Origin of the sequence: Abyssibacter sp., assembly GCF_964229365.1 — a bacterium.
Classification (GTDB): Bacteria; Pseudomonadota; Gammaproteobacteria; order Nevskiales; family OUC007; genus Abyssibacter.
The window spans coordinates 1-55,785 of record NZ_CAXRDQ010000087.1 but is presented as its reverse complement, the minus strand read 5'-3'; the positions used below and the strand labels follow the sequence as shown (position 1 = coordinate 55,785).

The 55,785-nt window shown below is 63.6% G+C and carries 54 protein-coding genes, 1 tRNA gene and 1 pseudogene (1 of these 56 only partly in view); 24 read left to right on the top strand and 32 right to left on the bottom strand.

Features of this window, described 5'->3' with window-relative positions; all coding sequences use genetic code 11:
* Positions 1–171, top strand: partial view of a DUF2237 domain-containing protein gene (locus ACE1EY_RS14545; RefSeq protein ID WP_291515105.1) — the end only. 228 nt of this gene lie to the left of the window's left edge; 171 of the gene's 399 nt are visible here — the last part of the coding sequence; its start codon lies beyond the left edge, outside the window; it ends in the stop codon at positions 169–171.
* A 28-nt stretch (positions 172–199) separates the two neighbouring features.
* Here ACE1EY_RS14545 and ACE1EY_RS14540 read toward each other — a convergent pair whose 3' ends face one another.
* On the bottom strand, positions 200–1,024 hold the full coding sequence (locus ACE1EY_RS14540; RefSeq protein WP_370300499.1) for a DUF2059 domain-containing protein: 825 nt from the start codon (positions 1,022–1,024) through the stop codon (positions 200–202).
* Positions 1,025–1,107: 83 nt separating this feature from the next.
* Positions 1,108–1,698, bottom strand: a complete 591-nt coding sequence (locus ACE1EY_RS14535) for a pseudouridine synthase (protein ID WP_370300498.1) — start codon at positions 1,696–1,698, stop codon at positions 1,108–1,110.
* A 167-nt stretch (positions 1,699–1,865) separates the two neighbouring features.
* Between ACE1EY_RS14535 and ACE1EY_RS14530 the strand changes: the two genes are divergently transcribed.
* Positions 1,866–2,591: a crotonase/enoyl-CoA hydratase family protein gene (locus tag ACE1EY_RS14530; protein WP_291515108.1), complete on the top strand. Its 726-nt coding sequence runs from the start codon at positions 1,866–1,868 to the stop codon at positions 2,589–2,591.
* 19 nt (positions 2,592–2,610) lie between these two features.
* On the opposite strand, the gene ACE1EY_RS14525 is transcribed toward ACE1EY_RS14530, so the two are convergent.
* Complete coding sequence (locus ACE1EY_RS14525; protein ID WP_291515109.1) at positions 2,611–2,979, bottom strand: DUF6122 family protein; 369 nt, start codon at positions 2,977–2,979, stop codon at positions 2,611–2,613.
* A gap of 103 nt (positions 2,980–3,082) precedes the next feature.
* Between ACE1EY_RS14525 and ACE1EY_RS14520 the strand changes: the two genes are divergently transcribed.
* Positions 3,083–3,631 (top strand): PaaI family thioesterase, encoded by a 549-nt coding sequence (locus tag ACE1EY_RS14520; protein ID WP_370300497.1) that lies wholly within the window; start codon positions 3,083–3,085, stop codon positions 3,629–3,631.
* A gap of 188 nt (positions 3,632–3,819) precedes the next feature.
* The gene (locus ACE1EY_RS14515; RefSeq protein WP_370300496.1) at positions 3,820–4,818 is read left to right on the top strand and encodes a diguanylate cyclase; all 999 of its coding nucleotides are present in this window, start codon (positions 3,820–3,822) and stop codon (positions 4,816–4,818) included.
* A gap of 142 nt (positions 4,819–4,960) precedes the next feature.
* On the opposite strand, the gene ACE1EY_RS14510 is transcribed toward ACE1EY_RS14515, so the two are convergent.
* On the bottom strand, positions 4,961–5,818 hold the full coding sequence (locus ACE1EY_RS14510) for a class I SAM-dependent methyltransferase (protein WP_370300495.1): 858 nt from the start codon (positions 5,816–5,818) through the stop codon (positions 4,961–4,963).
* A gap of 70 nt (positions 5,819–5,888) precedes the next feature.
* Here ACE1EY_RS14510 and ACE1EY_RS14505 point away from each other — a divergent pair, with 70 nt between their 5' ends.
* From ACE1EY_RS14505 to ACE1EY_RS14475, 7 genes are all read left to right on the top strand, one after another.
* Complete coding sequence (locus ACE1EY_RS14505; protein ID WP_370300494.1) at positions 5,889–6,287, top strand: helix-turn-helix domain-containing protein; 399 nt, start codon at positions 5,889–5,891, stop codon at positions 6,285–6,287.
* A 97-nt stretch (positions 6,288–6,384) separates the two neighbouring features.
* Complete coding sequence (locus ACE1EY_RS14500) at positions 6,385–6,546, top strand: hypothetical protein (protein WP_291515267.1); 162 nt, start codon at positions 6,385–6,387, stop codon at positions 6,544–6,546.
* Positions 6,546–7,280, top strand: coding sequence for a nitroreductase family protein (locus tag ACE1EY_RS14495; RefSeq protein ID WP_291515266.1), 735 nt, complete (start codon positions 6,546–6,548; stop codon positions 7,278–7,280). The genes ACE1EY_RS14500 and ACE1EY_RS14495 overlap by 1 nt, the downstream gene beginning before the upstream one ends.
* A gap of 182 nt (positions 7,281–7,462) precedes the next feature.
* Positions 7,463–8,425 carry a hypothetical protein gene (locus tag ACE1EY_RS14490; RefSeq protein ID WP_291515265.1) on the top strand — a complete coding sequence of 321 codons (963 nt, stop codon included), beginning with the start codon at positions 7,463–7,465 and terminating at the stop codon, positions 8,423–8,425.
* A 6-nt stretch (positions 8,426–8,431) separates the two neighbouring features.
* Positions 8,432–9,061: a hypothetical protein gene (locus ACE1EY_RS14485; RefSeq protein WP_370300493.1), complete on the top strand. Its 630-nt coding sequence runs from the start codon at positions 8,432–8,434 to the stop codon at positions 9,059–9,061.
* A 124-nt stretch (positions 9,062–9,185) separates the two neighbouring features.
* Positions 9,186–9,341, top strand: coding sequence for a hypothetical protein (locus ACE1EY_RS14480; protein WP_370300492.1), 156 nt, complete (start codon positions 9,186–9,188; stop codon positions 9,339–9,341).
* A 110-nt stretch (positions 9,342–9,451) separates the two neighbouring features.
* Positions 9,452–10,318 (top strand): MBL fold metallo-hydrolase, encoded by an 867-nt coding sequence (locus ACE1EY_RS14475; protein ID WP_370300491.1) that lies wholly within the window; start codon positions 9,452–9,454, stop codon positions 10,316–10,318.
* 74 nt (positions 10,319–10,392) lie between these two features.
* On the opposite strand, the gene arsH is transcribed toward ACE1EY_RS14475, so the two are convergent.
* Genes arsH through ACE1EY_RS14455 form a run of 4 tightly spaced genes read right to left on the bottom strand, consistent with a single transcriptional unit; the run spans position 10,393 to position 12,987 of the window.
* Positions 10,393–11,112 (bottom strand): arsenical resistance protein ArsH, encoded by a 720-nt coding sequence (arsH, locus tag ACE1EY_RS14470; protein WP_291514642.1) that lies wholly within the window; start codon positions 11,110–11,112, stop codon positions 10,393–10,395.
* A complete protein-coding gene (locus tag ACE1EY_RS14465; protein WP_291514641.1) occupies positions 11,109–11,573 on the bottom strand; it encodes an arsenate reductase ArsC in 465 nt (154 codons plus the stop codon). Before ACE1EY_RS14465 ends, arsH begins: the two co-directional genes overlap by 4 nt.
* Entirely contained in the window at positions 11,570–12,658 is a 1,089-nt protein-coding gene (gene arsB / locus ACE1EY_RS14460; protein WP_291514640.1) for an ACR3 family arsenite efflux transporter, read from the bottom strand. The genes ACE1EY_RS14465 and arsB overlap by 4 nt, the downstream gene beginning before the upstream one ends.
* Complete coding sequence (locus ACE1EY_RS14455; RefSeq protein ID WP_291514639.1) at positions 12,655–12,987, bottom strand: metalloregulator ArsR/SmtB family transcription factor; 333 nt, start codon at positions 12,985–12,987, stop codon at positions 12,655–12,657. The genes arsB and ACE1EY_RS14455 overlap by 4 nt, the downstream gene beginning before the upstream one ends.
* Positions 12,988–13,124: 137 nt before the next feature.
* On the opposite strand from ACE1EY_RS14455, the gene ACE1EY_RS14450 reads away from it, so the two are divergent.
* The 4 genes from ACE1EY_RS14450 to ACE1EY_RS14435 all read left to right on the top strand — a co-directional run bounded on the left by ACE1EY_RS14450 (position 13,125) and on the right by ACE1EY_RS14435 (position 18,924).
* The gene (locus ACE1EY_RS14450) at positions 13,125–14,897 is read left to right on the top strand and encodes an alkaline phosphatase D family protein (protein WP_291514638.1); all 1,773 of its coding nucleotides are present in this window, start codon (positions 13,125–13,127) and stop codon (positions 14,895–14,897) included.
* 79 nt (positions 14,898–14,976) lie between these two features.
* Positions 14,977–15,828 (top strand): SPFH domain-containing protein, encoded by an 852-nt coding sequence (locus tag ACE1EY_RS14445; RefSeq protein WP_291514637.1) that lies wholly within the window; start codon positions 14,977–14,979, stop codon positions 15,826–15,828.
* A gap of 7 nt (positions 15,829–15,835) precedes the next feature.
* Positions 15,836–17,707 carry a DUF1538 domain-containing protein gene (locus ACE1EY_RS14440; RefSeq protein ID WP_370300490.1) on the top strand — a complete coding sequence of 624 codons (1,872 nt, stop codon included), beginning with the start codon at positions 15,836–15,838 and terminating at the stop codon, positions 17,705–17,707.
* Positions 17,704–18,924, top strand: coding sequence for a P-II family nitrogen regulator (locus ACE1EY_RS14435; RefSeq protein WP_291514635.1), 1,221 nt, complete (start codon positions 17,704–17,706; stop codon positions 18,922–18,924). Before ACE1EY_RS14440 ends, ACE1EY_RS14435 begins: the two co-directional genes overlap by 4 nt.
* Positions 18,925–18,969: 45 nt before the next feature.
* Here the strand turns inward: ACE1EY_RS14435 and ACE1EY_RS14430 are convergent, their stop codons facing one another.
* The 7 genes from ACE1EY_RS14430 to ACE1EY_RS14400 all read right to left on the bottom strand — a co-directional run bounded on the left by ACE1EY_RS14430 (position 18,970) and on the right by ACE1EY_RS14400 (position 28,994).
* On the bottom strand, positions 18,970–20,448 hold the full coding sequence (locus ACE1EY_RS14430) for a phospholipase D family protein (RefSeq protein WP_370300489.1): 1,479 nt from the start codon (positions 20,446–20,448) through the stop codon (positions 18,970–18,972).
* On the bottom strand, positions 20,445–20,921 hold the full coding sequence (locus ACE1EY_RS14425) for a peptide-methionine (S)-S-oxide reductase (protein WP_370300488.1): 477 nt from the start codon (positions 20,919–20,921) through the stop codon (positions 20,445–20,447). Before ACE1EY_RS14425 ends, ACE1EY_RS14430 begins: the two co-directional genes overlap by 4 nt.
* On the bottom strand, positions 20,914–22,290 hold the full coding sequence (locus ACE1EY_RS14420) for an amidohydrolase (RefSeq protein ID WP_291514632.1): 1,377 nt from the start codon (positions 22,288–22,290) through the stop codon (positions 20,914–20,916). The genes ACE1EY_RS14425 and ACE1EY_RS14420 overlap by 8 nt, the downstream gene beginning before the upstream one ends.
* A 66-nt stretch (positions 22,291–22,356) precedes the next feature.
* Positions 22,357–23,799: an efflux transporter outer membrane subunit gene (locus ACE1EY_RS14415; RefSeq protein WP_291514631.1), complete on the bottom strand. Its 1,443-nt coding sequence runs from the start codon at positions 23,797–23,799 to the stop codon at positions 22,357–22,359.
* Complete coding sequence (locus ACE1EY_RS14410; protein WP_370300512.1) at positions 23,786–26,965, bottom strand: efflux RND transporter permease subunit; 3,180 nt, start codon at positions 26,963–26,965, stop codon at positions 23,786–23,788. The genes ACE1EY_RS14415 and ACE1EY_RS14410 overlap by 14 nt, the downstream gene beginning before the upstream one ends.
* 54 nt (positions 26,966–27,019) lie before the next feature.
* Positions 27,020–28,213 (bottom strand): efflux RND transporter periplasmic adaptor subunit, encoded by a 1,194-nt coding sequence (locus ACE1EY_RS14405; RefSeq protein WP_291514629.1) that lies wholly within the window; start codon positions 28,211–28,213, stop codon positions 27,020–27,022.
* A gap of 31 nt (positions 28,214–28,244) precedes the next feature.
* Entirely contained in the window at positions 28,245–28,994 is a 750-nt protein-coding gene (locus tag ACE1EY_RS14400) for an SDR family oxidoreductase (RefSeq protein ID WP_291514628.1), read from the bottom strand.
* A 216-nt stretch (positions 28,995–29,210) separates the two neighbouring features.
* On the opposite strand from ACE1EY_RS14400, the gene ACE1EY_RS14395 reads away from it, so the two are divergent.
* Positions 29,211–30,110, top strand: a complete 900-nt coding sequence (locus ACE1EY_RS14395; protein ID WP_291514627.1) for a LysR family transcriptional regulator — start codon at positions 29,211–29,213, stop codon at positions 30,108–30,110.
* 66 nt (positions 30,111–30,176) lie between these two features.
* Here the strand turns inward: ACE1EY_RS14395 and ACE1EY_RS14390 are convergent, their stop codons facing one another.
* Positions 30,177–30,830: a 1-acyl-sn-glycerol-3-phosphate acyltransferase gene (locus ACE1EY_RS14390; protein WP_291514626.1), complete on the bottom strand. Its 654-nt coding sequence runs from the start codon at positions 30,828–30,830 to the stop codon at positions 30,177–30,179.
* Between the two features lie 224 nt (positions 30,831–31,054).
* Here ACE1EY_RS14390 and ACE1EY_RS14385 point away from each other — a divergent pair, with 224 nt between their 5' ends.
* Complete coding sequence (locus ACE1EY_RS14385) at positions 31,055–33,220, top strand: S9 family peptidase (protein WP_291514625.1); 2,166 nt, start codon at positions 31,055–31,057, stop codon at positions 33,218–33,220.
* Positions 33,221–33,311: 91 nt separating this feature from the next.
* On the top strand, positions 33,312–33,812 hold the full coding sequence (locus ACE1EY_RS14380) for a hypothetical protein (protein ID WP_370300487.1): 501 nt from the start codon (positions 33,312–33,314) through the stop codon (positions 33,810–33,812).
* Positions 33,813–33,816: 4 nt separating this feature from the next.
* Here ACE1EY_RS14380 and ACE1EY_RS14375 read toward each other — a convergent pair whose 3' ends face one another.
* Complete coding sequence (locus tag ACE1EY_RS14375; RefSeq protein WP_291514623.1) at positions 33,817–34,794, bottom strand: class 1 fructose-bisphosphatase; 978 nt, start codon at positions 34,792–34,794, stop codon at positions 33,817–33,819.
* 298 nt (positions 34,795–35,092) lie between these two features.
* Between ACE1EY_RS14375 and ACE1EY_RS14370 the strand changes: the two genes are divergently transcribed.
* Entirely contained in the window at positions 35,093–35,350 is a 258-nt protein-coding gene (locus ACE1EY_RS14370) for a type II toxin-antitoxin system Phd/YefM family antitoxin (protein WP_291514622.1), read from the top strand.
* The gene (locus tag ACE1EY_RS14365; protein ID WP_370300486.1) at positions 35,338–35,661 is read left to right on the top strand and encodes a type II toxin-antitoxin system RelE/ParE family toxin; all 324 of its coding nucleotides are present in this window, start codon (positions 35,338–35,340) and stop codon (positions 35,659–35,661) included. The genes ACE1EY_RS14370 and ACE1EY_RS14365 overlap by 13 nt, the downstream gene beginning before the upstream one ends.
* Before the next feature lie 416 nt (positions 35,662–36,077).
* On the opposite strand, the gene ACE1EY_RS14360 is transcribed toward ACE1EY_RS14365, so the two are convergent.
* Entirely contained in the window at positions 36,078–37,919 is a 1,842-nt protein-coding gene (locus ACE1EY_RS14360; protein WP_291514588.1) for a DUF885 domain-containing protein, read from the bottom strand.
* A gap of 168 nt (positions 37,920–38,087) precedes the next feature.
* Between ACE1EY_RS14360 and ACE1EY_RS14355 the strand changes: the two genes are divergently transcribed.
* The gene (locus tag ACE1EY_RS14355) at positions 38,088–38,549 is read left to right on the top strand and encodes an NAD(P)H-dependent oxidoreductase (protein WP_291514589.1); all 462 of its coding nucleotides are present in this window, start codon (positions 38,088–38,090) and stop codon (positions 38,547–38,549) included.
* Between the two features lie 2 nt (positions 38,550–38,551).
* Complete coding sequence (locus ACE1EY_RS14350; protein ID WP_291514590.1) at positions 38,552–39,766, top strand: hypothetical protein; 1,215 nt, start codon at positions 38,552–38,554, stop codon at positions 39,764–39,766.
* Here ACE1EY_RS14350 and ACE1EY_RS14345 read toward each other — a convergent pair.
* The 7 genes from ACE1EY_RS14345 to ACE1EY_RS14315 all read right to left on the bottom strand — a co-directional run bounded on the left by ACE1EY_RS14345 (position 39,758) and on the right by ACE1EY_RS14315 (position 46,904).
* Positions 39,758–42,103: a serine/threonine-protein kinase gene (locus ACE1EY_RS14345; protein ID WP_291514591.1), complete on the bottom strand. Its 2,346-nt coding sequence runs from the start codon at positions 42,101–42,103 to the stop codon at positions 39,758–39,760. The two genes, ACE1EY_RS14350 and ACE1EY_RS14345, sit on opposite strands and share 9 nt — an antisense overlap.
* Before the next feature lie 82 nt (positions 42,104–42,185).
* Positions 42,186–43,160 (bottom strand): alpha/beta hydrolase, encoded by a 975-nt coding sequence (locus tag ACE1EY_RS14340; protein ID WP_291514592.1) that lies wholly within the window; start codon positions 43,158–43,160, stop codon positions 42,186–42,188.
* Between the two features lie 68 nt (positions 43,161–43,228).
* Positions 43,229–43,708, bottom strand: coding sequence for a GNAT family N-acetyltransferase (locus tag ACE1EY_RS14335; protein WP_370300485.1), 480 nt, complete (start codon positions 43,706–43,708; stop codon positions 43,229–43,231).
* Positions 43,709–43,758: 50 nt separating this feature from the next.
* On the bottom strand, positions 43,759–44,310 hold the full coding sequence (locus ACE1EY_RS14330; protein ID WP_291514594.1) for a DUF4287 domain-containing protein: 552 nt from the start codon (positions 44,308–44,310) through the stop codon (positions 43,759–43,761).
* A 25-nt stretch (positions 44,311–44,335) separates the two neighbouring features.
* Positions 44,336–45,712, bottom strand: a complete 1,377-nt coding sequence (locus ACE1EY_RS14325; protein ID WP_291514595.1) for a TIGR00366 family protein — start codon at positions 45,710–45,712, stop codon at positions 44,336–44,338.
* Between the two features lie 106 nt (positions 45,713–45,818).
* Positions 45,819–46,670, bottom strand: coding sequence for a transglutaminase family protein (locus ACE1EY_RS14320; RefSeq protein WP_291514596.1), 852 nt, complete (start codon positions 46,668–46,670; stop codon positions 45,819–45,821).
* A 3-nt stretch (positions 46,671–46,673) separates the two neighbouring features.
* Entirely contained in the window at positions 46,674–46,904 is a 231-nt protein-coding gene (locus ACE1EY_RS14315) for a DUF350 domain-containing protein (protein WP_291514597.1), read from the bottom strand.
* Positions 46,905–47,182: 278 nt separating this feature from the next.
* On the opposite strand from ACE1EY_RS14315, the gene ACE1EY_RS14310 reads away from it, so the two are divergent.
* Positions 47,183–48,502: an ABC1 kinase family protein gene (locus ACE1EY_RS14310; RefSeq protein ID WP_370300484.1), complete on the top strand. Its 1,320-nt coding sequence runs from the start codon at positions 47,183–47,185 to the stop codon at positions 48,500–48,502.
* 25 nt (positions 48,503–48,527) lie between these two features.
* Here ACE1EY_RS14310 and ACE1EY_RS14305 read toward each other — a convergent pair whose 3' ends face one another.
* From ACE1EY_RS14305 to alaS, 5 genes are all read right to left on the bottom strand, one after another.
* On the bottom strand, positions 48,528–49,013 hold the full coding sequence (locus ACE1EY_RS14305; protein WP_291514599.1) for a DUF456 domain-containing protein: 486 nt from the start codon (positions 49,011–49,013) through the stop codon (positions 48,528–48,530).
* A 117-nt stretch (positions 49,014–49,130) separates the two neighbouring features.
* A tRNA-Ser gene (locus ACE1EY_RS14300) sits at positions 49,131–49,223 on the bottom strand.
* A 92-nt stretch (positions 49,224–49,315) separates the two neighbouring features.
* Entirely contained in the window at positions 49,316–49,507 is a 192-nt protein-coding gene (gene csrA, locus ACE1EY_RS14295; RefSeq protein ID WP_291514600.1) for a carbon storage regulator CsrA, read from the bottom strand.
* 111 nt (positions 49,508–49,618) lie between these two features.
* Entirely contained in the window at positions 49,619–50,848 is a 1,230-nt protein-coding gene (locus ACE1EY_RS14290) for an aspartate kinase (protein WP_291514601.1), read from the bottom strand.
* Positions 50,848–53,463: an alanine--tRNA ligase gene (gene alaS, locus ACE1EY_RS14285; RefSeq protein WP_370300483.1), complete on the bottom strand. Its 2,616-nt coding sequence runs from the start codon at positions 53,461–53,463 to the stop codon at positions 50,848–50,850. The genes ACE1EY_RS14290 and alaS overlap by 1 nt, the downstream gene beginning before the upstream one ends.
* A gap of 171 nt (positions 53,464–53,634) precedes the next feature.
* Between alaS and ACE1EY_RS14280 the strand changes: the two genes are divergently transcribed.
* The gene (locus ACE1EY_RS14280; protein WP_373928098.1) at positions 53,635–55,032 is read left to right on the top strand and encodes an energy transducer TonB; all 1,398 of its coding nucleotides are present in this window, start codon (positions 53,635–53,637) and stop codon (positions 55,030–55,032) included.
* A 28-nt stretch (positions 55,033–55,060) separates the two neighbouring features.
* Here the strand turns inward: ACE1EY_RS14280 and ACE1EY_RS14275 are convergent, their stop codons facing one another.
* Together ACE1EY_RS14275 and ACE1EY_RS14270 are read right to left on the bottom strand one after the other, a co-directional pair.
* Complete coding sequence (locus tag ACE1EY_RS14275) at positions 55,061–55,522, bottom strand: regulatory protein RecX (protein WP_370300481.1); 462 nt, start codon at positions 55,520–55,522, stop codon at positions 55,061–55,063.
* Between the two features lie 16 nt (positions 55,523–55,538).
* Positions 55,539–55,785 (bottom strand): annotated as a pseudogene (locus tag ACE1EY_RS14270) (DNA recombination/repair protein RecA); the annotation flags it as partial.

The window sequence follows — 55,785 nt, the reverse complement described above, 5'->3', positions numbered from 1 at the left end:
CGGTTTCCCGGCCTGAAGCCGGGCGATCAGTGGTGTCTTTGCGCCGCACGCTGGCGGGAAGCCCTGCAGGCCGGTTGTGCACCGCGCGTCGTGCTGGCCGCCACCGACAGACTGGCACTGCAGACCTGCCAGCTCGCCGACCTCAAGAAACACGCGGTCGACATCTCGTAGCCCCTGCGCCGGGCGGCGCAAGCGTTCTCTACGGTGCGTCGGCGGCCGGCTTTGGCAGGCGGCCAGCCCAGTCCCGGGTCCAGGCCTGGGTCACGGCCTGAAAACCCTCGGCCATGCCCTGCTTGCCGGCGGCGGTGAACCGTCGGCCCAGCGGTGAACTGAGGAACTCGACGTAGGCATCCACGTCGCCCTCGCTCAACTGGCGATACGTGTACGCCGCGCTAATGCGCGTGTACTGCTGGATATTGGCCCGAACCTGGGGCTCGACCACCTCCCATTGCAACCGGAACGCCTCCTCGTCCACGGGCTCCGCGCCCTCGGTGGTAGCCGCCACGGTCTGCATGATGATCAGCGTGACGTTCTCCTGCACGTCCATGGTCAGATCGGTCATGCCAATGGCGGCATCGATGCGGTCAGCCCGTTCGACCAGCGCCACGTCCTGTAGCAGCTGCGGCGCCAGCGCCAGCATGTGCTCGTTTGCCTGCGGGGTGGACGCCTGGACCTCGGCCTGTGTGATCCGCTCGCCTACCGGCGACTGATGCCATTCGATCAGGGTCTTGATGTCGGCCTTGCTGAGCCCCTCGTCGAGCTGCTGGCGAACCGGGTTCAGAAACCGCTCGACCGTGACCGTGCGTTCAGCAGCTTCCATCAGCATGGCCGACACCGCGGGATCGGAGTCCTCATCCTGCTGCATGCCCTGCTTCATCCCGGCGATGAATGTTTTGGGTAGATCGGCGAATTGCTTGGTGATGCCGGAGACATCCATCAGGGTATCGACGTCGGCTGTTGTCGCGGCGCAAAGGGGCACGGACAGCAGCAGGGACGCGCCCAGGAGTAAGGTTCGGTGAATCAAGGCAGAAACCAGATCGTTTGAGTCTGCCGCTAGTGTCTCAGCAACGCGTGAGGGCTAAAAGCCCACGCGGGCCGCCGCCGGACTCAAGCCGAGACAATACGCCGCCATTCGCCCGGTGCCAGCTCGTCCAGGCCCCAGGGGCCGATCCGCACACGCACCAGACGTAAGGTCGGCAAGCCGACAGCGGCCGTCATGCGCCGCAGCTGCCGATTGCGGCCTTCCCGGATGGTGATGGCCAGCCAGCTCGTGGGAACGTTTTTGCGAAATCGCACCGGCGGATCACGCGGCCACAGATCGGGCTCGGCGAGGCACTCCACCTCCGCGGGTTTGGTCGGCCCATCCTTGAGCGCCGGCCCGGCGGCAAGCTCGGCAAGCTGCTCGGCGCTCGGCACACCTTCCACCTGCACCCAGTAGGTCTTGGGCAGCTTGTGTGCCGGGTCGGCGATGCGTGCCTGTAGACGACCGTCGTTGGTGAGCAGCAACAGACCCTCGCTGTCCTTGTCCAGCCGACCGGCGGGGTAAACATCGCGGATCGGAACATACTCCTTCAGCGTTCGGCGGTCGCCTGCATCGGTGAACTGGCTGAGTACGCCGAACGGTTTGTTGAAGGCGATCAGTTGCTGCGCATGCACGCGTGGTCGTGGTGATTTCCTGCGGTTCGCTGAAGTCGCCATGGCATGAGTTTAGTGATGGGCACCTTGGACGACACGCCAACATTGCGCCTTGTCGGAACGCAGCTTGCCGGCTCGCCCGAATCGGGTAGCTCGGTGACCAAGCGAATACGCACGCTCACGGCCCATCCAAGGCGGTACGATAGACCGATTTCAAGCCTTGGATAGCCATGACCCAGTCCTCTGTCTCGTACAGTCTAGACAACGGCGTAGCCACCATCACCATTGATGACGGCAAACGCAATGCCCTCCCGCCGGCCGTGTTCGAAGAGTTATACGCCGCGTTCGACCGCGCAGAAGCCGATCAGGCCATGGTCATTATCACCGGCCGCGAAGAGGTGTTTTCGGCAGGCTTTGACCTGAAGGTGCTGAAATCCGGCGGCACGCAAACGCTCAAGATGTTGCGCCTGGGCTACCTGCTCACGGCGCGGGTGCTGGAATATCCCTACCCCGTGATCGCCGCCTGCAACGGCCACGTACTGGCGATGGGCGTGTTCCTGATGCTGTCCTGCGACTACGTGATCGGCACGCAGGGCGACTACAAGGTGTCGGCCAATGAAGTGGCGCTAGGCCTGACGATGCCACGGGTGGGCGCGGCCATGCTGCAACACCGGCTGACGCCGGCGGCCTACCAGCGGGCGGTCAACCTTTCGGAATATTTTGATGTCGACGCCGCGCACAGCGCCGGTTTCTTCGACGCTGTGGTGAAGTCCGCCGAGGTGATGCCGCGCGCGCTGGCGCTGGCCGAACAGTTCAGCCAGCTCGACATGCCCGCCCATGCCGCAAGCAAGCGCCGGATCCGCCATGACCTGATCCGCCACATCCGCCGTAGCGTCAAACTGGACCTGGCCGATGCGCTGATGCTGGGTATCCGCAGCGCCACACGTCGCACCTAGGACGGATAGGCTGCGCCGGTTACGGCAACACGCAGTCTGTTGCATCCAGCAGCATGTGAATGAGCAGGCCGACCGCGATGATGCGCGAAGGAGCCCAGACCAGGGCCAAGCCATACAAGGCGATGGCCGGCAGGCTGTGCAACGGATGAAACCCGATGCTGCAACGCAGTGGGTCAAAGACCGGATCGGCGAGTAGATGATCGAGATCGACCAACATCGTCAGCACCATGATCAGCCACGCCTGACGCCATCGGTCGGGAAACCCCACACGAGCCACCAGACCCGGCAGCAAGACATGCAGTGGCAGATGCAATAGCGCGAAGCTCACCCGGCCATTATGGTCGAGCTCCGCGCCGTATGCCCGCTGCGGCGCCCAATATCCATGCACGTAAAATCAGTCTTCGTGCCGGTCGAGCCGACTCGGCCGTCGACACCATGCTCCGAGAGGCCACCCGAACGATGGTGGGCCGACTTGCACCAGAGAATTCAACATGAACCTGACGAACCGACTTCAATCCACGGCGCAGATCGCCATTGAACAAGCCCGCGATGCGGGCCTGCCGGTGGAGCGCGCTGAACAAGCCTTCAGCGACACCATCCGTCCGCGGTTGGTCCAGATGCTGTCGCCATTGGTTATTCCATTCGTACGCCGTTCCGGGGTGCGCCTCACCGAACTCGAACCAGGGCGTGTCGTCGCCACGATGCCGCTCAAGCGCAATGTGAACCACATCGGCACGATGTACGCCGGCGCGCTGTTCACGTTGGCCGAGTTTCCCGGTGGCCCGCTGCTGCTTGCGACGTACGGCATGTCGCGTTTCATTCCGATCGTCACCGACCTGCGAATGGAGTACGTCAAGGCCGCCAAAGGCCCGGTGACCATTGAACTCACGCTCACACCGGATGAAATCGAACGCATCGAGGCCGAAACGCTGGCAACCGGCAAGGCGGAATTCGAGCTTCGCGGCGAACTGAAAAACCGGCAAGGCGAGGTCGTCGCACGCAGTGTGGCGCTTTACCAGATGCGCCCCAAGCGGCGCTGAGCACGGCATCCGGCTGGTCATCACCAGCCAACGCCGCCGAGTTCTCGGCAACCAGGCATGTCGCGCCTTTCCACGGTCTGCAGGCGCCGTTCGGCAACAAGATGGGTGCGATCAAATCTTGCCCGCATCCACTCCGTCGGGTCCTGGGCGACGTATGATCTGCGCCAGACCCGATCCGGCGTAACATCATGAAAGCCCCTCTGCTGCCCTCCGACGAATCCGTCCGCCAGGAAGCTGTCGACGAACTCAAGCTGGCCAGTGACACGTTCGAGGCGAATTTCGACCGGATCACACGCCTGCTGGGCACGCTCGTGGATGTGCCGATCACGGCCTTTTCCGTGATCGACAACGACCGGCAGTTCTTCAAGGCCAGTCAGGGCCTAGACGTGCGGGAAACACCTCGAGATGTCTCGTTCTGCGGCCATGCGATTCTGCAGGACGACATCATGGTGATCGAGGATGCCAGCGGCGACGAGCGCTTCGCCGACAATCCGCTGGTCACCGGTTATCCGAACATCCGCTTCTACGCCGGCGTCCCGGTGCTGTCCCCCACCGGTCGCAAGGTCGGCACGCTGTGCGCAATCGACCACAAGCAGCGAACACTGACCGAGCGGCACCGCCAGGCGCTCATCGATTTGCGTGAATTGCTGGAAAGCGAACTCGTGCTGCGCTCGGTATCGGTCAAGGACCACCTCACCGACCTCTTCAATCGGCGCTACTTCGACGAAACCGTAAGCAGGGAATGGCGTCGCGCTCTTAGGGCGACCACACCGGTTGCGATCATGCTGATCGATGTCGACCGGTTCAAGGACTACAACGACAGCTTCGGTCACGCCGCCGGCGATGAATGCCTCAAGCAGGTCGCGGGCGTGCTGAAAACCGTCGGCCGCCGCGAAGGCGATTTCGTCGGCAGATTTGGCGGGGAGGAATTCGCCGCCATTCTTCCCGGCACTGACAAAGACGGCGCCGAAGCGGTTGGAGAGGCGATCCGTAGCGGTGTCGAAGCCCTAGGCATCGACCACCCGAGTTCGGAGGCCCGATGCGTGACGGTAAGCATTGGCGTGGCGCTGGCGACCAACCCCGATGAACTGGCGTTGGGCTATGCCCACTTTCTCAACCGAGCGGATGAAGCGCTTTATGCCGCCAAACGCGGCGGTCGAAATCAGCTGCGCTTTCATACGCCCTGACGCGCGCCAACATTGCTTGCGTGGCGCGACGCGTCCGCGAAAACCAAGCCGGCGGCGTGACTTCCAATGGCCCGCTCAACGGTTGGCCGGTCCTCGAGTTCAACCTGCGGCCGCGAGATCAGATGCTGCAACACCGGCCCAGCTAGCTGCGCCAGCTCTCACTGTCATTCCGAGCACTCACCCACCAACAAGCTGCGGTGAACCGAACGAGCGCGCCGTCTACGAACGGGCTAAACGCCGGCCGGATGGCATCGATGATCTGCTCGCGGCGCGCAGTACCGACGGTTTGCAGTGCGCGGCCCACCGGTCCCATGCGGGCCAAATAATGGGTTAACTCGGTTTCGGGGAACACACAAGACGCGTCGTCGGCTTGAACCGAAATGTCGGACCAGCCGCTCGCGCCAAGAATGGCGCGAATTCGTTCCGGTTGGGACAGGCCGAACTGGCCAGGCATGGTCGGATCGCGTGGCGGCAGTTCCGGCAGCCAGGACACCGCCGCGCGCTCGGCAGCCGTCATGAAGGGATTGTCTTCGGGCCGTCTCCAGCAGACGAAATGCAGACGGCCGCCGATCTTCACGCCGTGCCGCAAATTCGAGAACGCCGTGACAGGGTCGGCAAAGAACATCACGCCGAAGCGCGAGAAAATCACGTCACGCAGCCCATCTTCGAAGGGATGAGTCTGGGCGTCCGCATGGATGAACTCGACGTTCATACCCGATTGCGCCGCCCTGGCCTGGGCGGCCTGCACCATAGGCCCGGACACATCCACCCCCACGCACCGGGCCGGCTCGCCCAGGCGTTCGGCCACAGCCAGCGTGGTCGCCCCGGTACCGCAGCCCACATCCAGCACCTCTCGAGCCGGCTCCGCCAGTACATGCTCGGTCAGCCGCTGCTCAATGGGCCGGAACATCTGATCGAGCAATGCCTGCGATTGCACCCAGGCCTCACCACCCACACCGTTCCAGAGTTGCTGCTGTTGCTGCCGCGATGTCGCAGTCATGACGCCCTCTTGTTGCTCAATCCGAAACCGATGGGCAGTCTGCAACTTCAAGTCAACTTGAAGTCAAGTCATGCGTGATCTGGACATCTCGGAGGTCGCCCGGCAGGCCGGCATCCCGCCGTCAACGCTGCGCTACTACGAAGACAAGGGGCTTATCCGATCCGTCGGACGTCGGGGATTGCGGCGCCAATTCGACCCGGCCGTTCTGGAACAGCTCGCGCTGATTGGTCTAGGCCGCATAGCCGGCTTTTCACTGAACGAGATTGCTCAGATGTTCGGGGCTGACGGCCAACCTGCGATCAACCGCGATCAACTCGCAGCCAAGGCGGAGGAGCTCGACACGACGATTCGCCGCCTGACGACCATGCGCGACGGCCTGCGTCACGCCGCCGCCTGCCCCGCCCCCAGCCACATGGAATGCCCAAAGTTCAGGAGAATCCTGCGGAGCGCCGGGCGACGAAAGCAGTGACCCACCCAGACCACCCCCCAACAACGCCTCGAAGTACCGGCGCCAAAGCCGAATGTGGGACCATCTCACGATCCCCCTGCTCCTAAATCACCCGCACATGCTCAGAGTCGCCATCACCCTGGAAGGCCGGACCATCGAAGACATCGACAAGGCACTGGACGAGGCTCGCCGCCAGGTCCTCAACGGTGACCGCTCCGGCTCGGATGCCAGCGAAAGCGGCGCCTTCAAGTTTCAAGTCACCGGTCAGGAAGAAACCTAATGCCCGCCATTCAGTGCAGCCCGCAAGTGGAGGCGCTGCGCAGCGCCGTCACCACACGTCGCTCGATCCGCCAGTTCACCGAAGAACCCATTCCCGAAGATGTCCTGCAAGACTGTCTCGACATGGCCTTGCTCGCGCCGAACAGTTCCAACCTGCAGATGTGGAATTTTTATCGGGTCACCACACCCGACAAGCGAGCACAGCTCGTCAAAGCCTGCATGAGCCAAAAGGCCGCAAAAACCGCGGCAGAGCTGATCGTCTGCACCGGGCACACACGTAACTGGCGGCGACACGCCAAGGAGATTCTCGTGCAGTGGCCGGGAGGCAACCCGCCCAAGGTCGTGCAGCAGTATTACGGAGGACTGGCGCAGTTCATGTACGGCACGGTCCCGCTGGACATGCTGGGACTCGGCGCCCGCGCAAAGAAGACCGTGCGCGACGCCATAGGCCTGGTCCGGCCGATGATGCGCACCCCCAACACCGGTACCGACATGCAGCTCTGGGCGGCCAAGTCAGTCGCCCTGGCCTGCGAAAACCTGATGCTGGCGCTGCGCGCCTATGACTTCGACAGCTGCCCGATGGAAGGCTTCGACGAAGACCGGGTCCGGCGAATCTGCGGCTACGGCCGGCATGAATTCACCGTCATGGTCATCGCTGCCGGCCGCCGGCACGAAAAAGGGATATATCACGAACAGATACGCTTCGACCGCACCCGGTTCGTGCATGAAATCTGATGGAATGGATCACATGATCGAGATTTCGACTCGATATTCGCCGCTGCGCAAGATTGATACACTTTCCCGATGCGGGTGCCTGTGGGCATGCGCGTGAGTATGACCCTTCATTCACCCAAAGCAGTTCGGTATTTGCCCAAGCGTTGCGGCGACAACGGTGATCAACCGGACAGGATTCTATTGTGCTGACAATCAAGACATCTCGCTGGGCGCTGTTCGCGTCTTGCCTCGCGCTGCTTTCAACCGGCTGCTCCTTGCACAGACCTGTTCTGCAACCCGATACCAGGGCGTCCATCGACAGCACGGACGTAACGCTGATTATCGAACAGGAAGAGATCATCGCCACATTCCGGAGTGCAAACAGTTCAGCCGCGATGATGCAGTTCGGCCTCATCGGCGCGGTGATCGGCGCATCGCTTGACGCGGCCGGGGACAAGAAATCTGCGGCTCGCGCCGAGAGCCGGGTTACCCAAGTGCGCAACGCCCTGTTGGGCTTCGAGTTCGACGCAATGATGGAGGCGGCCCTCGACAGATCGCTGGCAGGCAGCGGCTGGATCAATGCCACTCGCCCGGCGCTCGTGACGACGACTCAAGCCTCGGATGATCTCGACGCTCGGCTCAAGGCCGGGACGTCGGATACGCACCTGTTCACTAACGTGCGCTACCTCATCAACGATCAGTTGAGTTCGGTGACTGTCGAGCTGCAAGCGATGCTGCTGCCGCAGTCGCCTGCGTTTCAGACGGTTTCGGGAAAGCAGTTGGCAGGCCCACCCTACGCCCAGCAAAGCAATGCGCTTTACGGCAATACAATCCGGCACTCGGCGTATTTTGATGACATTGGCTTCGAGGCTCGGAAGGCCGCCTGGGTGGCCGACGATGGAGCGTTGCTGAAAACGGCGCTGATCGCCGGTATCGAAGAAGTCACAACCGTATTGCTGGCCGACCTGCAAAACCCCAAAAAAGACATCAATCGAAAAGCAAAGCTGCAATTCTCGGATCCGACGCGCGAGATACCGCCCACGGTCATCGCACGTGAACTGAGGGAGATCGGCGATGCCACACGCGTCCGTTGGTCAAATGGTCACCTTTCGACCTTCATCCCCGCACACGCGCTGGCGCAACAGGCGGCCGCACAAACCGATTAAGTCGCCGTGCCTATTTTCAGAATTCGCCCAGGCCGCGGCCTGCTCGGCGCTGCTGTTGTGTTCGGCCTCGCAGCTTGTGCCTCGCCGAAAACGCTCACCGACGTGCAAGTGACCCCCACCCAGAATCACGCGATATTTTCCGAGAATTGGAGCGATAGCGCCCCCGCCGAGCTGGCGGCGTGCAAGTTTCAGCTAGTTGCGCTCACTGATGCGCGGCGCAATCGGAGCGACATTGGCGTGCATGGCAGTAGGCGCTACGTGCTGGACAGTCCGCTGGGCTGGGTACGCGAAACCTTGCTGGCTATACCGACCGTCTCTGACGAGACCGGACGTCCGACGCAGGGGGAGTTACTCCGGCTTGGCGTGCAGGGACATTCGAAAACCACCAGTCGCACAATCACGATCGCCATCCGGCTTCGGATCGAATCCTCAGAAAGGGACACCGTGCTGGTTGCCCGCGGCTCGGATACGTCGGTGAACTGGGCTGGCGAGGCAGAGGAGATCAACGAGTCTCTTGATCGCGCTGCCAGCGACCTTCAGCAGCAGGTGCTGCGCGAGATCCGCCAGTTGCCGGACTGCATGGGCCAAAGCCCAACCGCCAAGCTCTATGATGCTCCCGATCACGCCACGCGATAGACATACGCCGCAAGATGGCAGTGAGTTGATCGCTTTTAGCTATCATCAATGGGCGCAGATTCAATTTCACTAATGGATCAAGGGCGCGTAACGTTGGATCACATCTAGCCTGTCGGGTGACACGATGCCTTTGATCCAGAAATTCCTGCGCGCGCTGCTCGGACACCCGGAACCGGAACTGGTCCCGATTCCGGTACGTTGCAACTTTAATGACAACTACTACGGTGATCGTGTCTGCCGCACCGAACACCGCGTGCAGGCGGCAAAGTTACCGCGCTGATTTCGCCAGCCGGGGCTCGTCCGTGATTCCCAGCAAGCAGAGCAGAGCAGAGCAGAGCAGAGCAGAGCAGAGCAGAGCAGAGCAGAGCAGAGCAGAGCAGAGCAGACACGATGACCGCATCGCCCGACCAAGACGACATCCGGGCCTCATTTCCGCCATACACCCCCGTGCCGCTGGGCCAGGGCGTGCGGCGGATCACCGCGCCGAATCCCGGCCCGCTCACCGGCACCGGCACCAATACCTATCTGCTTGGTGACGGCCGGGTTGCTGTGGTCGACCCCGGCGTGCGCGATGCCCGCCATCTGGATGCCATTCTGGCGGCCTGCGATGGTCGTCTCGGCTGGATTCTGCTAACCCACACCCACCCCGACCATTCCCCCGGTGCCCGGGAGCTGGCCGCCGCCACTGGCGCCCATATCTACTCGCACCACGAGGTTCTACAGGGTCCGCGCGATGCGGATTTCGAGATCGATCAGTTGCTGGATGAAGGGGATCAGCTGGACTGCGGCGACTTCCAACTGCGCGTGCTCTACACGCCAGGCCATGCAAAAAACCATCTCTGCTATCTCAATGAAGCCAGCGGTGACCTGATTGCCGGTGACCAGTTCATGGACGGAGGCACGGTCGTCATCGCGCCGCCCGACGGCAACATGAAGGACTACGTCGGCTCGCTGGAGCGGCTCAAGTTGGAGCCGATAAGGCGCATCCTCCCGGCCCACGGCAACCCGCTGACACCGCCCGGCACCGTGATCGACGCGGTGATTGCACACCGTATGAAGCGCGAGGCGCTAGTCGTCGATGGCCTGATCCGCTTTAACGCCCCGGTGACGCTGGAAGCATTGCTCCCGGTGGTATACGCCGACGTCCCCAAGGCCATCCACCCGCTGGCTGCACGCAGCCTGATCGCGCATCTGGACAAGCTGGTCGAAGATGGCCGGGTCAGCGCGGACGATGGAACCTGGCGCCTGCTGCACTGAGGCAGCCGTTCACGAACGCCCAGGGCTAGGGAAACACTGATCTATTCACACCGCCAAGACGGAGCCGGTTTTCCCTAGATCGAACGCTGGTTCACCCGCTGCATCAGCGCCTCGGCGCTCTCGACCCGCTCGGAGTAGCGGTCGGTCAGGTAGTCGCTGTTGTCGCGTGTCAGCAGCGTGAACTTCACCAGCTCTTCCAGCACGTCGACAATGCGGTTGTAGTAGCCCGAGGGCTTCATGCGGCCGGCCTCGTCGAATTCCAGGAAGGCCTTGGGTACGGAGGACTGGTTGGGGATGGTGATCATGCGCATCCATCGCCCGAGCACGCGGAGTTGGTTGACGGCGTTGAAGGACTGCGAGCCGCCGCAGACCTGCATTACGGCCAGGGTCTTGCCCTGGGTGGGGCGCACGGCGCCCAGTGACAACGGCACCCAGTCGATCTGAGCTTTCATGATTCCGGTCATCGATCCATGGCGCTCCGGCGAGCACCAAACCTGCCCCTCGGACCAGGTCACCAGGTCACGCAGTTCCTTCACCTTGGGGTGGTCGGCCTCGCAGCTGTCCGGCAGCGGCAGCCCCGTGGGGTCGAAGATCCTCACCTCGCCGCCCATTCGCTCCAGCAGGCGGCTGCATTCCTCAATAACTAACCGACTGTAGGAGCGCTGGCGCAGCGAGCCATAGAGCAGCAGGAACCGCGGCTTGTGCTGAGCATGCATCCGGCTGAAGGCATCCGCCGCGGGGACCGAAAACTGCTCTTCATCCAGCGCTGGGAGCTTGTCGTCCAGAGTGCTCATGCGGCGGTCAGCTCCTTGAGGCGAGCCGGCCAGCTGTCACGCGGCGAGGTGGCGAGCTCGGCCAGCGCGTCCACCCGTGCCTCGATCTGCACAATCGTGGCTCGAAACGCCTGTGCCACGACGGTCTCCGGGCCACCCAGCTTGGACGGGTCCTCCAGCCCCCAATGCAGCTTGATCGCCTGGCCGAACCAGACCGGGCAGGCTTCCCCCGCTGCCGAGTCACAAAGGGTGATCACCACGTCCGGCTGAAAGTCCTCGAAATCGTCCCAGGACTGGCTGCGCAAGCCCTCGGTGGGATAACCCGCCTCTGCCAGGTAGGTCAGCGACAGCGGATGCACCTCGCCGGCCGGCTGGCTGCCGGCGCTGCGCGCCTCAATGGCGCCGCCCGCCCGCCGATTCGTCACGGCCTCGGAAAGAATGCTGCGGCAGCGGTTGTGCGTGCAGATGTAGAGAATCTTCATGACTTGGCGAGACCTCGCTCGTACCAGGGTTTGGTGGCGTTGACGATGCGAACGACAGAGAGCATGACTGGCACCTCAATCAGTACCCCGACCACGGTGGCCAGTGCCGCACCAGACTCGAACCCGAACAGGGCAATGGCCGCGGCCACCGCCAGCTCGAAAAAGTTGCTGGCACCAATCAGCGCCGAGGGGGCCGCCACGCAATGAGCCTCACCGCTCCAGCGGTTCAGCAGATAGGCCAGGCCGGAGTTGAAGTACACCTGAATCAGGATGGGTACGGCCAGCAACAGAATGATCAGCGGCTGACGCACGATTTGCTCGCCCTGGAACGCGAACAGCAACACCAGCGTGGCCAGCAACGCGACGATGGACACCGGCTGCAGCACACCCAGCACCGACTCCAGCCGTGCCTCGCCGCCTGACGCCAGCAGTCGCCGCCGCAGCAATTGGGCGAGGATCACCGGCACGACGATGTAGAGGCCCACGGACAGCATTAGCGTGTCCCAGGGCACGGTGATCGAGGCCAGCCCCAACAACAGGCCGACCAGGGGCGCGAAGGCAAAGACCATGATCACGTCGTTCAGCGCAACCTGGCTCAAGGTGAAATGTGGCTCGCCGTCCGAGAGGTTGCTCCACACGAAGACCATCGCCGTGCAGGGCGCGGCCGCCAGCAGGATCAGCCCGGCCAGATAGGCGTCGATCTGATCGGCGGGCAGCCAGTCACGGAACAGCGTGGCGATGAACAGCCAGCCCAGAAACGCCATCGAAAACGGCTTGACCGCCCAGTTCACAAACAGCGTGACGCCGATGCCCCGCCAATGGCGCCGCACCTGGTGCAGCGCGGCGAAATCGATCTTGATGAGCATGGGAATGATCATCAGCCAGATCAGCGCCGCCACCGGCAGATTCACCCGCGCGACTTCCATGCTGCCCAGGGCCTGGAACAGCCCCGGTACGAAATGGCCCAGGCCGATGCCCACGACGATGCAGGCCCCCACCCAAACAGTCAGATAACGCTCAAAGATCGACATGGCCGGGCTGTCCTCGCCCGCCACCTCGGCTGGCGTGAGGTTGTCTGTGCTCATGCGTCCTCCTGTTCGCAGTGCAGGTCCGGCGTGCAACCGGCACCGCTCTCGCTGCAGCAGTTTTCGGTCAGAAACCCCAGCAAGGCATTCATCGCACTGAAATTGGCCGAGTAGAAAATGAAGCGCCCTTCCTGCCGGGACTGGATCATCTCGGCGTGACGCAGCTCCTTGAGATGAAAGGACAAGGTTGCCTGGGCGATGTCCAGCCGCTCGGCCAGGACACCCGGGTTCAGGCCATCCGGCCCGGCCTGGACCAGCTCGCGAAAGATGGCAAGGCGGGTTTCCTGGGCTAGCGAGGCGAGCTTGAGGGTGGCCGTTGAGTTATCCATATTTCCATTATCTTGGAATCGTCGATCTATAGCAATGGATCGACCTGACACCCGCAAGGCTGACCGGAAACGTCATCAGCCAGCAACAGGCAAGGGATAGGATTCCCTCATCCTGGCCTCAGACCCACTGCATCCTCATGAGCGACTTCCATCGCCGCCGCTTTCGCGGCATCCCGCGCCTGCCCATCAACCGAAGAACCTTTCTCAAGCGCTTCGGCGGCGCGTCCCTCGGAGCGGTCGCGATAGGCGCCACGAGTGGCTGCGGACAAAGCCGCGCCCCCGGCCGCGATCGGGGCGCCGACCATCCAGTACTGCCGGGTAGCATTCAGTTCAACCACGGCGTTGCCAGCGGCGACCCCCGGACCGACCGCGTCATCCTGTGGACACGAGCCACACCCGGCGACGAATCCATCGGCGATATTGCAGTGGACTGGGTACTGAGCACCTCGCCTGAGATGACAGACACCATTCGATCAGGGCGCTTCATCACCGGCGCCGATCGTGATTTCACCGTCAAGGTAGACCCGACTGGGCTGACCAGCTTCACGACCTACTACTACCGTTTTTCAGTGACCCAGCAGGACGGCACTGTGATCACCTCACGCATCGGGCGGACCAAGACCGCCCCGTCACGCACCGACGATGTCAGCCAGCTCCGCATTGCCTCGGCGGCTTGCAACAGCTACACGTTTGGTTACTTCAACGCCTTTGGCCGGATTGCCGAGCGTGCAGATCTGGATCTGTTCATTCACCTCGGCGATTACATCTACGAGGGCGGCGGCTCGCAGGTGCGTGCTCACGAACCCAACGCCGAAATCACCAGCCTGGACGATTACCGCCAGCGCCATGCCCAATACAAGACTGACCTGGACCTACAGGAAGCCCATCGCCAGCATCCCTGGATTACGACCTGGGACGACCACGAGACTACGAACAACAGCTACGCAACCGGGGCAGCCAACCACACGGAGGGCGACCCTGCCGAGGGTGGTGAAGGCTTCTGGGCCGAGCGTATGGGTTGGGCAATTCGCGCCTACTTTGAGTGGATGCCCATCCGCGAGAATGGCACCGGCTTCGATGCGCCTGCTGAAAGCGAACCGAGCTTGCAGCCAGGGCAAACCGGCTACGACCCCAACGGGCTGGGCCAGATTTACCGCAGGATTCCTTACGGCGAGCTAATCGATATTTTCATGCTGGATACACGGCTGTCGGGACGCGTAGCAGAGAACGCCGACTTTGTGCTCAGCGAGGAGCAAACCATTCTTGGCGCCGAGCAGCGCGCATGGTTCCTGCAAGAGCTGGCGAACAGCACGGCGCAGTGGAAATTGATCGGCAATGGCACAACCTTCGCCCCGCTCAACGCCGGCCCCGTAAACCCGCTGACGACCTGCACTACCGCCACACCGACCACGGACCCCTGCTACGTGAATTCGGATGCTTGGGACGGCTACCGATTCGATCGCGAAGCGGTCTACGACCTCATCGAAGCCAACAACATCGAAAACTGCGTATTCGTGTTCGGGGATATCCATGCGGTGATCGCCTGCGATCTACCCCGTGATCCGAATGACCTTGCCAGCTACAACCCAGCGACAGGCGACGGCAGTTTGGGGGTCGAGCTTTGCTGCGGTGGGGTCGCTCAAGTGCCCGTGCCGGTGTGGACTGCGCTGATGGCATCCGGATTCAATCCACATATGAAGCATGCCAACGAAACCAACCTCGGCTACATGCTGATGGACTTTACCGCCGAGCGCGTTCAGGGCGAGTGGTATTACTCCGTCGCACAAGTGCCGACCGTTGTCGAAACGATGGACCCAGTGATGCTGCAGTCTGTGAGCGGCAGCCAGCGACTGACTACATCCCTGACGCCCTCCGCCGCAGCTGACCAACCACCCGCCCTGGCTCCCTAGCACACAAGAACGCCGGTGGAATTCGGCGTTCGCGCGGTCATCCGCCATAATCGTCGCGTTGCTTCCGGGGATAATTTAGATGCGAACAACGTCGTTTTGGCGCCGTGGATGGGTGGGGGTCGCGGCACTCGCCGCATTGGGTTCGGCCGGCTGCGTCTACGGGCCGGAGTCCGTGGATGCCGGTCACGAGGGCGTACAGGTCGACCAGCCGTGGTTTTTCGGCACACCTGGCGTGGAAGCGCAGCCACGCAACACCGGCACGCACTGGCTCTGGTGGACCTCGCATCTCGTCGAATACGACGTGCGCCCGCAGCAGTTCAACGAGAAATTCAACGACCTCGTGACCGCCGACAACGTCCCGGTGGACTTCCGCGCCTATCTGCTGGTGCAGCTGGAACAGGGCAAGACGCCAATTGTCCACGAGAAGTTCGGCCCGAAGTGGTACCAGACCAAGGTGCAGGAGGTGTTTCGCACCGCCCTGCGCGACTTCGCGCGCGGCCAGCGCGTGTTCGATCTCACGACCGATGCCACGGTGACTACGCAGGGTGAATTCGCCATCCTGGAAACGATTCGTGAGTACGTGCAGGCCGAGTCGCTGCCGGTGCAGGTCAACCGGGTGGTCATCGGTGGCGTGACCCCGCCCGCCGTCGTGCTGGAGGAGACTGCCCGCACGGCCGCCCAGGAGCAACGCACCAAGACGGAGGTCGCCCGCGCACGTGCCGAACTCAGCCGGGCCGATGCGGAGCGGAACAAGGCACTGGCCGACAAGGCCTACGCCTCGGCGTTCGGCTTGAACCCCGACCAGTTCCTGACCTACCGCAGCCTGGAGATCCAGAAGGAGATGGTCGAAGTGGTCAAGACCAAGGACAAGGTCTCGGTGATCATTGGCGCGGGTGGTGCATCGGCAATGCCCGTGGTTCCCACTCGCTGAGAGCGCCTTGAACACCCAACGCAAAGTTCGCCTGAGCCTTGGCGACTCGCTGAAGATACTCGGCCCCTACGTCTACGAGAACTTCTTCGAGCAGCTGAAGACGATCTGGTTCATCGTCGCCTATCTGCTGCTGTTCCAGATTCTGGTGCTGGGCCTGCCCATCGTCCACGCGATCATGATCGGCGTCGGCATCGGCATCGTCGCCTTCGGCCTGATGTTCTTCATGGAGGGGCTGCGGCTGGGATTGATGCCACTGGGCGAGACCATCGGCGCCGTGCTACCGCGCAACTCCACGTTGCCGATCATCCTGGGCTTCGCGTTTCTGCTCGGCATCGGCGCCACGTTCGCCGAACCGGCCATCGCCGTGCTGCGCAGCGCCGGCGCCGGGGTGCAGCCGGACCAAGCCCCCCTGCTCTACAGCCTGCTCAACGACTTCGCCAACCAGCTCGTCAGCGTCGTCGGCATCGGCGTGGGCGTCGCCGTGATGCTGGGCATCCTGCGGTTCTTCCTCGGCTGGTCACTGAAGCTGTTCATCATCCCGCTGATCTCCCTGCTCTGCGGGCTGACGCTCTACGCGCATTTCCATGAAATGCTGCAACCGGTGCTTGGCCTGGCCTGGGACTGTGGCGCGGTGACAACCGGCCCGGTGACGGTGCCGCTGGTGCTGGCGCTGGGCATTGGCGTCTGCCGCATCGTCGGCGACGGTGATGCCGGCAATGCCGGGTTCGGCATCGTCACGCTGGCCTCACTGGTCCCGGTTCTGGCCGTGCTGATGCTGGCGATGTGGCATGTGCAGCAGGACGACTACTACGGCCAGCCCAACTACACGGGCGCGCCGGTGATCGAACAGGCCGACAGCGCACCGGAGCCACCGAGATCCAGTGCTTCGCGCCGCGAAGGGTTCACCAAGGATGAGTTCGACCGCTTCCTGCGCAACGGCACACCGGCCAGCGATTACGAACTGAAGTTCGCTGGCGGCAGCCCGCAGCTCATCGAAGGCCGCATCGTGCTGGACGACTCGACGCTGATTCTCGAAAAGCGCCAAGCCTTGCAGGCCAAGGTCGTGTCGAAGTCGGTCTGGGACCCGTCCGTTCAATTCCTGCAGGAGCTCAAGGCCGGCGGGTCTGCTGCATTGCGCGCCATCGTGCCGCTGTGCCTGTTCCTGCTGCTCACGCTGCGCCTGGTCCTGCCGGAGCGGTTGCGCAACCGCGATGAAATTTTCATCGGCATCGCCTTCGCGGTGATCGGCATGAGCCTGTTCATCCTCGGTATCACCCTGGGCCTGACTCCGCTGGGCGCGCAGCTGGGCAGCAATGTCCCGCTCAGTTTCGCCACGCTCACGCCCTGGGGCGCCGAAGGCCTGCGCGAGCCGCTGTTCGCATCGGCAACCACCGGCAAGATCATCGCCGCGATCTTCGGCTTTTTCCTCGGCTACGGCGCCACGCTGGCCGAACCGGCGCTGAACGCGCTGGGCGAGACCGTGGAGAAGATCACCATCGGTGCCTTCAAGAAATCGCTGCTGATGCAGTCCGTGGCCTTGGGCGTCGGCCTGGGTATCGGCGTGGGCGTGATCAAGATCGCGTTCAACATTCCGCTGGAATACCTGCTGATCCCGCCCTACCTGCTGCTACTCGGCCTGACGCTGATCTCCTCCGAAGAGTTCGTGAACTTCGGCTGGGACAGCGCCGGCGGGACCACCGGCCCGATCACCGTGCCGCGGGTACTGGCCATGGGCCTAGGCATCGGCGGCAACGTGCCGGGCGTGATCGACGGTTTTGGCGTGTTGGCGCTGGCCTCGGTGGGGCCGATCATCACCGTGCTGGCCGTGGGCCTCATTGTCTCGCGCGCTCGTAGCGGCCAGCCGGCGGACGTCGCATGAGCCATTTCGAGGTGTTGCACAAAGTCTCGCTGGTCGCGGCCATCCTGCCGCCGGCGACGGTCAAGCCGGTAATCGAACGGCTGTTCGCCTCCGGTGAACGCAATGCCTTTGTCACCAATGCCCGCGGCACACTGATTCGCACGGAGTGGATTCAGCGCTTCCTGCCGGTGATCAGCCCGGAAAAGGAATTGCTGCGATTCCTCGTACCCGACGCGCAGGTCGACAGCGTGATCCGCGAAATCTCGGACGCCGGTGGCCTGCGTTATCCGGGCTCCGGCGCGGTGTACTCGGTGCCCTGCGACGATCTCTACCACACGCCGGATTTTCCAATCTGGGAAGGCCTGGGCGCGGAGGAACCGGGCACCGATGCCTCGATCGGCCTGCGCGAGAATCTGGCCGCGATCTCCTGCATCCTGCAGCCGGAGCAAACCGAAGCGGTATCCCGCGCGGCCATGCAGGCCGGCGCGCATGGCCCGGTCGTCTACTACTGCGAGGGCCGCGGGCTACGCGACCGGCTGGGCTGGCTGCGCATTACCAAGAAACGCACCAAGGAAGTGATGACCGTCATCGTCGACAATGCCGACGCCGACGCCGTGGTCGAGACCATGACGGTGGCCGGTCGGCTCACCATGCCGGGCCGCGGCTTTCTCTACCGCATGCCGGTGCAAAAGGGCATCGTCAACCTCCCAAGCACCGTGGGCAGCCGGCACTACGCCGCCGACATGCAACAGGTGATCGCCGCTCTGGATGGTCTTGTCGGGCATACGGACTGGCGGCGCCAGCAAGTGGTTCGCCTCGGCAGTGGTGCCCACGCCGCCGGGCTAGGGCTGGAGGGCGAGGACACCACCCTGGGCCAGCGCGAACCGCAGACGCGCCTGACCATCATCTCCAGCGGCACCCACATGCCAACGTTGCTGGAAGCCGCGACGGCCGCCGGGGCCACCGGCGCCAACACCCTGTCGGCTCGTTTTGTCGAAGCCGAGTCCAAGGTCGCCATGGGCCGCCGACTGAACCGCGAGCGTGCGTGGATTCAATCGGTGGTGCCGACCGAGCAAGCCGAATCCGTGATGCAGGCCGTGATGGCCGTGGCGGAGGAACAGGAGATCACGGAAGTCTGCCTGTTCGGTCAGCCGGTTACGCGCGTGGTGACGTATCACGCGCAGACGGTGGACAGCGCTGCGCCCACCGCACGCAGCTATCGTGGCGTGAGCGGTTAGGGAAACACTGATCTAGTCACACCGCCAAGACGGCGCCGGCTTTCCCTAGAACGACGACCAGCCGCTGGCCTCCATCACGCGGTACGCCCAGCGCAGCGAGGCGCGCTCATCCGCGAACTGCTGGTAGGCCACCGAAACGTGGCGGCCATCGGCATTGGTCCACAGGTCGTCAAACCACTGGTTCATCTCCGCCGCGAGCGGATGGCGCTGCGGGGTCGAGATCACCACGTCGGTCTCCAGATTGAAATTGTCCAGGTTACGCCGGGTGAAGTTCGCCGAGCCCAGCACCGCGGTGAACCGGCGCTCGGCGGCGCGCTGTGACAACAAGGCCTTGAAGTGACATTGCTCGCCGTGGGTGTCACACCAGCGTACTTCGATGCCAGCCTCGACGAGTTCAGCCGCCACCGGCCGGGCCGGCACGCCATTCTTTTCGCGGCCGAAGGCGTCGCGATTCGGATCCAGCAACACCTGCAGCATGGCGCCGCGTGCCTGGGCATCGATTAGCGCGGCAATCACGTCGCGGTCCGCCAGGTAGAACATCGCCAGCCGGATGCGATCCCCCGGGCCTGCCGCGTGCAGCGCCTGCAGTATCGCCGCCTCAATCGCCTGTTCGGTGACCACACGAATCTGCGCTGCGCCCCGCGCGGGCTTGGCGACAGCCGGCGGCCGCAACCAGCGCTCCGGAATGCGAACACCGTCGCTGGAGAACCGCAGAACGGCCTGTTCCGTGCGCAGCAAATCACCCACTGCCGGCCCCGCAAACTGCAGCGCAATGTTGCTGTGCGCACTGCTGTCGCTGTGCGGATTGGCCGACGTGACCATGGCCTGCAGCCGGCCCCGGCCATCATCCGCCACCACGGTCTTGCGGTGATTGGCCTTGAAGTTCAGCAGCGCCAGATAGCTGCGCAGTGTCACCTGCCCGTCGCCCAGAGCATTGGGCAGCCAGCCGCCATCGGCATCGTTGCCCAGCGGTTTCACCAGCCAGCGCCACAGCCCGCTGTAGCTCGGGTTGCTGTCACGCAAGGCGGGTAGCCGGGTCAGCACCACATTGACCCCAGCATCCCGCAGCCGCCGCAAATGCTCAGCCTCAAGGCCGCCATAAACCGTGTTGATCGGGTCGGTGATCAGGATGACGTTCAGCCCGTCATGCGCGCGGCGGGCGTCGATTAGCGATTGGGTCAGCTCGGCCGTCAGGTCGCGCTGGCGCTCTGGTTCCGGCCCGTGAAACGGGTTGAACAGAAACATGTCGATGACGATCAGCTCACGGGCCGAACGGATCATCGCGAACATCGCATCGAAGATCGCCTGCTCGCTCCGGCGTTCGCCCTGGGCATCAATGTAGGTCGTGTCGACCAGCAGCCGCGCGTCTTGCAAGGGCCGCGGCGGGCCGTCGAAGGCCAGGCCATCGGGCAGCTCCACCCTGGACGACAGCGTGACGCCCAGCCACGCCAGCAAGCCCAGGCTGACGACGGCGTAAACAACACCGCGCAGCCCCCGCGACAACCCATGGCCGAGCGCGCTCATTGTGTTCGGCATCGCTGATTCACGGCGCGCAGCTTGGGGGCGATATAGCGCTGGCAAAACGGCGCCTGCGGCCGACTGGCGTAGTAATTCCGATAACGTTCCGGCGAAGGCCGGAACCGGCCAAGGTGCAGCACCTGCGTAATCACCGGCTGGTCGAACAAGCCCTGTGCATCGCGCAGGCCTTGCGCCGCGGCCTGCGCCTGCGCATCCGACACCACGTAGATGGCCGATCGGTATTTATTGCGCAGCCTGTGCTGCGAGGTGCTGGCATGGGTGTGCAGGTGAACGTCGATCAACCGGGCCAGCGACACCCGCGCGGGATCAAAGTGGGCGATCACGGCTTCGGATTCGCGCCCGGAATCGCCTGCCGGCGCGATCCAGCCCTGCTCTACCCGCAGCACGCCGCCGACTGCCTGAAACACGGCTTCGGTGCACCAGTGGCAGCCGCCGCCAAGACCGACGCGGTCACTCAACGGCGGTATCGATCTCGGGCTCCGGTGCGGACTCGGCCGCTGCTTCAGGCGCCGCCATCGGTTCCGGCGCCGGTTCAGGCTCCGGCGCCGCAGCCAGCAGATCCAGCGCGGCGGCGGTCATCGCCTGCACACCGGTCTCGATCGCCAGCGGGGCATCCGGCGCGAAGAACGGCGAATGCAGGGAAGGCAGCGATTCGCCGCTGCTCTGTGCGGCCTGCCAGGTTCTCGGTTCCACGCCGCCCAGCCAGTAGATGAAGCTAGGAATCTTCGGGTCAGTGAGCCCGTATTCGGAGAAATCCTCGCCGCCCATCACCGCGGGAACGGACTGCACCTGCTCGGTGCCCAACGCGGTTTCCAACACCGCGACAACGCGCTGGACCAGCGCCGGATCGTTGTAGGTCGACCGGGTGTGCTCGTCTTGCACCGTCACCTCGGGCAGCTTGTCTTCCGGCAGGCCGGCGGCCACCGCCTGACCGCGGGCGACCTGACGTATGCCCTCGATGAGCGTGTTGCGGGTTTTCTCGCTGTACGCCCGCACGGTGAGCTGCAACTGCACCTCGTCGGGGATGATGTTGTGCTTGGTGCCGCCGTGGATGGACCCCACCGTCACCACGCCGGGCTCGACTGGCGGAATCACACGCGCCACCAGCGTCTGCAGCGCATTGATGATCTGCGCGGACAGCACGACCGGGTCCTTGGTCGTATGCGGATAGGCGCCATGCCCACCCACACCGAACACCTTGATGTCCACCGAGTCGACGCTGGCCAGGGCATAACCTTCGGTGTAGCCGATACTGCCGGCGGGCAGCGCGGCGCTGACATGCAGCGCCAGGTTGTAATCGGGCCGGGGGAATCGTTCGAACAATCCGTCGGCCAGCATGGCCCGCGCGCCGGCGCCGCGTTCCTCGGCGGGCTGGCCGATCATCACCAGCGTGCCGGCCCAGCGGTCACGCTGCTCCACGAGCTGGCGTGCGGTGCCGACGAACACGGTCATGTGCACGTCATGCCCGCAGGCATGCATCACCGGCACGGTGTTACCGGCGTCGTCCGTCGCCGTGACCGTACTGGCGTAGGCCTTTCCGGTCTGCTCCTTGACCGGAAGCGCGTCCAGGTCCGTGCGCAGCAGAACGGTGGGGCCCTCACCGTTCTCAAGCACGCCGACCAGACCATGTCCGCCGACCTGGGTGGTGACGGCAAAGCCCAGCGCTTCCAGCTCCGACGCCAGGGTTGCCGCGGTATCCGCTTCGTGGAACGACAGTTCAGGGTGCGTATGCAGATGGGTGTACAAATCCATCAGCTCGCGTGGCTGTGCCTGCGCAGCAGCGGGCAGGAGCAGCAGGCAGGCCATGGTGGCGGCGAGGTGACGCATGGTGATCATCCTTGGCGATCGGTCAGATGCGCTAACGATACCGCGTCCGCCCGACTAGATTCCCGATCAGTCCGACACCGCGACCTGCACAGACGACTCGACACCCCCCGCGAGCGCCATATACACCCGGACCAACGCGCTCAGCGTCTGCGTGCGTGCGGCGGCGAGGTTGGTCCGGATCTCGATCTCACGCCGCTCGGCGTCGAGCACTTCCAGAAAGCTCGCGATACCACCTTCGTACCGCTCTCGCGCCAGATCCGAGGCTTCGACCGCAGAGGTCACCGCCTCATCCAGCGCGGCTGTCCGTGCCCGTGCCTGGCCGTAGTCAGCCAAGGCATTCTGTGTGTCCTCCAGCGCCAGCAACACGGTTTGTTCGTAAACCGCCAACGCGACATCCGAACCGGCTTGCGCCTGACGCAGACGAGCACGCACCCGACCGAAGTCGAAGGCGCTCCAGGTCAGTCTCGGCCCCACGCTGTAGTACTCCGCGTCGCTATGCCCGAACCCGCTCACGCTGGTCGCCGCCCACCCCAGGCTGCCCAGTAGATTCACCCGCGGAAACAGGTCGGCGGTCGCCACGCCGACCTGAGCCGTCGATGCAGCCAGTCGCCGTTCGGCGGCGCGAACATCCGGCCGCCTTCGGAGCAGCGCCCGTGGCGCACCCACCGCAATCGTGTCCGGTACGGCCGGCAACGAAACCGTCGACACAAGTGCGTCGCTCAAGGTGTCGCTGCTCTGGACAGTCAACACGCCCAGGCGGTGGATGGCCCGTTGCTTGGCAGCCTCCAGCGCGGGGATCAGCGCGCGCGTCGCCGCCAGTTGGGCGCGTGCATTGGAGACATCCCCGCGCGTACCTCGTCCGGCCTGCAAGACCGACTCCGTCAGTTCGAGCGTCTGGGCCAGGTTGTCTGTGTTCCGCCAAGCAACATCAAGCTGGGCCTGCGTGCCGGTGAGTGCCAGATAAGCGCGTGTGGTTTCAGCCGCCACCAGTAATGCGGTGCTGTCACGATCCGCCCCGGCGGCTTCGGCAAGCGCCTGCGATGCCTGGTGCTGGCGTCGCACGCGACCGAAGAAGTCCAGCTCCCACAACGCATTCAACGAGGCATCGTGGTAATCCGCCGATTGCGGTGATCCGCCGGACAGCACGGCCGCCTGTTTCGCTTCGGTGTGGCCGGCTTCGACCGTCGCCGCCGGAAAGCGATCAAGCCCGGATTCACCAGCGGCAGCGCGCGCCATGCGCACACGTGCTTCTGCCTGCACCAGATCTCGGTTCTCAGCCAGCGCACGGGTGACCAGCGCATTGAGCTGTGGATCGTCAAAGCTCGTCCAGAAATGCGGCACCACAGGCTGGTCTACCGCCCTGTCGCCGGTCATGCGCGTAGCGTCGGCAATGGCGTCGGTGATGGCGCCGCGATCAGCAGGCCCGTTGTAGTCAGGTCCCACGACGCAGGCCGTCGTTATCAGCGTGGTCAGTAGCAACGCGCTTGGCGCGGATTTATGCAGGATCATGATGCAACTCCTGTTTGTCGTCTGCGGAGCCCGGCGGCACACGGACCAACTTGCGCGCGGCCACGTAGAACAAGGGCGTGAAGATCAGACCGAAGAACGTGACACCCAACATCCCTGCGAAAACGGCGATGCCCAGAGCGCGCTGCATCTCCGCCCCCGCGCCCAAGGCGAATGCCAGTGGCGTGACGCCCATGATGAACGCGAAGCTGGTCATCAGAATCGGTCGCAAGCGCAGGCGGGCAGCTTCGATGGCCGCCTCTACGGGCGTACGTCCCTCGTCTTCCAATTGCTTGGCGAACTCCACGATCAGGATCGCGTTCTTAGCGGCGAGCCCGACGAGTACGAACAACGCCACCTGCGTGAACACATTCATGTCGCCGCCGGTGATCCACACACCGGCCAGCGCGGACAGCAGCGTCATCGGCACGATCAGCACCACAGCCAATGGCAGGGTCAGGCTTTCGTACTGCGCTGCTAGCACCAGGAAGACCAGCAGAACGACCAGCGGGAAGATCAGCGCAGCCGTGTTACCTGCAGCCTCCTGGTGATAAGTCAGATCCGTCCACTCGATGGAGAAACCGGGTGGCAATACGCTGTCCGCCAGCTGCTCCATGCGCGCAATCGCCTCACCGGACGACACCCCCGGCGCCGGCCCACCATTGATGTCGGCTGACAACGCTCCGTTGTAGTGCAGCACGCGGTCCGGACCGTTGGCGTAGGCCACGTCGAGCACACTGCCCAGCGGGACGACCTCACCGCGATCGTTCCGGGTTTTCAACCGCAGGATGTCGGACACCTCAGCTCGGTCCTGCGCCTCAGCCTGAAGAATCACCTGGTAGGTCCGGCCGAAGCGGTTGAAGTCGTTGACATAAACCGACCCAAGGTAGGCCTGCAGCGTCTGGAAGACACTTGAGACCGGCACCCCCTGCTGCTTGGCCTTCTCGCGGTCGACGTGGGCATCAAGCTGCGGCACGTTCACCTGAAAGCTGGAGAACACCCCCACGATCTCGCCGCTCTCTCTAGCCGCGGCCATCAGCGTCTGCGTGGCTTCGAACAGGGCTTCCGGCCCCTGTGCGGTGTTGTCCTGCACCTGCAACTTGAATCCACCGATGTTGCCCAGCCCGCGGACCGGCGGCGGCGGAAATACGCCGATAAACGCCTCCTGAACGCGGCCGAACTCCTGCTGCAGGGCGGTCGCGATGGCAAATCCGCTGAGCTGCGAATCCTTGCGTTCATCAAACGGCTTGAGGGGGAAGAACACGATTCCTGCGTTCGGCGCATTGGTGAAACCGTTGATCGAAAGCCCTGGAAAGGCCACGGCGTTCTCCACGCCCGGTTGATTGAGTCCGATCTCCCCCATCCGCCGGATGACATCTTCGGTGCGTTCGATACTGGCGGCGTCGGGTAGCTGTGCGAACGCGACCAGGTATTGCTTGTCCTGGCCAGGCACAAAACCTTCAGGCACCTGCTTGAACTCCACTACAGCGAACCCGACCAGCGCGGCGTAGACCACCCCGGCAACCAGACCCTTGCGGATTACGCCACGCACACCGCCGCCATAAACTCGATTGGTTCTGTCGAACGCGCGATTAAACGGGCGGAACAACCAACGACCAAACAGCCAGTTCAGCCCGCGTTGCAAGGCATCCGGTTTGGCGTCGCGCCGTCGCAATAGAGTCCGCGCAAGCGCCGGGGATAGCGTCAGTGAGTTAAAGGTGGAGATGATTGTTGCGACCGCGATGGACATCGCGAATTGCCGGTAGAACTGACCGGTGAGCCCATCGATGAACGAAATCGGGGCAAATACGGCCACCAACACCAGTGATGTCGCGATGATCGGTCCGGTGACCTCGCCCATCGCCTGGATGGTCGCTTCGCGCGGACTCATCCCGTTTTCGATGCTGCGCTCGACGTTCTCCACCACCACAATCGCATCGTCCACGACGATGCCGATCGCAAGAACCAACCCGAATAGCGTGAGCACGTTGATCGAAAAACCGAAGATCTGCAGCACGGCAAAGGTGCCGACGATCGAGACCGGAACAGCCGCCAACGGAATCAACGCAGCACGCCAGTTCTGAAGAAATACGATAACGACCAGGACCACCAGCAACACGGCTTCCAGAAGCGTATGCACGACTGCTTCGATGGAACCGCGCACGAACACCGTGGGGTCGTAGACGATTTCGTAGTCCACACCGTCCGGGAACGCCTCGGACAATTCAGCCATGCTACGGCGCACCCCATCGGATACCGCCAGCGCATTGGAACCGGGCGCCTGAAAGATGGGGATGGCGACCGCCGGTTGATTGTCCAGTAGCGAACGCAGGCCGTAGTCCTGCGAACCAAGCTCCAGCCTCGCGACATCTCGCAAATGCACCAGTTCGCCGAAACGACCGGTGGCGACGACGATATTGCCGAACTCTTCCTCGCTCTCCAGCCGACCTCTCGCATTGATCGCGATCTGGAAATCCGCCCCGGTTGGCGCCGGCGCTTGACCCAGCGCACCGGCGGCCACTTCGACGTTCTGTTCCCTGATGGCCGCCAGCACGTCTTGGACGGTCAGATTCCGGCTGGCCATCTGGGCCGGGTCCAGCCATACACGCATGGCGTAGTCGCCCGCGCCAAACAGACGCACCTGCCCCACGCCTTCCAGACGTTGGAGCACGTCCCGAATCCGGAGGACGGCAAAGTTGCGGAGATAGATGGTGTCGTAGCGGGCATCCGGTGACGTCAGATGAACAACCATGGTCAGATCGGCACTTGCCTTGATCGTCGACACGCCGAGATCTCGAACGGTCTGAGGCAACCGCGGTAACGCCTGCGCGACACGGTTCTGCACCTGCACCTGAGCGGTGTCCGGATCGGTGCCGATCTCGAATGTCACCGTCAGCGACATGCCGCCGTCCGATGTCGCCTGGCTGGACATGTACAACATGTTGTCGACACCGTTGATCGCCTCTTCCAACGGCGTGGCGACGGTCTGTCCGATCACCTCGGGATTCGCGCCCGGATAGCGCGCATTGACGACAACCGTCGGCGGCACGACCTCTGGATACTCGCTGATCGGCAGCTGCGTAATCGCCAGTGCGCCAACGATGGTGATGATCACCGATAGGACCGATGCGAAGATCGGTCTATCGATGAAAAAGCGATTGAACCCCAGGCCCGAATCGGGCCGACTCTTTGCAGTCACGGCTTTGCTCCTTGTGCGGGGACGCTATTGCGCCGCCACAACCTGTGAGGACAACAGCGGGGGCTCACGACGCGCGAGTGAGCCCATGTCGACCGGTTCCGGAGTCACCGTCGCACCTGGTTGAACCCGGAGAAGACCCGCGACAACAACGCGTTCCCCCGGCTCCAACCCACGGCGTACAACGCGCAAAAGATGACCGTCGACCGGAACCTTTGGGCCGAGTTCGACCCGGCGATATCGCGTCGTGCCCGCTTGGTCCACTACATAAACGTAGCGATTGCCCTGGTCGGTGCCGATGGCACGGTCGTTGACCAGAACCGCTGGCTCGGGGAGCCCATCCGGCAAGCGCACCTTTGCGAACAGACCGGGACGAAGCAAACCATCCTCATTGCGCACGACCGCACGCAGGCGCAGCGTCCCGGTGCCCGGATCAACCACGTTGTCGAGGAAGCTCAGCCGACCCTTCCGGTCGAATTGCTCCTCGCCGCTCAACGCGTAACGGACCCGGACACCGTCATCACCGAGATTTCGCGCGAGCCTCAGATACGCCCGTTCGTCCACGGCGAAGTCCAGATAGAACGCCTCGGTGGATACGATGGTCGTCAGCGGCTGACCGTCTGGCGTGACCCAGTTCCCCTGGGTGATCTCGACCCGACCCACCTGCCCGCTCACCGGCGCACGAACTTGGGTGAACTCCACATCCAGACGCGCCGATTGCAATCGGGCCTGGGCGGTGGCCATCGCGGCCTCCGCCACAGCCAGACGCGACCGGCGTAGCTCGGCCTCCTCATCAGAAATCACCTGACGCGCGTGCAGGGCTTCGGCCCGCGATGCCTCACGCAGAGCCTGCGCGTGTTCTGCCTGCGCTTGCACCAGTGCGCCGTTGGCCTGAGCCAATGCCGCGTCATACGGACGCGAGTCCAGCTCGAACAGCACATCGCCCTGTTGGACTCGATCACCTTCAGTGAAGTCAACGCGAGCGATCTGCCCGCGAACACGCGGACGCAGGGCCACATGGTTCACGGCTGCCAGCCGGCCGGTGTAGTCCAACCATTCGGTCACGACGTCCACATGGACGTTGGCAACGCTGACGCGGGGCGGCGGCACCGGCGTGCTCGCTTGCGCGTCGTCCTGACGAAGCATCAGCCCTGCGAGTACGGCGAGAACGGAAAGCAATCCCGTGGAAACAGCCGTGGTCGCGATGTATTTCTGTTTCATGATGTCTATCCTTGAATGGGGTTGCAGCGATTCAGACTTGGCCGAGGCCGCCATCGAGCACGATTTCGGAGCCGGTCATCAGGCTGGAACCCGGCCCGGCGAGAAACTCCACTGCGGCGGCGATTTCCTTGGGTTGACCAAAGCGCCCCAGGGGAATCGAACCCGTCATCGCCTCGCTCATGGCCTCAATCTCCTCGGGGTTCATGCCCATCCGGGAAAAAATCGGCGTTTCGATCGGGCCTGGCGAGATTGCGTTGACACGGATGCCTCGCTCGGCGAGTTCGCCGGCCCAAACCCGAACCAGCACCCGGAGCCCGGCCTTGCTCGCGGCGTAAACGCCGGTACCGGCCATGCCTTTGTTGTTGACAACGGATGTAGTGACGATCACGGACGCCGGGTTGTTCAGATGCGGCAGCGCCGCTTGAACCGTGAGAATCGTGCCGCGAAGGTTCGTGTCCAGAACACGACTGACATGCTCCGGGTCCACCTCGTCCAGTGACCGGAATTCGGCGATACCAGCATTGGCGAACACGGAGTCGACCCGGCCGAACGTGTCGTGGGTTTGCCCGAACAATCGATCCAGGTCATCGCGGACCGTGACATCGCCCTGGATGCCGATCGCGCGGTCGCCCAGGCATTCGGCCGCGCGGGCAACGGTGTCTTCCGACCGACCGAAAATTGCGACGCGGGCTCCGGCGTCGATCAACCGCTTGGCGCTCGCCAAGCCGATCCCGCTGTTGCCGCCGGTGATGACGGCGACATGCTGTTTGAAGCTGCTCATCGGATACTCCTGAGTGCGTGATGCAGCGCAACATAGGAGCGGTTCCGTTAGAAGAAAAATAGATAGTCTAGATATTTGTTATTCGGATAACGGATAATCGAACTGCGGGGATCACCGGGTATTCGGAGATACGCCACGTCACCTGCCTTTTCGCGCCGAGCGGGCACTTCTCCCGCTGCAAGCTCATCCGTTCCCTGAATGAGGGTTATACGAAACATGAATCTGACCCGGCTGGACCTGAACACGCTGTTGGTCTTCGATGCGGTGTTACGCGAGCGCAGCGCCACTCGTGCGGCCCGCCGGCTACACATGTCCCAGCCCGCCGTATCCAACGCGCTGAGCAAATTGCGACATGCGTTTGATGACGATCTGTTTGTGCGCAGCGCAGATGGGTTGAGGCCAACGCCGCGTGCGCTAGAACTGGAAGCCCCGGTTGGCCGCGCCCTGTTGGAGCTGGAGCAGGCACTAGACCCGGTGAAGTTCGATCCGAAGTCCGCGAAGTGGAATTTTCGCATCGTCGCCAACGATTATTTCGTCTCGGTGTTCCTGCCACGCGTCGCTGAGCGGCTGTGCGCCGAGGCTCCGCTGGTCAATGTCCAGATGCTGCCGGACATCGGCACCGGCCTGGAGATGCTGGACAACCAGCGCGCCGACTTTTCGTTTGGTGTGTACCACTCGCTGCCCGAACGGTTCTCGGGGCTGCCGCTGGTGAGCGAGACGAAAGTGGTGGTCATGTCTTCAGATCATGCGCTCGCCGGACAGGCCATGAGCCTGGAGGACTACGCCAACGCCCGCCATCTCCAGGTTGCGCCAACGGGCGATACCTACTCGCCACTGGACGATATCCTGCTGGAGCGAGGATTCACCCGACGCATTGTCATGACCGTCAACCAGCATGCTGCTGTGCCGGCGATCCTTCGGCGCACCGATCTGGTCGCCACCCTGGCGACCCGAGTGGCCACATACCGCTGCTCGGACATCCAACTGGTGCAAAAACCGTTGCCGCTCGATCTGCCATCCAAGATGGGCACGCTGATCTGGCATGGCCGGCTGGCCACACATCCGGCTCACGAATGGTTCAGGAACCTGGTGCGGGAAGTCGCAGAAGAAATGTAGCGGTGGACCCTGCGAGCGTAACTGCCCGAACGTGCCCGTCAGTTCAATGGCCACGTGCTCACTGAATCAGGCGGCGCGATCCACCACTGGAGCTGGAGGCCGCTCCGCAAGCTGGCGTATGGGCTTGGACAACCGGCGCGGGTTGCGGGGCTGCACACCGTGGTAGTTGGACATGATGCGGTCGAGATCGGCCTCGACATCGTCGCTGGGCTGGAACCAGTCGGCCACGTCGATGCGGCCTCGGCCCCAGTCAAATACCAGCACCAGCACGGGGATCTCGGCGGCGCAGGCAATGCGGTGGAAACCGGTCTTCCAGGTTTCGGCGCCTGCGCGCGTGCCTTCTGGCGACATGCACAGATAGAGCTGATCCGACTGCTGATAAAGCTGGGTCAGTTCGCCGACAACGCCGCCGGCCGCATTGCGATCAATGCCGATCACGCCCATCCAGCGCAGCAGCCGGGCGAAGGGCCAGCGGAACACCGCCTGCTTGGCGACAACGCGCACGTCGATGGAGAGCGCCAGCGCCATCCCGATCGCCATCACGCCATCCCAGTTCGAGGTATGCGGCGCGCCAATGACCATCATCTTGGGAAAGTTGGGCATCTGACCGGTGATGCGCAGCCCCAGCGCGGCCAGTAAACGGCGACCCAGCCAGCGGGAGAAGCGCGTGCCGCGGCGCGGCACGGACGACCCGAGGTCGCCGGCGGTGAGTTCGGTCATTTGCGTCTCCGGGAGGTGAGCGGCGCGACGCGCCACGCTTGTTTTGCCGCCCCTAGGCGGTTGTTATCGCGCTACATTATGCCTGTCTGACGGTGACGATCGCGTGAATCGGCCAAGCGGGTCGCCGCGACCATGATCCATGCGTCCTGCATCCTATTGAGTGGCCCGTGGCCGGGACCGAAACGGCCTGGCCCTGGCTCTTGCTTATTCGGGGATAAAACACCATGAAGTGGCCTCTGTTCACCGCGTTCGCTGCGCTGCTCGGCACGCTCGCCGGCTGCGCCAGCCTGCCTTCCGCACAACCGCAAGACTCGACACCTATGCCCCCGATTGCCGACCGCCGACCCTACACCGTGGAATCGCCGCACGGCGACCGCGCCGATCCCTATTACTGGCTGCGCGACGACAGTCGAGAAGACCCGGCGATGCTGGCGTACCTGGAGGCCGAGAATGCTCACACCGATGCGGTGCTGGCACCGTATTCCGAACTGCGCGAAACGCTCTACGAGGAAATCGTCAGCAGGCTGAAAAGCGACGACGCCAGTCCGCCGACCTTCGAGAACGGCTACTGGTATTACTCCCGCTTCGAACCGGGTAGGGACTACGCCATCGTCGCGCGCCGCAAGGGCTCGATGGATGCGCCGGAAGAAATCCTGGTCGACCAGAATGTTCGTGCCGAAGGGCAAGATTTCTACAGCCTCGGCGACTACGAAATCAGCCCCAACAACCAGTTGCTGGCCGTGGCCGAAGACACCGTCGGTCGGCGCCAGTACGTATTGCGCGTCAAGAACCTCGAAACCGGGGAGTGGCTGACCGATGCGGTGGAGAACGTCAATGCCAATCTGGTCTGGACCGATGACAACCAATCGGTGCTATACGTGGAGAAGGATGCCACCACCCTGCTCGGCAAACGCGTGCGCCAGCATGTGCTGGGCGCCAGCGGCGATGACAAGCTGATCTACGAAGAGCCGGACGACAGCTATTACATGGGCATCGGCCGCGGCAAGTCGAACGCGTTTCTGTACATCGGGCTCTACAGCACCGAGCAGACGGAATACCGCTTCGCCCGCGCCGATGATCCGGACCTCGATTTTCGCCCCGTGCTGCCCCGTGAGGAGAACCACGAATACGAAGTGGCCGACCACGATGGCCGCTTTATCGTGCTGACCAACTGGCAGGCGAAGAACTTCCGGCTGATGAGTGCGCCGGTCGCCACCAGTGCCGACAAATCGACCTGGCAGGAGCTAATCCCGACCAGCGACACGGTGCTGATCGAATCCTTCGAGGTCTTCAAGGATTATCTGGCCGTGAACGAGCGCCGCGATGGCCTGCGCAAGATCCGCGTGATGCCTTGGGCCGGCGGCGACACCGTGACCATCGATGCCAGCGAGCCCACCTACGCCGCGAACCTGATCGGCTCCGCCGAGTACGACTGGCCGTGGATGCGCTACGACGTCGACACCCTGACCACGCCGACCACGACCATCGACTACAACATGGCCACGGGCGAAAAGCGCGTGCTCAAGGTGCAGCCGGTGGAAGGCGATTTCGATCCGGATGCCTACACCTCCGAGTACATCCGTGCCACGGCGCGCGACGGCACCGAGGTGCCGGTCTCCATCGTCTACCGCAAAGACCTGCGCCAGCCCGGCAAGAACCCGCTGCTGGTCTACGGTTATGGGTCTTACGGATATTCGCTCACGCCTTACCTGTCGGTTTCGCGGCTGTCGCTGCTCGATCGCGGCTTCGTGTTCGCGATGGCGCACATCCGCGGTGGCCAGGAGATGGGCCGTCACTGGTATGAGGACGGCAAACTCGGCAACAAGATGAACACCTTCACCGATTTCATCGACGTGACCGAGCATCTCGTCGCCGCCGGTTACGGCGACAAGGACAAGGTCTTCGCAGCCGGGGGCAGCGCGGGCGGGCTTCTGGTGGGCGCCGTTGCCAACATGCGGCCGGACCTCTACCGCGGCATTGTCGCCGACGTGCCGTTTGTCGATGTCGTGACCACCATGCTGGACGAAAGCATCCCGCTGACGACCAACGAATTCGACGAGTGGGGCAACCCCAAGCAGGCCGACGCCTACGAAACCATGCTGTCGTACTCCCCCTACGACAACGTCGGGGAGCAGGACTACCCGGCCATGCTGGTCACCGGCGGGCTCTGGGATTCACAGGTGCAGTACTTCGAACCGGCCAAGTGGGTCGCACGCCTGCGCCACCGCAAGACGGACGACAACCCGTTGCTCATGCACATGAACATGGATGCCGGACACGGCGGCAAATCCGGTCGCTATCGCAAATACGAAGAGGTGGCGTTGGAGTACAGCTTCATGCTGTCGCAGCTGGGCATTCGCGATCCGAAGGCGATCGCGGTCACACGCTGACGGTGTCGAACGGCCAACATGGGTTGTTGAACCGGCCGCTTGTGCTTCAGTCTGATAGTGGGAACCACTGACACCCGATAGGCGGACCGCCATGCAGGATTTTCTGCTCGACATCCTCTCCCACCCCTTCACCTGGGGCCTGATCGCCGGGCTGGTGCTCTGCGTGACGGTCTGGCGCTCGGGGCATGTTCAGCGCAGCGAGCAAAAGCGGGAGATCAAGCGGCTGAATGTCGAGCTGGCCGACCTGAACAAGCACCTCGGTCAGCAGCTCAAGATCACCGCCGCCGGCAACGACACGCTAAATGCCGAACTGGAATCGCTGCGCGAGAAAAACGAGAACCTGCGGGTCTCGATCGCAACACTGCAGCAAAAGCCCGGCAAGGCCGAGGCACGGTTGCTGCAGGTCTACGACCGCGCCGTGCACCTGCTGCTCGAACGCGCCCCCGGCTTCGCACCCGCATGGGAGGCCGCGATTCGCGACGCCGAAGCCCATGTCGCGGACTCGGAATCAGGCCTGACCAAACTGGTGCGGCGGGTGACGCGGCCGGCGCTGAGCGCGCCGACCACGCAAACCACCAGCTCGCAGGAATAGGCCGCTACGCGGCGGCCTGGGCGTGCATCGACAGGCAGCGGGATACCTCTTCCGCCGCGCCGAGAATCACCGGCACACGCTGGTGAATCTTGTCGGGCTGCAGGTCCAGGATCGGACCCTCCGGCGTGCAGCACTGACCACCGGCCTGCTCCACCAGAAAACCCATCGGATTGGCCTCGTACATCAGCCGTAGCTTGCCGGGCTTGTTCGGGTCACGGGCATCCCAGGGGTACATGAACACACCGCCACGGCACAGCACGCGGTGCACATCCGCCACCATCGCCGCCACCCAGCGCATGTTGTAGTTCTTGCCGCGCGGGCCGTCCTTGCCCTGCAACAGTTCAGCGATATAGCCCTGCACGGCGGGCGTCCAGAACCGCTGATTGCTCATGTTGATGGCGAACTCCTTGGTCTGCGCAGGAATACTCGCCTCACGCGTGAGCAGAAAATCCCCGCTCTCGGGGTCCAGCGTATACATCTCAACGCCATCGCCCGTCGTCAGCGCCAACATGGTCGACGGCCCGTAGAGCACGTAACCGGCGGCGACCTGCTTGCGACCCGGCTGCAGGAATTCCGCTTCGGACACCGGTCCGGTGGCATCGCCCGGCAGAATCGAGAAAATCGTCCCCACCATCGAGTTGATGTCGATGTTCGATGACCCATCCAGCGGATCAAACGTCACCAGCAGCCCCGCCGACTCGCGCAGCCCAACCACATCGTCCTCTTCTTCCGAAGCGATGCCGCGCACCGGCTCACAGGCGCCGAGGGCGTCCTTGATCAGGTCATTGGCGATCACATCGAGCTTCTTCTGCTCCTCGCCCTGCACATTCTCATTACCCGCCGCACCGAGAATGCCCGCCAACTCGCCGCGCTTGAGCTGCTGGCTGATCTCCTTGCAGGTCTCGGCCAAACAAGAGAGCGTGGCGGCAAGAGCCTGATCGTCTAGGGAAAGAAGCTGGTCTTTGAGAATCGAATGCGACATGAAGGATCTGAGTGTGGGAAGTCGCTGGATTATGCCATCGACGCAACAGGGGGGCGGCTTGAGATGCCCTGACCAGGATTATCCATTTGTTCACGGGCAGCCCGTACTATCCTCTTGATCAAAGGCGGCCATCAGCCTTGATGAGGCGGTCAAACAGGCGTTCTACAAACCTTCGAAGGCCGCGAAAAACCCAAGGTTTTGCTTGAATCGGCATGGTGCAATTTTCTGATTAATCCACGCGGCCGGCGTTAGGCTTCACGACCTTGCATGACACGATGTGGCACTTTAGTATCACTCTATGCGCACTGAACTTGTCACCACGTTGAAGCGGAAGGCCACCGACCTCCTCTCGGAACTCGAGAAGAACAGGGAGCCAATCCTGATCACCCAGCATGGCCTGCCGTCTGCCTACCTGGTTGATGTTGAGAGTTATGAACAGCTCCAGGCCAAGATGAAGCTGCTTGAAGGCATCGCTCGCGGGGAGCGTGCTGTTGATGAAGGGCGAACTGTTTCAAATGCCCAAGCCAAGCAAAAGATGGCGCGATGGTTGAAGTAGTCTGGTCTGAGCCGGCCCTAGCTGACCTAGACGCAATCGCTGACTACATCGCTCTCGAAAACCCCCAAGCCGCAAAAAACCTTGTTGCGCGTGTGTTCCAGCACGCTGACCAGTTGGAGCATCATCCCGAGAGTGGCCGAAAGGTTCGCGAACTCCGAGGCTCCGGTTACCGCGAGGTCATCGAACCACCCTGCCGGGTCATCTATCGCTACAACAAAAGTGCTGGCAAAGCGTTCGTTCTCCATGTCGTCCGCAGCGAGCGGAAGCTTCGTCGGAGTCAGTTGCTCTCCCCGCTGGAAGGTGAAACCTGACAGGTGACTATGGTCGAAAGTCAACGATTCGGGCCAGCAGCGCTGGACTCCAGCGTCGGCCGGTTTTCACCATCACGTTGAGGATGGTGATGAGCTTTCGCGTACGAGTCGAGAGCGACCTTAGGCGGTTTCCCAGCAGCGGGCGCACGCTGATGTTAAGGATTCGTGAGCGCCCACCTCGGTTGCGTTGTTTACCCGTGCACAGTCCAAACCATCATTTTGCCGCATGGCTCAGTGAGGGCGGTGGAGTTGGCGGCTGATCAACTGCTGCCTTCAGTCGCTGCAAGTGGGCTGCAAGTGGGCTGCGGCCTTTGCTTGCAACAGCCGTTGCCGGACGGTGATTCAGTGTTCGCGCAATCGAAAAAGCCCCCGGTGATCGCTCACCGGGGGCTTCGTCGTTGGGTTGTGGCGCAGGCTTATCCGGCCGTCTTCTGACTGGTCACCCAGGCGTTGACCCGGCGCTCGAGCAGTTCCAGCGGCAGCGCGCCGCCGCCGAGCACGGTGTCGTGGAAGCCCTTGATGTCGAAGTCCTCACCCAGCTCGGCCTCGGCTTCACGGCGCAGCTCCTGAATCTTGAGCATGCCGATCTTGTACGAAGTCGCCTGGCCGGGAATGACGAGGTAACGCTGGATTTCCGACTTGATCGAGGTCAGCGGCACCGGCGAGTTATTGTCGAAGTATTCGACCGCTTCCTGCTCGGTCCAGCCTTTGGCGTGCATGCCGGTGTCCACCACCAGCCGGATCGCGCGCCATATTTCGGACGATAGCTGACCAAACTCGGAATATGGGTCCTCGTAGGTGCCCGGCATTTCCTTGGCCAGCCATTCGGAATAAAGAGCCCAACCTTCGGTATAGGCAGTAAAGCCGGCCTGGGTGCGGAATGTCGGCACGCTGTCCAGCTCCTGCGCGATGGAAATCTGCATGTGGTGGCCGGGGATGCCCTCGTGGTAGGCGATCACTTCCAGCTCGGGAATCGGCATGGCGTCCATGTCCGACAGGTGGGCGTAGTACGTGCCGGGGCGCGAACCATCGGGCGTGCCCGGAAAGTAGTGCTGCGCGGCGCCGTCCTGCTCACGGAACGCCTCGACACGCTTGACCACGAGATCGGCCTTGGGCAGCCGACCGAAGTAGTCCGGTAGCGATGTCTTGATCGTGTCGATGGCGGCGGTGGCTTCGGCAATGTACATCTGCCGGCCCTCGTCGGTGTTCGGGAAGCGAAATTGCTTGTCCTCGTTCAGGAAAGCGAAGAACGCATCCAGGTCGCCATCAAACTCGACCCGGTCCTTGAGCGCGATCATCTCGCCCCGCAGTCGCTCGACTTCGTCCAGGCCGACCTGGTGGATCTCGTCGGCGGTCATGTCGGTCGTGGTCTGCGTCCACAGCCGATGCTTGTAGTAGGCCTCACCATTGGGTTGCGTCTCGCCGACGCCGGTGGGGTTTTCCGCCGCGTTGGGCAGATCGGACTCCACCCAGGCGATGATGTCGTCGTAGGCAGGCTTGAAGCCTTCCAGCAGGGCGGCTTTGGCGTTGGCCTTCAGCTGCTCGGCCTGCTCGGCGTCGATCTCGCCCTGTTCGGCCAGCGTGTCGATCTCGGTCTGCATGTCGGCCCAGATCGATGAGTCCTCGCCGTCGTCAAACGGTGCGCCTGTGATGAGCTTCTTCGATTCCTTGATCACCGCCTCGTGCGCGAACTTTGGTGGGCGAATGCCCTTCTCAGCCGAGGTCTTGGCGAACTTGATCAACTCGCCAAAGGCATCCGGCAGCTCGTTCACACGGGCGATGTACGCTTCCATGTCCGAGGCGCTACCCACCTTGTGAAAGCTGATCAGAAAGGTCGGCAGGAAGGTGTGCATGCCCTGCATCTGATTGAAGGGGTAGCCGTTGTAGCGGAACTGCCAGCCCTCCTCCGCCTGGCGGGTTTCGTAGGCCCAGATGTCGTAGGACATCTTCGCTTCGTCGCTGAGCGTGTCGTAGTCGAACGATGCCGTCATCTCTTCGGTTGCGGCCTTGCGCCATTCCAACTGCTCCTTGGCGCCCGCTTCGGAGAAATCCCCCAATTCGTCATAGCGATCCTTGCGTCCGAGAAAGGTCATCTGGATGGGGTTGAACTGCAACTGCTCTTCGTACTTCTCTTCGAACCAGGCGTTGAGCCGGTCGGTTTCCGATTCGGCCGACTTGGCGTCGGCTGCCGGATCTGTGGATGACTGGCCGCAGGCCACGAGCAATGCGGCTAGCATCGATAGAATGGTGATACGCATTTGGACTCCAATGTCGGTCGGCGCGGGCGAGCGGTGCCACGCGCGATTGTTGAGTGTCGGCACGAATTGCACATTCGGTGCCATGCGCGCGAGTATCGCATGGTCGCCTGGTGTAGGGGCCCGCCTGGGACGCCGCGCCCGTCGGCCATCCGCCTGCAGGCTGTTCGCATGAAAACCTTGCTCATCGTCGCCCACGCCGTTTCGCCCAACCTGCGTCGCCTGCTGGCTGCGCTGCGCAGCGGCGCAAAAACGGGCGGCGAGGATCAGGTCCGGATTCTGTCGCTCTCACCGTTCGAGACCGAGCCCCAGCACGTGCTGGCCGCCGACGGCATCCTGCTGCTCACGCCGGAGAATCTCGCCTACATGAGCGGTGCGCTTAAGGATTTCTTCGACCGCAGCTACTACCCCACGCTCGACCATAAGCAGGGCCTGCCCTACGCCCTGGTCGTGCGCGCTGGCAATGATGGCTCCGGCACCGTGGCCGGGGTCGAACGCATCGTGACCGGCCTGCGCTGGAAGGCGGTGGCGGAGCCGCTGATCTGCCGCGGCGAGTTTCAGGATGCCTTTGTCGATGATTGCCACGACCTCGGCGCCGCGATGGCGGCTGGTCTGGGCAGCGGCGTGCTGTAGCCGTGAGCGATCACGGCTGGTGGACGCAGCAGAAACGGTGGCGGCGTGCATCGATCGCCAGCGAGGCCGGCCGGAACCACCTGTGGGCCTTCGGCTTCGGCTGCGTTGTCTTTGCATTGGCCGCACCGGGCACCCTCGCGATTCCGGAAGAACTCGACAGCGGTAACTGGCCGATACTGCTCGTGCTGCTGTTCGATGCACTGGCCCTGGGGCTTTGGGGGCTCGCATTGCGCGAATACATCGCCTGGCACCGATTCGGCGAGATCACCGCCGTGCTCGATCCCTGGCCCGGTGCAATCGGTGGCGACGTCGCCGGTTACTTTGAACTGCGCCGGCCCTTGCCAGCTGACCACCGAATCACCGTCACGCTGACCTGCCGCCACCATCGACGCGGCCACAAACACAGCACTGTGCGCCCGGTGTGGTCACAAAGCCTGGCCTTGCAGACCCTGCAAGCCGGCGAACGGCAGCTCTGGTTTCATTTCACCGTACCGGGCGACCTGCCCGGCAGCGAACCCCGCGGCCGGGTGTACCACGATTGGCAGCTGACGCTCGAAGTGCAGCAGCCCGGGGCGGATCTGGTCCGCCGTTATCCGATTCCGGCGTTTGCGGGCGAGGGCCGCAATCGTTTGGCGCAGCGGCAAACCCGCCTTGATCACCGTGAGCACCACGCCGCGCTGGAACGGCTGATGAATCTTTACCAGGCGAACGACCGCGTGACGCTGGATTTCAAGGCCGGCGCCGGCTGGCGGGGCGCGCTGGCGATGATTCTGTTTGGCGCGTGCTCACTGGGCGGCGCGGTGTTCCTGATGACAAGCTCGGGTGAGCCTGGGCGGTCGGTTTTTGACTGGATTCCCTGGGTCATGGGAGCGGTGTTCGCGCTGTTTGGCCTGCCCATGATCATTGGCGGCCTGATCTGGTGGGGCAAGCGACGCATCGTATTGTTCGACCAGGCGGTGGTCGCCACCCGCATCTTCTGCTTCGGCCTGCCGATCCGCACACGACAGCTGCCTCGTGATGCCGTGACTCACTTCAGCTGGTCACGCGCCGGCAGCCTGCAATCCGGGCGCAAGGTCTCGGTGTGGTACGACCTGTTCGTGAACACCGATGCGGGGCAGCGCCTGCAGGTCGGCGGCGGGTTCGAGTCCGAACAGGCGGTCCGGGACGGCGCCGCCCGGCTCAGTGAGCTGACCGGCGTCGCCTTGCCATCAGCCTGAACTCAGTTGTGCACGCGCCTCTTCCAGATTGCCGCAGACCGCGATCGCTCGCGGATGGGTCTCTCCGAGGTTGGCGGCAACCGTGGCGCAGGATTGCTCGAGTATGTCGACAGCCCTGGCCGTTTGCCCGTCTGCCCGCAGCGCGGAGGCGTAGTTGCCGGCAAACAGCGCGTAGTGCAGATGCTCCCGGCTGAGCTTGTCCGCGGCCAGCTCGATCAGACGCTCGAACACGGCGATGGCCGCCCGCGTTTCGCCCAGCTTGCGCAGGTTGTTGCCGAGGTTGTTGAAATCGACCAGGTCGTTGATTTCCGGCCCGTCCGGCTTGGCCTCGCCCTGCGCCACGAGCTGCCGATTGATCTCGGCGGCCTGGGCGTAGTCCCCCGCCTCGGAGACCACGTAGGCCCGCAGGCTGGCGAGCGTTCGGACGACCTCGGCCTCGTCGCCAAGCTGGGCACGCAGGGCTTCATGCCCACGCACGACCAGATCAACGCCCTCCTTTGGCCGCTCGGCGATGGCATAGGCCGCGGCCAGGCTGGCACGGGTCATCGACGTTTGCGGGTGTTCTTCACCCAGCACGCGCTTGTAGATGTCCAGGTTGTCATTGAGCAGCGCGATCGCCTCGTCGAACTTCGCCTGATCCGGATAGTTGAGCGCGACGCCATCCCAGGCGACGACGGTGCGCGGGTTGTCGCGGCCCAGCCTGGCTTCGAGGCGTTGGGCGACGTCGATCCCGACCTGCAGCGACTCGTCGTTCTCGCCCATGCGCACCAACGCGACCATGAGCTGCTGGCCGATGCCGAGGGTCAGATCATCATCCGGCCCCAGTCGATCACGGGCGGTCGCGTAAACGGCGCGCAGCTCGGCGACCGATTCATCGCTGCGGCCCGCCTCCAGGTCAATGCGCCCGCGGGTGAAGTCCGCACGGATAAGCTGGGTTGCCGTCGCATTCACGCTGAGCGCCGCCAGCGTTTGTGTCGCATCGTCCAGACGCGCGGCGGTGACTTCGGATTCGGCCTTGTCCAGCAGCAGCGAGTCGCGCGCAGCCGAATCGGGCGCGAGGCTTAGCGCGAGATCCAGCAGTTCGATTCCCACGTCGTAGCGGCCCAGGGCGACATAGGTGTTGCCCAGGGTGCGGCCCAGCTGGGCGCGGACCCCAGCCGCCAGTGTCTGATCGGAGGCGAATTCCGCACGCGCCACATCCAGCACGTCGACCACTGAAAGCCGCTCGCCCAGCGATTGCTCCGGATCGGCAGAAATCAGCATCTGGTTGAGAAAGTCGTTGACGGCCTCGCGCTCGGCCAGCCGCTCCTCGGCGTTGATTCTGGCCTGGGCCTCCGACACGGCGAAACGCACCGACACGGCCGTGGCGACCACCAGCGACAGCACCACCGCCAGCGCAGCACCCGCCGTGATCTTGTGGCGCCGCACGAACAGTCCGGTCACATAGCCAATCGACGGGGGCCGCGCCTGTATCGGGCGCCGGTCCAGCAGGCGGTCGATGTCGTCAGCGAATTCCGCTGCCGACTGGTAGCGCCGGTTGGCATCCTGCTCCAGCGCCTTGTGAATCAGCGTGTCCATGTCGCCGCGTGCCGATGGAAGCTGGGCGGACAAACGCTGCGGTGTCGACTTCGAGAGCTTCTCGATCGCGGAGACCAGCGTGCCGGTCTCCAGCCCGTCGTAGGGCAGGCTGCCGGTGAGCAGTTCATAGGCAATCACGCCCAGCGAGTAGACGTCGGACCGTGGGTCCGCGACCGCGGTATCGCCCAGCAGCTGCTCCCAGCTCATATAGGGCACGGTGCCAATAATTTCGCCGGCGTGGGTGACCCGCGTTGCGCTGTCTTCTGTCACCACGCGCGCCACGCCGAAATCCAGCACCCGGGGTTCGCCATGGCGGTCCACAAGAATATTGGCGGGCTTGAGGTCGCGGTGGATAACACCACGGGTATGAGCAAAGTGGACGGCGCGGGCAATCTTGGCGATCAGCGCGAGCTTTTGCTGCGGCGACAAGGCCTGCCCACGCGCGTGCTCCGCCAGGGTCGACCCTTCGACATAGGCCATCGCCAGGTAGGGCACATCGACCGCGCCCACCGTCGCGATACCGGCTTCGTACAAGCGCGCGATATTGGGGTGTTCCAGCGAGGCCAGCACTTCGGTCTCGCGCCGGAAACGGCGCTCCAGGTCGTGGCCCGCGGACGACAGCACTTTCAGTGCGACCTGCCGATGCGGCTCAAGCTGCTCGGCGAGAAAAACCCGACCCATGCCGCCGCGCCCCAGCTCGCGGAGGATCCGGTAGGGTCCGATACGCTCCGGAGTCGAAGGCGCGCTGGACTCATTCATTTTTTGTGTTCCCTTCGCCGCTGCGTCTGCGGCCTCCCATACTGAAGCATGCCGAAGGTGTCAGATGGGTTTCAAATCGGCATCAGCGCAGGTAGTCCGTCAGCGCCTCGGCATAGCGATCGAAATCCTCGATCTGTGGCAGGTGGCCCAGACCGTCGAATTCGACGAGCTCGGCATTCGGGATTGCCTTGGCGGCCTTGCGCCCGAGCTGTGGATAGTCGCCCAAGCTGCGGGCGACCGCCTCGGGCGCCTTGTTACGGCCCGGCGCTGTTCGATCGCGCTGACCGATGATCAGCAGGGTTGGTACGGCCAGATCCGCGAACTCGTGGACCACGGGCTGGGTCTGCAACATGTCGTAGGTCAGCGCCTGACTCCAGGCTACGGCTTCACCACGCTCGCCTTCGTAGAGGCTCGCCAGCCGCCGCGCCCAGCGTTCGTAGGCCGGGCTCCACTGGCCGTCGTAGTAGCTGCGTAGCTGATACTGCTTGATGCTCTCGAAGTCTTTCTTCCGCTCGGCGGCATAGGCTTCGTCCACCGGGGTATGCGGCACACCGAGCTTGATCCAGTCTTCCAGGCCGATCGGATTGACCAGCACCAGCCGTTGCACCGCCGCGGGGTATTTCAGCGCGTACCGCGTGCCGAGCATGCCGCCCATGGAATGCGCGACGACAATAGTCTGATCGATGCCCAGTGCGTCCAGCAGGGCTCGCGTGTTGTTGGCGAGTTGGTGAAAGCTGTACTGATAGCGGTGCGGCAGATCGGACGAACAGAAACCGATCTGCTCCGGCACGACGACCCGGTAGCCCTGGCCCCGCAGCAGCTCGATGGTATCCACCCAGTAATCGGCGCAAAAATTCTTGCCGTGCAACAGCAGCGCCGTGCCGCGATCCTGCGTCCCGCTCTGCGGCTCAACGTCCAGGTAACGCATGGTCAGAGTCTGGTGCTGCGACTCGAAGCGAAAGTCTTGCAGCGGGTAGGGATAACTCGCCGCCGCAGCGCCATGGCTGACGAGGACCAGGACGATGGTGATGATCAGGAGTCGCAGGGTGCTATACACGGCGGCGTTGTCCTCTCAGTGGTTGCGCAGTTCGACGGCGCGGGAAGCGCTAGGTTCCGCGCCCCAGCTCAGGGCAACGGGCGGTGGTAGACAGCCAAATCCGTATCGCCGATCCGGGTTCCTGACTGCTGCATCGCAAAGCCCAGCCGGCGTAACAGGCGGATAGACGGTGCATTATCGGGTTTGACGACGGCATAGAGTTCGTCCAGCCCGAACCGCATCCGCGCAACCTCGAGCACGGCTTGCGACGCCTCGAACGCGTAGCCTTGCCCGGCCTGGTCGTCCAACAGGGCGAAACCAAGATCGGGACCGGGGAGAACCGGGCGGGATACCAGCCCGGCCATGCCGATGGGCCGATCATCCGGGCGGTGACAGATCAACCAGAGCCCGAAACCCTGCTCCGCGTAGCGCTCGATCAAACGTGTGCGGACGTACGCCTGCGCGTCGTTCAGCGATGCCATCTGAACGGGACCGATGTTGCGCGACCAGCTGTCCTGGCTCACCAGGCCACGGACAAAGACGGCATCGGCCAGGGTCGCTTCGCGCAACCTCAGACGCCGTGCGCACGCCACCTCGACCGGCGGGGCCGTCATCGCGTTCAAGCAGCGTCGTAGGCTTGCCGGAGTGCCTGGATCGCGGCGTCCGGCAGCGGCCCATCCACGGCGATGCGAATCCGGTGTGTGCACATGGCATTGAAACTGCCACTGGCTTCGAGGACCGCTCCGGGCTCCACCCCCTTGAGCACCAGCCCGAGGTCAAGCCGGGTGGCCGTGGACGGCTGGATCAGGGCGAACTGCTTGCTTCGACGCAGGCTCACATAGGCTTTTTTTGGTGCAATCTCGACATCGCCGCCGAAACCCTGCACCACCGCGATCAGCTGATCGTAGTGCGCCTTGAGCACAGACTTCTTGCCGGCGTACTGGGCTGCCACCAGTTCGTCAGCGTCGGCGTGGCTGGCCGCGCTGCGAAAGGTTTCATGGGCAATGAGGTTAGCGTAGCCATGGGTGAGTCCATGCTCGCTCTTGAGCCAGCCGACCATCGCCCCGTGCTTGTCCGCGCCACTGCCCTTGGCGAGCCCGACCCAATCTGCGAGCGACTTGCCGGTCTTCACCCGCAGGTTTTCAATCATCGTGCTGACTGCATCCGCCATTGCGTGTCTCCCCGCCTGCCGAAACTCATGAATACCCGATCAGCACCGCGACGACCATTGCCACAGTGCCGAAGACCAGCACCTGCAGGGCCAGCGGCCAGATAAACCGCAGCCAGCGGCCATACGGCACGCCGCAAACGCCGAGGATTCCCATCAGCACGGCATCCGCCGGGTTGAGCATGGTCGTCAGCCCGTCACCCAACTGGTAGGCCAGCACCGCGACTTGGCGTGGCAACGACAGCACATCGGCAATCGGTGCCATCAGCGGCATCGTCACATAGGCCTGGCCGGATCCGGAGGGCACGAAAAAGTTGATGCCGCACTGTATCCAGAACATGCCGACCGCCGAGGCCGCGGAACCCACGGCGCTCAGCGGCACCGACAATCCATGGACGATGGTGTGCAGGATCTGGCCGTCGTTGAGCATCACCTCGATGGAGCGGGCAAAGCCGATCATCAGCGCGGTGCCGGCCAGCGCTGCCGCGCCGGTGCTGAACTGCTTGGCAATGGTGTTAACGGACTGACCCGCCACCAGCCCGGCGACCACGGCCATCGCGAAAAAGGTTGCGCTCAGTTCTTCGAGATACCAGCCCTGGGTGATGATGCCCCACACCGCAATGCCCAGCAGCAGACCCGCCGACCACAACACCGCTTGCAGGCGCCCGGTGAGCGCCGGTGGATCTTCGGCCAGAGCAACCTGCGCCTCGGGAATGTCGGCGACCAGCGATTCGGCCGCGTTGGCCCGCACGCGACGGGCGTACCGCCAGACATGCCAGATGCCAAGCCCCAACAGCGGCAGGAACAGGGCGATGCGGTAGCCCGACCCGCTCAGTGGCGGCAGTTCGGCGATGTCCTGGGCGATCAGCACGGTAAAGGGGTTGAGCACGGCCGCGCCGTAGCCGATGGAATTCCCGATGACCAGGATCGCGGCCGCGGTCACGGCGTCCATGCGCAGGGCGATGCACAGCGCCGCGAGCACCGCGCCGAGGGCGATGTATTCCTCGCCCATGCCGATACTGGACGAGCCCAGCGAAAAGCTGAGGATTCCGATCGCGACCAGCAATCCCGGCCGTGCATCAAAGCGCCTGAGCAGACGCGCCAGACCGGCGTCCACGGCGCCGGTGGACTGCAACACGCCCAGCGCACCGCCGATGATCAACACGAAGAAAATGATGCCCTGTGCCGATTCCAGCGCCCGGGGGATGACGGTCACCAGGCTCCACACCGGCACCTCGGGCGCGGCATCCAGCACCTGGAAGGTGCCCGGCACGACAACCTCGCGCCCGTCCTCGTTGATCGCCGTGTCGTAGCTGCCGGCGGGCAGCAACCAGGTCAGAGCAAAGGCCACGACCGTCATGGCGTAGAGCAACACGAGGGTGTGAGGAACGCGAAATCTGCTCATGGAAATCCTGAAAATTCTGGGAAACGGGATGCGTGCCAGCCTGTCCACAAACCGTGCCACGGCCGCCGGCAATGGGGCGTGAAGCGGGTGGATATCTGCCTCGCCATCAACGCGCCTGCGCCACGCGGTAACGGCTGCGCGCCTGCCAGCGCGATCCCGCGTAGTCGGTGGTGAGGCGCGAGCCGCCATTCACCCAAAACATGCTGCGGTTGAACATCATCTCGGGCTGGTAGTCGGTTTCGTAGCGGGCCAGCGGGTAGGTGAAACGGCCGCTCACGCCCTTCTTCTTCGTCGCTTCCAGCAAGTACGCCTGCCCCTCGCGGAACAGCACGACCCAGGCATGCCCGCCGCCCCGGTATTGGCCCAGCACGACGCGGGCATCCTCACCTTGCTCGATCAGCCAGTCGGCCAGGGCAATGGCATGGTCCTCACAGTCACCGCGCGGCGATTCGAAGGCCTGCTCGCTGGTCTGCCAGACCTCATTACGGCCGGCGTATTGCAGGTGGTCGTACTGGTAGCGCTTGCGCATGGCCAGCACCTGCAGCGGTTCCAGCACGTTGGCGGCCTCAAACGGTCGGTAGCCCACCAGATAACCATTGACGATGTGATGCCGCCAGTCGGTGCCCATCGCACTGGCGGTGGCCTGAGTACGCCCCGCCACGTCATAGGTGAAAAAGGCGCTCTGAAACCGGCTGTCGCCAGCAAGATTCACGATGTCGGCCGCGGGCACCGAATGGCGCGTCCCCAGGATGTCGACCATGCCCTCCTCCGCCTGTCGGGCGCCGCGATGGCGCAGATCATCCAGGGCCAGACTCAATGCCTCGGCATTGGGCTGGTCGCGCTCGAACTGCGGCGTCACCACATCGGCCGCGGACTGGACAAAGGCGTTCAGCCCGGCCAGAACCACCAGCACGAGCAACAGGGGCCGGAGGATGGCGGACCAGCCGCCAGAGACCATCGCTTATCCCTTGAAGCCGAAGGTCACGATCAGCGCGACAAACAGCATCACCGAGGAGGCAAAGATCGCGACCGCGATGTTGCCCTTGCGCAGTTCGTCCTCGAAGCTGATCGACGGCATCATCTTCTTGTCTACCCAGACCAGTGCAACCACGGCCACGATGAGCGCAACAACCGTGTAAACGAGGTTGATGCCGAGATTGACGACGGTCGCGAACAGAAAATCGGAAGACATGATGCGTATCGGTGGTGGGCAGACCCGAGCTTAGCCCAAGCCGCAGCCGAATCCACCCGAACATTGGCTGCGGTGAAATGTTCGTCTAGCGCTGCCCCAGCAATTCGCGAGTCACACTCGTCATGCGTGTGGAAGTCGCCGCAGCGTGTGACAGCGGTTGGTTGATCGTAGTATCCGCTGGAGAGGAAGGCGCATTCTAACCGCGGCTCTCGGGAACCAAACGCCGGTAGCGCCGCTCCCAGAAACGCATCCCTTGTTCATCCCACCGTCAGGAACCCATGGCGTCCGAGCCTCCGCAATCAGGACCACGCAACCGCGGCCGCACGCTGTGGAAGCTGGGCGTGCGCACCGCAGCACGCGGGGCATGGATTGGCGCCAGGCGGCTGCTGCCGGGCGAATCCGACCCGACCCGTACGCTGGAGGCCTTGGGCGCCGACTGGGTCGACACGCTGGGTGAGCTCAAGGGCGCGGCGATGAAGCTGGGGCAGTTCGCATCGCAGTTCCGCGGCGCGATTCCCGATGCCGTGATCGACCGTCTGGAAGCGCTGCAAAACCAGGCCGAGCCCCTGCCCTTCGCCGAGATCGCCCCGTTGATCGAATCCGCTTGCGGTCCGATCGAGCAGCATTTTCGCCACATCGAACCCACGGCGCTGGCAGCGGCCTCCATGGGCCAGGTGCATCGCGCGCAGCTGCAGGATGGACGGGCGGTCGTGGTCAAGGTGCGCTACCCGCATGTGCATGCCTCGATCGACGACGACCTGCGCCAGCTCGCCCGCGTGATGAAAAGCGCAAGACTCGTCAACATCGATGCGGCATCGCTGGATGCCAGCCTGAAGGAAATCTCGGCGCGCCTGCATGAGGAGGCCGACTACCGCATCGAACGCCAGAACCTGGCGGACTTTCAGGCCGCCGCCCAAGTGCCCGGCATTCAGCTGCCGGAGGCCGTGGACGCGCTTTGCAGCGAGACCGTGCTGGTGCTCACTGAACTGCCGGCGGCCAACCTGGAGTTCGCCGCGCAGGCAACCGACGAGCAACGCCTTGCGTGGTCGGACACGCTGATGCGCTGGCTGTTGCATCAGGTGTTGGTCTCCGGCCTGATCCACGCCGACCCGAACCCCGCCAACTTCGGTTTTTTGCCCGACGGTGAGATCGCCCTATACGACTTCGGCTGCGTGAAGCGACTGCCCGCCGCACTGATCGCGCAGCTTCGCACCGGCCTGGTGGCGGGCATGGGATCCGATTGGGACGGCGTACACGCCAATCTGAAGGCGCTCGGCGCCCTGGCACCGCGTGCCTACGACCAGCCTGATCGATTCCAGCCTCTGTACGCGGACTCTCATCAGGCGGCACTGGCGCCATTACTGGCCGACGAGCTCTACGAGTTCGGCCAGGCCGATATCCACGACCGTCTGCAAAAGCTCACGCCGCGGTACCTGCTGCACTCGCGTGATTTTCGCAGCGTGCCGGACCTGATCTTTGTGGGCCGCACCCTCAGCGGGTTTTACTGGATGCTCAAGCGGCTGGACGCGCCGGTGCCGGTGCGCAGGCGTCTGCAGCAAACCTTGGCGCGCGAAATCGTGGCCCCGCCGGAGGGTTGAGTCGGGCGAATCGGTTATTGCGCGCTCAGAACAGGCGCACGGAGACGAACACGGCAATCATCACAATCCCAATCGCGACCTTGGCCACCGTGCCCACCAGCAGACCTATGGTGGCTCCGATGCCGGCCCGGCCAGCGGCGTCCAGATTGCGGCCAGCGATCACCTCACCGGCCACCGCGCCAATGAATGGCCCCGCGATCAGCCCGATCGGAAAGAAGAACATGCCAATAATGGCGCCCACGGCCGCACCGAACACCGCCCATCCGGATGCGCCAAAGCGTCGGGCACCCAACGCCCCGGCGATGAAATCCAGTGCCACTGCAATCAGCATCAGCACGAACAGGAGCGCCAGGGTCTTCTGCCCGACATGAGCGAACTGCTCCGCCCAGGCCGCGAGCAGCATGCCGACCCACATCAACGGCGGCCCCGGAATCACCGGAACAATCAGACCGGCGACACCCAGAATCAGCAGCAGCGCCGCGCCGCTCCACAAGACAATTTCTATGGCCATATCTTTGCAAGATGGATCGAGAGTGCGGAATCGTCGCAGGGCCTGGCAACCGCTGGAAACATCACGATGATTCCGGCGTGAGCCACAAAAAACCCCGCTGTCGCGGGGCTTCGTATTTGGCGGAGAAGGAGGGATTCGAACCCTCGATGAGGCTATAAACCCCATACTCCCTTAGCAGGGGAGCGCCTTCAGCCGCTCGGCCACTTCTCCGTGTTCGCTTGTTACCCAGATACACCCGCTGGGGGTGGTCGACTCTGAGGCGGCGGCAATTGTACGTGGACGCGTGCCGCAGAGCCACCCGCTTATTCGTCGACCGGACTGTTCGCGGCGTCTTCTTTCTGGATGCGCTCGTAGATTTCCTGACGGTGCACGGCGACGGATCGTGGCGCGTTAACCCCCAGGCGAACTTGATTTCCCTTCACGCCCAAAACGGTGACGGTGACTTCGTCACCGACCATGACAGTCTCACCGATGCGCCGGGTCAAAATCAGCATGTGTGTACTCCATGTACAGACCGCAACCGAATGCCGTCCCAAAGTCCATTTGGGCCATCTCGCGACCGCCCCCGCCAAGTCGATTCAGAATATCAGAACCCGGACCCGGTGCTAGGCGGCTGTCTCCGTGTCCAACCCGAAGGCTGAATGCAATGCTCGGACGGCCAACTCCAAATATTTATCTTCGACGACCACGGAAATCTTGATCTCCGACGTCGAAATCATGCGGATATTGATGCCTTCATGCGCCAGGGTTTCGAACATGCGTCCAGCGATGCCGGCATGTGACCGCATACCTACTCCGACCACTGAAATCTTCACAATATCCACGGCACCGGTCACCGCACCGGCGCCGACACGATCCGCCGCCTCGCGCAAGACGGCCAACGTGCGTTCGTAATCGTTGCGATGCACGGTGAAGGTCAGGTCAGTCGAACCATCGGAGCTGACGTTCTGCACGATCATGTCGACTTCGATGTTCGCCTGGCCTACCGGCGAGAGTACGGAGGATGCGATACCCGGCTGGTCCGGTACGCCCTTGACGGTGACCTGCGCCTCGTCGCGGTTGAACGCGATTCCGGAAATCAGCGGTTGTTCCATATCGTCTTCCTCATCGAGCGAAATCAGCGTGCCGGGGCCGTCGGTGAAGGTCGACAGCACGCGCAACGGCACACGGTATTTGCCGGCGAATTCCACGGCGCGAATCTGCAACACCTTGGAGCCGAGGCTGGCCATTTCGAGCATCTCCTCGAAGGTGATGCGCGACATCCTGCGCGCCCGCGGTTCGACGCGGGGATCGGTGGTATAGACGCCATCCACATCGGTGAAGATCTGGCACTCGTCGGCTTCCAGCGCTGCCGCCAGGGCGACACCCGTGGTGTCCGAGCCGCCTCGACCCAGGGTGGTGATATCTCCGGCATCGGTCACGCCCTGAAAGCCGGCGACGATGACAATGCGGCCGGCATCCAGATCGGATTCGATGCGCTCACGATCGATGGCTTGGATGCGCGCCTTGCCATGCGCGTCGTCGGTGAGAATCCGAACCTGACCGCCGGTGTAGGACCGGGCGGGCACGTCCATCTGCTCCAGGATCATGGCCAGCAATGCGATGGTGACCTGTTCGCCGGTGGAGAGCAGCACATCCATCTCGCGGGCGGCAGGCTGCGTGCTGGCCTCCTTGGCGAGGCCGATCAGGCGATCGGTCTCGCCCGCCATGGCCGAAACCACGACAACCACTTTATGCCCCGCGGCCCGGCTCGCAGCGACCTTGGACGCGACATGGCGGATGCGCTCCACCGTGGCAACAGAGCTGCCACCGAATTTCTGCACCAGCAGCGTCATCAGGCGTTCGCTTCCGTCGCCAGCTGGTTTTGCAGCCAGGTCCGTGCGGCATCCAGCGCGGCGTCGAGCTTACCCGGCTCGCTGCCACCAGCCTGCGCCATGTCCGGGCGACCACCACCGCGGCCACCGACTTCGACCGCCGCCACATTGACCAGATCACCGGCCTTGATCCGCGCTGTCGCATCCTTCGACACGCCGGCGATCAGCAGAACCTTGTCGCCCTGCGTGGCACCCAGCACCACGGCGGAGGTTCCGAGCTTGTTCTTCAGCTGATCGACCGTGTCGCGCAGGGTCTTCACATCCGCCCCGTCGAGCCGCGCGGCCAGTACCGACACGCCATCGAAGCTCTGCGCCTGGCTGGCCAGATCCGAGCCCTGCGACGACGCCAACTTGCCCTTTAGCCGCTCCAGCTCCTTTTCGAGCTGACGCGTGCGTTCGACCAGACCCGCGACCTTGCCTTCAACCTCGTCGGAGGACGACTTGACGAGCCCGGCGACGCCGTCGAGCCGGCGCTGCGCGCCACGCACCCAGTCGATGGCATCCAGCCCTGTCACGGCCTCGATGCGGCGGACGCCGGCGGCCACGCCGGATTCCGAGGTGATCTTGAACAGGCCGATGTCGCCCAGGCGCTGCACATGGGTGCCACCACAAAGTTCGGTGGAAAACTCACCGAACTGCAACACGCGCACCGTGTCGCCGTATTTCTCACCGAACAGGGCCATGGCGCCCGAGGCAATGGCGTCGTCGTAGCTTTGCTCGCGGGTGTCGGCCGGCGTATTGGTCAGGATGCGGGCGTTCACGCGTTGTTCGATGTCGGCCAGCTGCTCGGCGGTCACGGGCTCGGGGTGCGAGAAATCGAACCGCAGCCGGTCCGGGGCCACCAAGGAGCCTTTCTGTGCGACGTGTCCGCCAAGCTGCTCACGCAGCACCGCATGCAGCAGGTGTGTCGCCGAATGATTCCGCATGGTCGCCGCGCGGCGCTCCACATCGATCTGTGCCTGCACCTCGTCGCCCAGCGCCAGCCTGCCGTTCGACACCGCGCCATGGTGGCCGAAGGCGCCACCAGGTTGCCGGCGGGTGTCGGTGACATGAAACACCGCGTCGCCGACGCGCAGCTCACCGGTATCGCCGACCTGCCCGCCGGATTCGGCATAAAACGGCGTGCTGTCGAGCACGACGATGGCCTCCTGCCCCGACGCGATCGCGTCGACCTTTTCACCGTCGACGATCAGCGTCGTGATGCGGCCGTGGCCCTGCTGTTCCGAATACCCGACAAACCGCGTGGCATCAGTCACGGCGACGGCCGATTCGGTCGCCCCGAATCGGCTGGCGGCGCGCGCGCGTTCGCGCTGAGCGTTCATCGCCGCATCGAATCCGGCCATGTCCACCGTGACGTTGCGTTCACGGCAGACATCCGCCGTCAGGTCTACGGGAAAGCCGAAGGTGTCGTACAACTTGAACGCGGTCTCGCCCGCCAGCACGTTGCCGCTCGTATTCGCCAGGGCCTCATCCAGCAGTTGCATGCCCTGCGCCAGGGTTTCGGCAAAGCGCTGCTCCTCGCGGCGAATCGTCTGCTCCACATGTGCAGCCGCCTCCGCCAACTCGGGATAGGCCTCGCCCATCTGTGCCACCAGCGGCTGCACCAGCCTGTCGAAGAACGGCTCGTCAATGCCCAGCTTGTAACCGTGGCGGATCGCGCGACGCATGATCCGGCGCAGCACGAAACCGCGCCCCTCGTTCGACGGCAGCACGCCATAAACAATGAGAAACGCCGATGCCCGGATGTGATCGGCGATCACCTTCAGCGACGGATGTTCAAGATTGTCGACGCCGGCAATGTCGGCGGCGGCCTTGATCAACGCCTGGAACAGATCGATCTCGTAGTTGGAATGCACGCCCTGCAACACCGCGGCCAGGCGTTCCAGCCCCATGCCGGTGTCCACCGACGGAGCCGGCAGCGGCTTCATCGTGCCGTCGGCGCTGCGATCGAACTGCATGAACACGAGATTCCAGATCTCGATGTAGCGGTCGCCATCTTCCTCTGGGGTTCCGGGCGGGCCGCCGGCCACAGCCGGACCGTGGTCGTAGAAGATTTCGGAGCAGGGGCCGCAGGGGCCGGTATCGCCCATGGACCAGAAATTGTCCTTGGCGCCGATGCGCGAGAACCGCTGCGGGTCAACGCCGATTTCGTCCAGCCAGATCGCGGCGGCCTCGTCGTCTTCGTCGTAAACGGTTATCCACAGCTTATCGGCCGGCAATCCGAGCTTGTCGGTCAAGAATGACCAGGCAAACTGAATCGCTTCGCGCTTGAAGTAGTCGCCGAAGCTGAAATTACCCAGCATCTCGAAGAACGTGTGATGACGCGCGGTGTAGCCGACATTGTCGAGATCGTTGTGCTTGCCGCCCGCACGTACGCAACGCTGCGAGCTAACCGCTCGCGAGTAACCGCGCTCCTCCTGACCGAGGAAGGTCTCCTTGAACTGGACCATGCCGGCATTGGTGAACAGCAGGGTCGGATCATTGCCTGGCACCAGCGATGCCGAACGCACAATGGTGTGCTCCTGCTCGGCAAAGTAGTCTAGGAATTGCTGTCGTATCTGGGCCAGTGTGATCATCTTGGGATGATGGTGGCGTGCGGAAAAGGCGCGAAAGGATACGGCACGCGGGCAGCAAACCCCAAACCGGCAACACGCTGAGGCATCCAATTCATGCTCGATATAACCACCTGTCGTTCGCAGCGGTCACGACTCACTCGGGTCAGGCGTTCTCGCCGTGAGCACGCCATCTTGCTGGCGCTGCTGGCCTGGCCGCTTGCGCTGGCCGCCGAGGACACCGCACTCCCCAGTCCGGGCGGCCCCTTCGAGTACGCGGTTCGTTTGCATTCCGACCAAGCGTTTGAGGACGCTCGCGGCCGCTTTGAACGCCTGGCAGGTTTGGGTTTTGCGGAAGCGCAACGCAATCTCGCCGTGATGTTGGTCAAGGGCGAAGGTGGCGATCGCGACCTGACCAGCGCCTACGCTTGGCTGGCCGTGGCGGCGCAGCAGAACGATCCCCAGGCGAAGGTATTGCAGCCTAAAGCTCTGGCGCTGCTCGGCTCTGAATCAGAGCGTGCCGAGGCACAGGAACGGGCGGACCAATGGCGACAGCGCTACACCCTCGACGCGGTCATGCGTGAACTCGAACCGGACTACAGCACGAAATCCGAACGCGCGGTCTCCAGGGAATCGCTCGACGGCATACGCAAGGTTATTCGCGTTCCCCCGGCCTATCCGCCCGACCTTGCTCGACGGTCCATCGAGGGCTCCGCATTGCTCCAGTTCGTGCTGCCGAACCACGGACATCCACGTGATCTTCGTCTGATTTCTAGCGCTCATGGAGACTTCACGGCGGCCTCAGCCGCGGTGCTGCCCAATTGGCGGTTCACCCTCGAAGACGACGCACGGGATCGCCTCTATTCCCAGCGATTCATCTATACGATGCCGGGCAGCAATCGTTTCGAACAGGCTGCGAAAGAGCAAGTCGAACTGCTTCAGTCCAAAGCGCAGTCGGGCGACGTGGGCGCCATGTATCAACTCGGCTGGGTACTCGATGCCCTGCCGGTGGACGAGAACACCCTGACCAAGGCGCAGTCGCTGCGCTGGCTCCATGCCTCCGCATTGGCGGGGCTACGCGACGCCGCCTTCGACATGAACACGCGGCTTCGAGACGGGGTGGGCTGTGTGCGCGATAAAACGAAGGCAACACGCTGGGAGGACGTCGCCGCTGGCCTCAAGCAACCCGACGCATTGCGCGCCCTAGCGGACACCCGGCTGCAGGCGGGAGATCAGCGCGAGGCGCTCTACTACATCAAGGGTGCCGCTGCCTCCAGTGGCCGCCCCACCGACACGGCAAGACTCGCCTGGGTGCTCGCCACCGTCGAGCTTGGTCACGAACGGCAGGGGCCGCGCGCCTTGGATCTCATTGATTCCATCGAATCGACCTATTTGGACCGGGCGGCATGGCACGAAATACGAGCCGCCGCCCTGGCGGAAACCGGGCAGTGGGACGCGGCCGTTGACGAGCAGCGCGACGCGATCAAGGCCCTGCGCAGATACCAGGTCCCGCTCGCGCCGGCCAAAGCGCGGCTCGACGAGTATCGCGAACAGCGGCCGCTGCGGCTGCCACTCGACAGCACACCGTTCTAGTCGCGCAGCCGGCCGGCGCCTCGGGTTTCTATTCCAGCAGCAGCCGGCCAATGATGTCGGATGCAAACCCACGGCCACTGAGAAATCGAGCGCGCCGGGCGGTTTCACGACGGTCTTGCGGCGCCTGCGATCCGAATCTCGCGACCAGCACCGCGCGGGCGGACTCCATCCAATCGACTGCGGCGTCTTCCAGCACCTGTTCGGCCAGGGCAGCATCGACGCCAGCGGCCTGCAGCTTCTGCCGAATCATCAAGGGTCCGTGCCCACGGCTCAATGACGCCCGGACTCTCGCCTCGGCATAGCGGGTGTCGGAGAGATAGCCCTCCGCCACCATCTGTGCGATCACGGCATCGATATCGTCCGATTCGGGAAAGCGCTGTTTCAGTTTTCGTCGTAGCTCGGCCTGCGAATGCTCACGGGCGGCCAGCAACTCCACCGCCTTGTGGCAGACGCGAACGCGCTCGTCTTGGTGCTCGTGCTGGGAGCTCACGATTCAGCGGCGCAATTTACCCCGCCTCGGCCGCGGCTTCCTCGACCGGAGGCGCGGCTTCCTTCTTCGGCAGCAATATCGCCCGAACCTTGGCTTCGATTTCCTGAGCCATTTCCGGGTGTTCCTTGAGGTAGATCCGGGTGTTTTCCTTGCCCTGGCCGATCCGGTCGCTGCCGTAGCTGTACCAGGAGCCGGACTTGTCGATGATGTTGTTGGCCACGCCCAGGTCGATCACCTCACCGAGACGGGAGACACCTTCGTTG

Bases quoted from the DNA above. Each gene is read 5' to 3' on its own strand.
- ACE1EY_RS14535 (WP_370300498.1), bottom strand. From the start codon at position 1,698: ATGGCGACTTCAGCGAACCGCAGGAAATCACCACGACCACGCGTGCAT.
- ACE1EY_RS14530 (WP_291515108.1), top strand. From the start codon at position 1,866: ATGACCCAGTCCTCTGTCTCGTACAGTCTAGACAACGGCGTAGCCACC.
- ACE1EY_RS14520 (WP_370300497.1), top strand. From the start codon at position 3,083: ATGAACCTGACGAACCGACTTCAATCCACGGCGCAGATCGCCATTGAA.
- ACE1EY_RS14515 (WP_370300496.1), top strand. From the start codon at position 3,820: ATGAAAGCCCCTCTGCTGCCCTCCGACGAATCCGTCCGCCAGGAAGCT.
- ACE1EY_RS14510 (WP_370300495.1), bottom strand. From the start codon at position 5,818: ATGACTGCGACATCGCGGCAGCAACAGCAGCAACTCTGGAACGGTGTG.
- ACE1EY_RS14505 (WP_370300494.1), top strand. From the start codon at position 5,889: ATGCGTGATCTGGACATCTCGGAGGTCGCCCGGCAGGCCGGCATCCCG.
- ACE1EY_RS14500 (WP_291515267.1), top strand. From the start codon at position 6,385: ATGCTCAGAGTCGCCATCACCCTGGAAGGCCGGACCATCGAAGACATC.
- ACE1EY_RS14495 (WP_291515266.1), top strand. From the start codon at position 6,546: ATGCCCGCCATTCAGTGCAGCCCGCAAGTGGAGGCGCTGCGCAGCGCC.
- ACE1EY_RS14480 (WP_370300492.1), top strand. From the start codon at position 9,186: ATGCCTTTGATCCAGAAATTCCTGCGCGCGCTGCTCGGACACCCGGAA.
- ACE1EY_RS14475 (WP_370300491.1), top strand. From the start codon at position 9,452: ATGACCGCATCGCCCGACCAAGACGACATCCGGGCCTCATTTCCGCCA.
- arsH (WP_291514642.1), bottom strand. From the start codon at position 11,112: ATGAGCACTCTGGACGACAAGCTCCCAGCGCTGGATGAAGAGCAGTTT.
- ACE1EY_RS14465 (WP_291514641.1), bottom strand. From the start codon at position 11,573: ATGAAGATTCTCTACATCTGCACGCACAACCGCTGCCGCAGCATTCTT.
- arsB (WP_291514640.1), bottom strand. From the start codon at position 12,658: ATGAGCACAGACAACCTCACGCCAGCCGAGGTGGCGGGCGAGGACAGC.
- ACE1EY_RS14455 (WP_291514639.1), bottom strand. From the start codon at position 12,987: ATGGATAACTCAACGGCCACCCTCAAGCTCGCCTCGCTAGCCCAGGAA.
- ACE1EY_RS14450 (WP_291514638.1), top strand. From the start codon at position 13,125: ATGAGCGACTTCCATCGCCGCCGCTTTCGCGGCATCCCGCGCCTGCCC.
- ACE1EY_RS14445 (WP_291514637.1), top strand. From the start codon at position 14,977: ATGCGAACAACGTCGTTTTGGCGCCGTGGATGGGTGGGGGTCGCGGCA.
- ACE1EY_RS14435 (WP_291514635.1), top strand. From the start codon at position 17,704: ATGAGCCATTTCGAGGTGTTGCACAAAGTCTCGCTGGTCGCGGCCATC.
- ACE1EY_RS14430 (WP_370300489.1), bottom strand. From the start codon at position 20,448: ATGAGCGCGCTCGGCCATGGGTTGTCGCGGGGGCTGCGCGGTGTTGTT.
- ACE1EY_RS14420 (WP_291514632.1), bottom strand. From the start codon at position 22,290: ATGCGTCACCTCGCCGCCACCATGGCCTGCCTGCTGCTCCTGCCCGCT.
- ACE1EY_RS14415 (WP_291514631.1), bottom strand. From the start codon at position 23,799: ATGATCCTGCATAAATCCGCGCCAAGCGCGTTGCTACTGACCACGCTG.
- ACE1EY_RS14405 (WP_291514629.1), bottom strand. From the start codon at position 28,213: ATGAAACAGAAATACATCGCGACCACGGCTGTTTCCACGGGATTGCTT.
- ACE1EY_RS14400 (WP_291514628.1), bottom strand. From the start codon at position 28,994: ATGAGCAGCTTCAAACAGCATGTCGCCGTCATCACCGGCGGCAACAGC.
- ACE1EY_RS14395 (WP_291514627.1), top strand. From the start codon at position 29,211: ATGAATCTGACCCGGCTGGACCTGAACACGCTGTTGGTCTTCGATGCG.
- ACE1EY_RS14390 (WP_291514626.1), bottom strand. From the start codon at position 30,830: ATGACCGAACTCACCGCCGGCGACCTCGGGTCGTCCGTGCCGCGCCGC.
- ACE1EY_RS14385 (WP_291514625.1), top strand. From the start codon at position 31,055: ATGAAGTGGCCTCTGTTCACCGCGTTCGCTGCGCTGCTCGGCACGCTC.
- ACE1EY_RS14380 (WP_370300487.1), top strand. From the start codon at position 33,312: ATGCAGGATTTTCTGCTCGACATCCTCTCCCACCCCTTCACCTGGGGC.
- ACE1EY_RS14375 (WP_291514623.1), bottom strand. From the start codon at position 34,794: ATGTCGCATTCGATTCTCAAAGACCAGCTTCTTTCCCTAGACGATCAG.
- ACE1EY_RS14370 (WP_291514622.1), top strand. From the start codon at position 35,093: ATGCGCACTGAACTTGTCACCACGTTGAAGCGGAAGGCCACCGACCTC.
- ACE1EY_RS14365 (WP_370300486.1), top strand. From the start codon at position 35,338: ATGGTTGAAGTAGTCTGGTCTGAGCCGGCCCTAGCTGACCTAGACGCA.
- ACE1EY_RS14360 (WP_291514588.1), bottom strand. From the start codon at position 37,919: ATGCGTATCACCATTCTATCGATGCTAGCCGCATTGCTCGTGGCCTGC.
- ACE1EY_RS14355 (WP_291514589.1), top strand. From the start codon at position 38,088: ATGAAAACCTTGCTCATCGTCGCCCACGCCGTTTCGCCCAACCTGCGT.
- ACE1EY_RS14345 (WP_291514591.1), bottom strand. From the start codon at position 42,103: ATGAATGAGTCCAGCGCGCCTTCGACTCCGGAGCGTATCGGACCCTAC.
- ACE1EY_RS14330 (WP_291514594.1), bottom strand. From the start codon at position 44,310: ATGGCGGATGCAGTCAGCACGATGATTGAAAACCTGCGGGTGAAGACC.
- ACE1EY_RS14325 (WP_291514595.1), bottom strand. From the start codon at position 45,712: ATGAGCAGATTTCGCGTTCCTCACACCCTCGTGTTGCTCTACGCCATG.
- ACE1EY_RS14320 (WP_291514596.1), bottom strand. From the start codon at position 46,670: ATGGTCTCTGGCGGCTGGTCCGCCATCCTCCGGCCCCTGTTGCTCGTG.
- ACE1EY_RS14315 (WP_291514597.1), bottom strand. From the start codon at position 46,904: ATGTCTTCCGATTTTCTGTTCGCGACCGTCGTCAATCTCGGCATCAAC.
- ACE1EY_RS14310 (WP_370300484.1), top strand. From the start codon at position 47,183: ATGGCGTCCGAGCCTCCGCAATCAGGACCACGCAACCGCGGCCGCACG.
- ACE1EY_RS14305 (WP_291514599.1), bottom strand. From the start codon at position 49,013: ATGGCCATAGAAATTGTCTTGTGGAGCGGCGCGGCGCTGCTGCTGATT.
- csrA (WP_291514600.1), bottom strand. From the start codon at position 49,507: ATGCTGATTTTGACCCGGCGCATCGGTGAGACTGTCATGGTCGGTGAC.
- ACE1EY_RS14290 (WP_291514601.1), bottom strand. From the start codon at position 50,848: ATGACGCTGCTGGTGCAGAAATTCGGTGGCAGCTCTGTTGCCACGGTG.
- alaS (WP_370300483.1), bottom strand. From the start codon at position 53,463: ATGATCACACTGGCCCAGATACGACAGCAATTCCTAGACTACTTTGCC.